The 57,671-nt window shown below is 39.5% G+C and carries 65 protein-coding genes, 1 other RNA gene and 1 pseudogene; 11 read left to right on the plus strand and 56 right to left on the minus strand.

Annotated elements, in window-relative coordinates:
- Positions 1-131 precede the first annotated feature (131 nt).
- From GN217_RS06290 to GN217_RS06305, 4 genes and pseudogenes are all read left to right on the plus strand, one after another.
- Complete coding sequence (locus tag GN217_RS06290) at positions 132-479, plus strand: DUF2332 family protein (RefSeq protein WP_232334353.1); 348 nt, start codon at positions 132-134, stop codon at positions 477-479.
- Positions 480-629: 150 nt separating this feature from the next.
- Positions 630-1,142 (plus strand): GNAT family N-acetyltransferase, encoded by a 513-nt coding sequence (locus tag GN217_RS06295; RefSeq protein ID WP_156855835.1) that lies wholly within the window; start codon positions 630-632, stop codon positions 1,140-1,142.
- Between the two features lie 142 nt (positions 1,143-1,284).
- Positions 1,285-1,751, plus strand: a pseudogene (locus GN217_RS06300) (GNAT family N-acetyltransferase).
- 177 nt (positions 1,752-1,928) lie between these two features.
- Positions 1,929-2,270 carry a VOC family protein gene (locus GN217_RS06305; protein WP_156855836.1) on the plus strand — a complete coding sequence of 114 codons (342 nt, stop codon included), beginning with the start codon at positions 1,929-1,931 and terminating at the stop codon, positions 2,268-2,270.
- Between the two features lie 224 nt (positions 2,271-2,494).
- On the opposite strand, the gene GN217_RS06310 is transcribed toward GN217_RS06305, so the two are convergent.
- From GN217_RS06310 to GN217_RS06360, 11 genes are all read right to left on the minus strand, one after another.
- Positions 2,495-2,734: a ferredoxin family protein gene (locus tag GN217_RS06310; protein ID WP_156855837.1), complete on the minus strand. Its 240-nt coding sequence runs from the start codon at positions 2,732-2,734 to the stop codon at positions 2,495-2,497.
- 107 nt (positions 2,735-2,841) lie between these two features.
- A complete protein-coding gene (locus tag GN217_RS06315; protein ID WP_156855838.1) occupies positions 2,842-3,045 on the minus strand; it encodes a DUF6501 family protein in 204 nt (67 codons plus the stop codon).
- A gap of 51 nt (positions 3,046-3,096) precedes the next feature.
- A complete protein-coding gene (gene msrB / locus GN217_RS06320; protein ID WP_156855839.1) occupies positions 3,097-4,059 on the minus strand; it encodes a peptide-methionine (R)-S-oxide reductase MsrB in 963 nt (320 codons plus the stop codon).
- A 79-nt stretch (positions 4,060-4,138) separates the two neighbouring features.
- A complete protein-coding gene (vrrA, locus tag GN217_RS06325) occupies positions 4,139-4,618 on the minus strand; it encodes a VrrA/YqfQ family protein (protein ID WP_156855840.1) in 480 nt (159 codons plus the stop codon).
- Positions 4,619-4,945: 327 nt separating this feature from the next.
- Positions 4,946-5,158 carry a YozE family protein gene (locus GN217_RS06330; RefSeq protein ID WP_156855841.1) on the minus strand — a complete coding sequence of 71 codons (213 nt, stop codon included), beginning with the start codon at positions 5,156-5,158 and terminating at the stop codon, positions 4,946-4,948.
- A 26-nt stretch (positions 5,159-5,184) separates the two neighbouring features.
- On the minus strand, positions 5,185-5,949 hold the full coding sequence (gene tatC / locus GN217_RS06335; protein ID WP_156855842.1) for a twin-arginine translocase subunit TatC: 765 nt from the start codon (positions 5,947-5,949) through the stop codon (positions 5,185-5,187).
- 106 nt (positions 5,950-6,055) lie between these two features.
- Positions 6,056-6,232, minus strand: coding sequence for a twin-arginine translocase TatA/TatE family subunit (tatA, locus tag GN217_RS06340; protein WP_156855843.1), 177 nt, complete (start codon positions 6,230-6,232; stop codon positions 6,056-6,058).
- Positions 6,233-6,247: 15 nt separating this feature from the next.
- Positions 6,248-6,457: a twin-arginine translocase TatA/TatE family subunit gene (tatA, locus tag GN217_RS06345; protein WP_156855844.1), complete on the minus strand. Its 210-nt coding sequence runs from the start codon at positions 6,455-6,457 to the stop codon at positions 6,248-6,250.
- A gap of 77 nt (positions 6,458-6,534) precedes the next feature.
- Complete coding sequence (locus tag GN217_RS06350) at positions 6,535-7,032, minus strand: dihydrofolate reductase (protein ID WP_156855845.1); 498 nt, start codon at positions 7,030-7,032, stop codon at positions 6,535-6,537.
- A 16-nt stretch (positions 7,033-7,048) separates the two neighbouring features.
- Positions 7,049-8,005: a thymidylate synthase gene (locus GN217_RS06355; protein WP_156855846.1), complete on the minus strand. Its 957-nt coding sequence runs from the start codon at positions 8,003-8,005 to the stop codon at positions 7,049-7,051.
- Between the two features lie 43 nt (positions 8,006-8,048).
- A complete protein-coding gene (locus GN217_RS06360) occupies positions 8,049-8,654 on the minus strand; it encodes an HD domain-containing protein (RefSeq protein ID WP_156855847.1) in 606 nt (201 codons plus the stop codon).
- Between the two features lie 309 nt (positions 8,655-8,963).
- Here GN217_RS06360 and GN217_RS06365 point away from each other — a divergent pair, with 309 nt between their 5' ends.
- The 4 genes from GN217_RS06365 (at position 8,964) to GN217_RS06380 (ending at position 11,837) form a co-directional block, all read left to right on the plus strand.
- Positions 8,964-9,164, plus strand: coding sequence for a cold-shock protein (locus tag GN217_RS06365; protein WP_156855848.1), 201 nt, complete (start codon positions 8,964-8,966; stop codon positions 9,162-9,164).
- 301 nt (positions 9,165-9,465) lie between these two features.
- Complete coding sequence (locus tag GN217_RS06370) at positions 9,466-9,609, plus strand: cytochrome c oxidase subunit 2A (protein WP_156855849.1); 144 nt, start codon at positions 9,466-9,468, stop codon at positions 9,607-9,609.
- 18 nt (positions 9,610-9,627) lie between these two features.
- On the plus strand, positions 9,628-10,131 hold the full coding sequence (locus GN217_RS06375; protein ID WP_156855850.1) for a cupredoxin domain-containing protein: 504 nt from the start codon (positions 9,628-9,630) through the stop codon (positions 10,129-10,131).
- A 56-nt stretch (positions 10,132-10,187) separates the two neighbouring features.
- Positions 10,188-11,837: a b(o/a)3-type cytochrome-c oxidase subunit 1 gene (locus GN217_RS06380; protein ID WP_156855973.1), complete on the plus strand. Its 1,650-nt coding sequence runs from the start codon at positions 10,188-10,190 to the stop codon at positions 11,835-11,837.
- Positions 11,838-11,966: 129 nt separating this feature from the next.
- Here the strand turns inward: GN217_RS06380 and GN217_RS06385 are convergent, their stop codons facing one another.
- The 7 genes from GN217_RS06385 to GN217_RS06415 form a co-directional block, all read right to left on the minus strand.
- Positions 11,967-13,466: a carboxypeptidase M32 gene (locus GN217_RS06385; protein WP_442946192.1), complete on the minus strand. Its 1,500-nt coding sequence runs from the start codon at positions 13,464-13,466 to the stop codon at positions 11,967-11,969.
- Positions 13,467-14,603 (minus strand): THUMP domain-containing class I SAM-dependent RNA methyltransferase, encoded by a 1,137-nt coding sequence (locus GN217_RS06390; protein WP_156855852.1) that lies wholly within the window; start codon positions 14,601-14,603, stop codon positions 13,467-13,469.
- 127 nt (positions 14,604-14,730) lie between these two features.
- An RNA gene (gene rnpB, locus GN217_RS06395) (RNase P RNA component class B) lies at positions 14,731-15,106 on the minus strand.
- Positions 15,107-15,174: 68 nt separating this feature from the next.
- On the minus strand, positions 15,175-15,489 hold the full coding sequence (gene gpsB / locus GN217_RS06400; RefSeq protein WP_156855853.1) for a cell division regulator GpsB: 315 nt from the start codon (positions 15,487-15,489) through the stop codon (positions 15,175-15,177).
- Between the two features lie 388 nt (positions 15,490-15,877).
- Positions 15,878-16,276, minus strand: coding sequence for a cytidine deaminase (gene cdd, locus GN217_RS06405; protein WP_156855854.1), 399 nt, complete (start codon positions 16,274-16,276; stop codon positions 15,878-15,880).
- 12 nt (positions 16,277-16,288) lie between these two features.
- Entirely contained in the window at positions 16,289-16,654 is a 366-nt protein-coding gene (locus tag GN217_RS06410) for a YppE family protein (RefSeq protein ID WP_156855855.1), read from the minus strand.
- 44 nt (positions 16,655-16,698) lie between these two features.
- A complete protein-coding gene (locus GN217_RS06415) occupies positions 16,699-16,911 on the minus strand; it encodes a hypothetical protein (protein ID WP_156855856.1) in 213 nt (70 codons plus the stop codon).
- A gap of 305 nt (positions 16,912-17,216) precedes the next feature.
- On the opposite strand from GN217_RS06415, the gene recU reads away from it, so the two are divergent.
- Positions 17,217-17,813: a Holliday junction resolvase RecU gene (gene recU / locus GN217_RS06420; RefSeq protein ID WP_156855857.1), complete on the plus strand. Its 597-nt coding sequence runs from the start codon at positions 17,217-17,219 to the stop codon at positions 17,811-17,813.
- A gap of 26 nt (positions 17,814-17,839) precedes the next feature.
- Positions 17,840-20,602 carry a PBP1A family penicillin-binding protein gene (locus GN217_RS06425; protein WP_156855858.1) on the plus strand — a complete coding sequence of 921 codons (2,763 nt, stop codon included), beginning with the start codon at positions 17,840-17,842 and terminating at the stop codon, positions 20,600-20,602.
- Positions 20,603-20,662: 60 nt separating this feature from the next.
- Here the strand turns inward: GN217_RS06425 and nth are convergent, their stop codons facing one another.
- The 12 genes from nth to GN217_RS06485 form a co-directional block, all read right to left on the minus strand.
- Entirely contained in the window at positions 20,663-21,328 is a 666-nt protein-coding gene (nth, locus tag GN217_RS06430) for an endonuclease III (RefSeq protein ID WP_156855859.1), read from the minus strand.
- Positions 21,329-21,332: 4 nt separating this feature from the next.
- Entirely contained in the window at positions 21,333-22,019 is a 687-nt protein-coding gene (locus tag GN217_RS06435; RefSeq protein ID WP_156855860.1) for a DnaD domain-containing protein, read from the minus strand.
- Positions 22,020-22,740: 721 nt separating this feature from the next.
- A complete protein-coding gene (gene asnS, locus GN217_RS06440; protein WP_156855861.1) occupies positions 22,741-24,033 on the minus strand; it encodes an asparagine--tRNA ligase in 1,293 nt (430 codons plus the stop codon).
- Positions 24,034-24,057: 24 nt separating this feature from the next.
- Positions 24,058-25,236: a pyridoxal phosphate-dependent aminotransferase gene (locus GN217_RS06445; protein ID WP_156855862.1), complete on the minus strand. Its 1,179-nt coding sequence runs from the start codon at positions 25,234-25,236 to the stop codon at positions 24,058-24,060.
- A 13-nt stretch (positions 25,237-25,249) separates the two neighbouring features.
- Positions 25,250-25,765: a cell wall elongation regulator TseB-like domain-containing protein gene (locus GN217_RS06450; RefSeq protein ID WP_156855863.1), complete on the minus strand. Its 516-nt coding sequence runs from the start codon at positions 25,763-25,765 to the stop codon at positions 25,250-25,252.
- Between the two features lie 212 nt (positions 25,766-25,977).
- The gene (gene dinG, locus GN217_RS06455; RefSeq protein ID WP_232334354.1) at positions 25,978-28,785 is read right to left on the minus strand and encodes an ATP-dependent DNA helicase DinG; all 2,808 of its coding nucleotides are present in this window, start codon (positions 28,783-28,785) and stop codon (positions 25,978-25,980) included.
- A gap of 98 nt (positions 28,786-28,883) precedes the next feature.
- Entirely contained in the window at positions 28,884-29,873 is a 990-nt protein-coding gene (locus GN217_RS06460) for a biotin--[acetyl-CoA-carboxylase] ligase (protein ID WP_370459735.1), read from the minus strand.
- Positions 29,840-31,039: a CCA tRNA nucleotidyltransferase gene (locus GN217_RS06465; protein WP_156855866.1), complete on the minus strand. Its 1,200-nt coding sequence runs from the start codon at positions 31,037-31,039 to the stop codon at positions 29,840-29,842. The genes GN217_RS06460 and GN217_RS06465 overlap by 34 nt, the downstream gene beginning before the upstream one ends.
- An 18-nt stretch (positions 31,040-31,057) precedes the next feature.
- Positions 31,058-32,176, minus strand: coding sequence for an N-acetyl-alpha-D-glucosaminyl L-malate synthase BshA (bshA, locus tag GN217_RS06470; protein WP_156855867.1), 1,119 nt, complete (start codon positions 32,174-32,176; stop codon positions 31,058-31,060).
- Positions 32,177-32,179: 3 nt separating this feature from the next.
- Positions 32,180-32,590: a methylglyoxal synthase gene (gene mgsA / locus GN217_RS06475; protein WP_156855974.1), complete on the minus strand. Its 411-nt coding sequence runs from the start codon at positions 32,588-32,590 to the stop codon at positions 32,180-32,182.
- 21 nt (positions 32,591-32,611) lie between these two features.
- Complete coding sequence (gene dapB, locus GN217_RS06480; RefSeq protein WP_156855868.1) at positions 32,612-33,406, minus strand: 4-hydroxy-tetrahydrodipicolinate reductase; 795 nt, start codon at positions 33,404-33,406, stop codon at positions 32,612-32,614.
- Positions 33,407-33,428: 22 nt separating this feature from the next.
- Complete coding sequence (locus tag GN217_RS06485) at positions 33,429-33,755, minus strand: nucleotide pyrophosphohydrolase (protein ID WP_156855869.1); 327 nt, start codon at positions 33,753-33,755, stop codon at positions 33,429-33,431.
- Positions 33,756-33,917: 162 nt separating this feature from the next.
- On the opposite strand from GN217_RS06485, the gene GN217_RS06490 reads away from it, so the two are divergent.
- On the plus strand, positions 33,918-34,784 hold the full coding sequence (locus GN217_RS06490; protein WP_156855870.1) for a YitT family protein: 867 nt from the start codon (positions 33,918-33,920) through the stop codon (positions 34,782-34,784).
- Between the two features lie 160 nt (positions 34,785-34,944).
- Here the strand turns inward: GN217_RS06490 and GN217_RS06495 are convergent, their stop codons facing one another.
- The 26 genes from GN217_RS06495 to GN217_RS06620 all read right to left on the minus strand — a co-directional run bounded on the left by GN217_RS06495 (position 34,945) and on the right by GN217_RS06620 (position 57,668).
- The gene (locus GN217_RS06495) at positions 34,945-35,619 is read right to left on the minus strand and encodes a zinc metallopeptidase (RefSeq protein ID WP_156855871.1); all 675 of its coding nucleotides are present in this window, start codon (positions 35,617-35,619) and stop codon (positions 34,945-34,947) included.
- A 35-nt stretch (positions 35,620-35,654) separates the two neighbouring features.
- On the minus strand, positions 35,655-35,930 hold the full coding sequence (locus tag GN217_RS19390; protein ID WP_156855872.1) for a sporulation protein YpjB: 276 nt from the start codon (positions 35,928-35,930) through the stop codon (positions 35,655-35,657).
- A 53-nt stretch (positions 35,931-35,983) separates the two neighbouring features.
- Positions 35,984-36,562 (minus strand): lipoprotein heptaprenylglyceryl N-acetyltransferase LhaT, encoded by a 579-nt coding sequence (gene lhaT / locus GN217_RS06505; protein ID WP_156855975.1) that lies wholly within the window; start codon positions 36,560-36,562, stop codon positions 35,984-35,986.
- Between the two features lie 691 nt (positions 36,563-37,253).
- Entirely contained in the window at positions 37,254-38,051 is a 798-nt protein-coding gene (locus GN217_RS06510) for a menaquinol-cytochrome c reductase cytochrome b/c subunit (protein ID WP_156855873.1), read from the minus strand.
- Between the two features lie 18 nt (positions 38,052-38,069).
- On the minus strand, positions 38,070-38,744 hold the full coding sequence (gene qcrB, locus GN217_RS06515; protein WP_156855874.1) for a menaquinol-cytochrome c reductase cytochrome b subunit: 675 nt from the start codon (positions 38,742-38,744) through the stop codon (positions 38,070-38,072).
- A gap of 6 nt (positions 38,745-38,750) precedes the next feature.
- Positions 38,751-39,266, minus strand: coding sequence for a QcrA and Rieske domain-containing protein (locus tag GN217_RS06520; RefSeq protein WP_156855875.1), 516 nt, complete (start codon positions 39,264-39,266; stop codon positions 38,751-38,753).
- A gap of 201 nt (positions 39,267-39,467) precedes the next feature.
- Positions 39,468-39,926: a YpiF family protein gene (locus tag GN217_RS06525; RefSeq protein ID WP_156855876.1), complete on the minus strand. Its 459-nt coding sequence runs from the start codon at positions 39,924-39,926 to the stop codon at positions 39,468-39,470.
- A gap of 84 nt (positions 39,927-40,010) precedes the next feature.
- The gene (locus tag GN217_RS06530; RefSeq protein ID WP_156855877.1) at positions 40,011-40,580 is read right to left on the minus strand and encodes a ReoY family proteolytic degradation factor; all 570 of its coding nucleotides are present in this window, start codon (positions 40,578-40,580) and stop codon (positions 40,011-40,013) included.
- A 30-nt stretch (positions 40,581-40,610) separates the two neighbouring features.
- Positions 40,611-41,855, minus strand: coding sequence for a tetratricopeptide repeat protein (locus GN217_RS06535; protein WP_156855878.1), 1,245 nt, complete (start codon positions 41,853-41,855; stop codon positions 40,611-40,613).
- A 380-nt stretch (positions 41,856-42,235) separates the two neighbouring features.
- Positions 42,236-43,528, minus strand: a complete 1,293-nt coding sequence (aroA, locus tag GN217_RS06540) for a 3-phosphoshikimate 1-carboxyvinyltransferase (protein ID WP_156855879.1) — start codon at positions 43,526-43,528, stop codon at positions 42,236-42,238.
- Between the two features lie 17 nt (positions 43,529-43,545).
- Complete coding sequence (locus GN217_RS06545) at positions 43,546-44,670, minus strand: prephenate dehydrogenase (RefSeq protein WP_232334358.1); 1,125 nt, start codon at positions 44,668-44,670, stop codon at positions 43,546-43,548.
- Complete coding sequence (gene hisC, locus GN217_RS06550; protein WP_156855880.1) at positions 44,654-45,748, minus strand: histidinol-phosphate transaminase; 1,095 nt, start codon at positions 45,746-45,748, stop codon at positions 44,654-44,656. The genes GN217_RS06545 and hisC overlap by 17 nt, the downstream gene beginning before the upstream one ends.
- A 3-nt stretch (positions 45,749-45,751) precedes the next feature.
- A complete protein-coding gene (gene aroH / locus GN217_RS06555) occupies positions 45,752-46,129 on the minus strand; it encodes a chorismate mutase (protein WP_156855881.1) in 378 nt (125 codons plus the stop codon).
- Position 46,130: 1 nt separating this feature from the next.
- Positions 46,131-47,198, minus strand: a complete 1,068-nt coding sequence (gene aroB, locus GN217_RS06560) for a 3-dehydroquinate synthase (protein WP_156855882.1) — start codon at positions 47,196-47,198, stop codon at positions 46,131-46,133.
- Positions 47,198-48,367: a chorismate synthase gene (gene aroC, locus GN217_RS06565; RefSeq protein WP_156855883.1), complete on the minus strand. Its 1,170-nt coding sequence runs from the start codon at positions 48,365-48,367 to the stop codon at positions 47,198-47,200. Before aroC ends, aroB begins: the two co-directional genes overlap by 1 nt.
- Positions 48,368-48,484: 117 nt before the next feature.
- Positions 48,485-49,264, minus strand: a complete 780-nt coding sequence (locus GN217_RS06570; RefSeq protein WP_156855884.1) for a CheR family methyltransferase — start codon at positions 49,262-49,264, stop codon at positions 48,485-48,487.
- A 698-nt stretch (positions 49,265-49,962) separates the two neighbouring features.
- Complete coding sequence (ndk, locus tag GN217_RS06575; protein WP_156855885.1) at positions 49,963-50,409, minus strand: nucleoside-diphosphate kinase; 447 nt, start codon at positions 50,407-50,409, stop codon at positions 49,963-49,965.
- Between the two features lie 78 nt (positions 50,410-50,487).
- The gene (hepT, locus tag GN217_RS06580; protein WP_156855886.1) at positions 50,488-51,459 is read right to left on the minus strand and encodes a heptaprenyl diphosphate synthase component II; all 972 of its coding nucleotides are present in this window, start codon (positions 51,457-51,459) and stop codon (positions 50,488-50,490) included.
- A 42-nt stretch (positions 51,460-51,501) separates the two neighbouring features.
- Positions 51,502-52,215 carry a demethylmenaquinone methyltransferase gene (locus GN217_RS06585; RefSeq protein WP_156855887.1) on the minus strand — a complete coding sequence of 238 codons (714 nt, stop codon included), beginning with the start codon at positions 52,213-52,215 and terminating at the stop codon, positions 51,502-51,504.
- Positions 52,216-52,217: 2 nt separating this feature from the next.
- Positions 52,218-53,009, minus strand: coding sequence for a heptaprenyl diphosphate synthase component 1 (locus GN217_RS06590; protein ID WP_156855888.1), 792 nt, complete (start codon positions 53,007-53,009; stop codon positions 52,218-52,220).
- A 121-nt stretch (positions 53,010-53,130) separates the two neighbouring features.
- Complete coding sequence (gene mtrB, locus GN217_RS06595; RefSeq protein WP_156855889.1) at positions 53,131-53,355, minus strand: trp RNA-binding attenuation protein MtrB; 225 nt, start codon at positions 53,353-53,355, stop codon at positions 53,131-53,133.
- A 141-nt stretch (positions 53,356-53,496) separates the two neighbouring features.
- Complete coding sequence (locus GN217_RS06600) at positions 53,497-53,769, minus strand: HU family DNA-binding protein (RefSeq protein WP_156855890.1); 273 nt, start codon at positions 53,767-53,769, stop codon at positions 53,497-53,499.
- A 324-nt stretch (positions 53,770-54,093) separates the two neighbouring features.
- Entirely contained in the window at positions 54,094-55,572 is a 1,479-nt protein-coding gene (gene spoIVA / locus GN217_RS06605) for a stage IV sporulation protein A (RefSeq protein ID WP_156855891.1), read from the minus strand.
- 658 nt (positions 55,573-56,230) lie between these two features.
- Positions 56,231-56,959, minus strand: coding sequence for a hypothetical protein (locus GN217_RS06610; protein WP_156855892.1), 729 nt, complete (start codon positions 56,957-56,959; stop codon positions 56,231-56,233).
- Between the two features lie 18 nt (positions 56,960-56,977).
- Complete coding sequence (locus GN217_RS06615; RefSeq protein ID WP_156855893.1) at positions 56,978-57,175, minus strand: DUF2768 domain-containing protein; 198 nt, start codon at positions 57,173-57,175, stop codon at positions 56,978-56,980.
- Positions 57,176-57,407: 232 nt separating this feature from the next.
- The gene (locus GN217_RS06620; protein WP_156855894.1) at positions 57,408-57,668 is read right to left on the minus strand and encodes a stage VI sporulation protein F; all 261 of its coding nucleotides are present in this window, start codon (positions 57,666-57,668) and stop codon (positions 57,408-57,410) included.
- Positions 57,669-57,671: the final 3 nt, after the last annotated feature.

The following is a 57,671-nucleotide window of genomic DNA, read 5'->3' on the forward strand; positions in this document are numbered from 1 at the left end:
TGTTCTTTAAACTCTTTTGTGAATGTTCTTCGTGTTCTTTTGGTCATTACTGATTCTCCTCCTACTAATTGTTGAGTTCAGTTTATATGACCTTAAAATATTTGTCTAACTAAGTGTAACCGATGCAGTTTATGTTTGAAGAAGCTGCAGGTTACATGAAGGAATATCCTGTACGCTTGGTGGATGGAGATGGAATAAGTTTATTATCCAAATATGTTGAAGAGGTCCCGGAAGACAATGTGATTTGCATTTTTCATACTCACGTAGCTAACCAAATACCAAAAGAAAAAAATGATCAATTATTGCAAACCATTGAAACTATTGGTAAGAAAAGAGATGTATTCCATATCTACAATAACATTCAAGATAAATACTTACATCTAGATTATTATTTGGATGGTGTTGAGTATCGAAATACGATTGCGAAAACCGATGGGCACGGTAGGTGGTTTGAATGGTTATTGAAAAATGAAATGTAGTAGAAATTTAGAATTCGACGTCTTTATAACGTGCTTATATAACGAACAAATAAAGTTATGAATGAGAAAATCATCGGGGTTATAAACTTTATAACGAACAAAAGGGATATAAAGCTAAATATATGAAAAGTAAACGAGGGGGTGGTTAAAGTGAAAATACTTGAAACGAAGAGACTGTATTTAAGGGAAATGGTTTTAGAAGATATAGAAGAGTTATCAAAGGTTCTTTCTGACCCTAAATCGATGCAACACTACCCAGAGGCATTTAGCAAAGACAAGGTGGGAAAATGGATTCAATGGAATATTGATAACTATAATAAATATAACCATGGATTATGGGCTGTAATCTTAAAAGGTGGAGAAAATTTCATTGGAGATTGTGGAATTACCATGCAAATAATTGAAAAAGAAACAGTACCGGAGCTTGGATTTCATATTATAAAGGACTATTGGAATAAAGGATATGCAACAGAAGCCGCACTTGCATGTAAGGAGTATGCGTTTAGGGTATTAAATTATCCCAAGCTTTTTTCGTATACTACAGCTCAAAATATTCCATCGCAAAAGGTAGCGGAAAAAATAGGGATGCAGAAATATAAGGTATTTGAAAAAAATGGAGAAAAACAAATTGCTCAAGTAGCCGTTAATACTTTGAATCAGTAAATTTGCTCAAATAGGATATTTAAATGCATGTAGCATCTATCTAAGATATTCATGCAAACTGTTCGGCATTTAAATGGGAGATGAACATATGAATATTAATTCTATATCAATTAGAAAAATGAAACATACTGATTATGAGGTAATGGCTCAATGGCTAAGTACAAAAGAGGTTTTAGAGTTCTATGGGGATGCGAATTCTCCATTTACATTGCAACAAGTTAAGAATAAATATGAACCAAGAGTGAATGGTGATATACCTGTAATTCCTTATATCGTTGAGTTAGACAACACTCCCATTGGTTTTATGCAACAATATAAATTAAATGAGGAAAAACAAAAAGAATTTGGATATCCTAAACATTTAGCTGTTTATGGAATTGATCAATTTATTGGTTATCCAATTTTTTTAATAAAGGTATTGGAACGAAAATGGTCAGAATATTTATTAAACATATTTCTCAACATAAAGATGTAGATATGATTATTTTAGACCCTGCTGTTTCCAATGTTAGGGCAATAAGGTGTTATGAAAAATGCGGATTCAGAAAGATTAAAAAAATTAATAATGGAGCAAATTTGTTAATGGAATATAGAATTAGCGATAGATAATCTTTTCCATCTTCAACTTTTATTAGAACGTTAGAGGTTGGTGAGTAAAAAACAGTGGTTTGATTTTACAGAAGAACGAAAGGATTATCGAGCAAAAGTCGGTTTTCCTGAAAATAGACCAACAAAGGCTTGGTATGAATGAACTTGGAATATTAAATCCAATTGGAGGTATTTTTAATGGAATTTACGCACACTAGGTTACTTGTAGACAATTATAAAGAATGTTTTCTATTTTATAGGGATATATTGGGTTTTAATGTCACCTGGGGAGATGAAAATTCTAATTATGCTGATTTCAAATTTAATGGTGCTACTCTAGGCATTTTTGAGCGCAAACAGATGGCTGAAGCTATTGGTGACGAGTATTCTGTTGATATTGAAAAGGCTGATCGAACAGCGTTAATTTTTAAAGTGAAAAACGTGGAAGAGACCTATCAGGAAATAAAAGATAAAGTAGAATTTATTACTGAACCGACTGAACAAAAGGATTGGGGCATTAAAGTCGCTCATTTTATATGAGAATATGGGGAGCCCAGAGCCAAATATAATTTTTCTCTTCTAGTTAACATAATATATATTATGAGAAGCTACATTAAAAACAGCATTTATTATCTCAATAACAAAGTATACTCTTGATAGTGAGATATTTTAACAAAAACTACGAAATGTACTTAAATCAAAAAACCATGCAAATGATATGCACGGCTTTTTTGTGTAAAACGATTTAAATACAATTGCTTTTCTTATCTGTCCTCATAGAACTGGCGATTGAGTGTAATATACTCAGATTCTGATTCTGGAACTTCATCCTCAATGAAAATCGCTTCCACCGGACAAACTGCTTCACAGGCTCCACAATCTATACAAATATCTGGATCGATATAAAACATATCTTCGCCTTCTTCAATACAATCAACTGGACAAACTTCAACACATTCGCCAGCTTTTTCAGTTTTACATGGTGATGTAATTACAAATGCCAAATCGAACGCCTCCTTTAGCAGCTAAGTTTTACCACGTTAATTATACATGAACCCTTGCTAACGAACAAAGGTTATTAGAGTTTAAACAATTCTAGGCCGTTTTGAAATTAAATTTCTTTAAAATAATCCTTTAAAAATCCACCAACTCGGTTGCTATTGTCAATAATGAAGTAAAACTCGTCTGTTTCATTGATTACATCATAAACTTTTCCCGCGGTTAATTTATTATGGACAACGAATTTTGCTGCATTTGTATGAACGCACTCAATTTGTTTAATTGCTGCTCTTTTTTCCCAATCTAAATGAATCATAATCTACTCCTTCTTAGTTTACATAATAAAGTTATCGTAAATTTGTGGTTTTTATTCATTAAATAAATGTAAATACTGACCGTATCCTTCTTCTTTCATCTTCTCTTTAGGTATAAAACGCATTGCTGCGGAATTAATACAATATCGTAATCCGCCTGCCTCAACCGGCCCATCTTCAAAGACATGTCCTAAATGGGAATCAGCAGAGCCGCTTCTCACTTCTGTACGGATCATGCCATGGGATGTATCCATATTTTCTTTTATTTCATATTGGTCAATCGGTCGCGTAAAGCTTGGCCAACCGCAATTTGCATCGTACTGATCTTTCGACGAGAATAACGGTTTTCCGGATATGATGTCTACATATATTCCATCTTTAAAATTATTCCAGTACTCATTTTTAAATGGCAACTCCGTACCATTTTCCTGAGTTACATGATACTGTAATGGTGTTAATTTTTTCTTTAATTCCTCTTTGTCATACGTTTCTTTCCAATTGTTATTAATAAAATCTTCTCTTCCTGAACCTTTTTTGTATAAACGATAGTGGAACGACTGTTTCTTATAATAATCCTGGTGTTCTTCTTCTGCCGGATAGAACGTCTTAGCTGGAAGTATCTTTGTTACAATCGGCTTGGAGAATTTCCCACTTGCCTCAAGCGCCTGTTTTGATTCTTCCGCAATCGCCCTTTGTTCTTCATTGTGATAGAAGATTGCTGTTTGATACGATTCCCCTCTATCATTGAATTGTCCACCTGGATCAGTCGGGTCAATCTGTTGCCAGTACGTTTCTACAAGTTCTTTGTATGGCATTAATGCAGGGTCAAATGTAATTTCAACTGCTTCGACATGCCCTGTTGTATTGGAACATACTTGTTCATAGGTAGGGTTTTCCACATGACCACCTGTATATCCTGAAACGACACGTTCAATACCCGGGCGGCTGTCAAAGGGTTCAACCATGCACCAAAAACAGCCGCCGGCAAACGTAGCTTTTTCTAAAGAATTAGACATGAATTATTCCTCCAGTGCTCTAGTGATAATATCTATTTTTCCGTTTTTTTATTTAAAATGCAAGTATACTGCATATTTTTCATATATAAAGCTTTGGAGTTGATAAACCGGTTCTCTTTTCCACTTTCTTCTCTACCTTTTCCGTTGCTATATCTTTTTCTTTTTCATTTCCTTTTTCTTCACCTGTACCCTCTGCTTCCTTTTTTTCCTCCCCTTTCTCCTCTTCGGGGTCATCGATATTTTTAAAGGCTTTTACCATCCGATACATGGCTGGTAAATTTTTTAACATTGGCCCGTACTCCTTAATAATTGGTGTCGTCGTTTCTACGACTCTTAAAACCTGCTGTATATTATTCAGTATACCCGAAAAACCACTAATACCTTTACTGATTTGAGGACTATTTAATAAATTTCCTGAAGTTAGTTGCTGCAAGCTTACGGGAAAACGGCTGCGTCGCACTGGAGGTTGTGGGGGATTTCCAAACAAAAAGGAATTCATTCCTTGAGGTGGTTGTTGCCTATAATGGTAATTCAGGTTTCTTTGTCTTGGTCCGAGCATCTTCTCACCCCTGCCTTCTATTGCTTACTTTTATAATGTACGTAACACCTGATGAAAAAGTGTAGGCAATATATTATTTCCCGGGCAAGCGCAGGAATCAGCATAAAATTGCATGTTTGCAGTGTTTTCTTCGGTTTCTTTGACGAATCCTGTCAAATAAATTTCAAACAAACGTTTGATTTAATATATTCTGTCCATCCACACTGTATTTACCATTGAGTGCAAACGAATCAAAAAAGAGGATGGAACTGTTCTGCACCTTCCTCTTCCGTTCCCTTACAAAAAATTGCATTAAAAAATGAGGCTGATCATTCCCTAGCCTCATTTTTATCTATTATGATATAAATCCCATACTTCATCAAACGTGCGAAGTGCGCCTGGAAATGGACTATTCCACTCCAGGTAATCACTTATTTCATTGTAATCATCCGAATGCTTTGGGAAATCGTGCTCTCGAAAAACCCACTCGGCCAACTTACATTTGTCATCGGGAACTTTCATCCCGCGGAAAGTCATCAAATGCTGATAAAATGTCTTCAAGAAAACACCTCAATCTATTCTTCTCATCAGGTTGATGAATCATTTTGGTTCATAAATTCCTCATGTTTTTTTAACTTTCTCTTATACACTATCTTAGATAACTGCACGCCTATTTCGTAAAGAAGAATTAATGGGACGGCTACAACGAGCTGTAAAACAAAGTCAGGAGGTGTGATTAACACTCCAATTATGATCAAGCCGAAATATGCATATTTTCTATTTTTAATCATGAAGTCTGGAGTAAGTATGCCTAGACTCGTTAAAAACATAACAATAATCGGTAATTCGAACAGTAAGGCAAATGGTACTGTAACTCGAAATAAGAATGAAAAATAGCGATCGACTGTAAACATAATATTAAACATTCCGTCGTTCAACGATAACAGGAATGGCATGATCAGTTCTACGAAAACAAAATAGCCAAAGATGAGTCCACCAATAAATAAAAGAAATACTACCGGTATATAACCGATTGTCGCTTTTCTTTCGTGTGGAAGTAAACCAGGCTTAACAAAGGCCCAAATTTGATACGTAAGAAGTGGAATGGTTCCAACAATCGCAACCAGCCCTGCCATGGAGAAATAAATCCAAATAATTTCTGTTGGACTAATTGCCGTTAATTCTAAGTCTATATCGTTAACAAAAAACCAATAAATATCTCTAATGTAAATAAATCCGACAATGAAGAAACCGATAAAGAAAAGCGCGGTAACGATTAATCGGTTACGCAGTTCAGAAAGATGGTCAACGAGATTCATCTCTTTTTCTTCAATTTGACCTTTTTTAGCCATTTAAGAAACACCCCTAATCGAAAAAACACATAAAAGAAGATGTAAGGTAAAATAGAAACTTACATCTTCTTTTATCCGAAATTATTTTTTGAATTGGAATAATGTATTACTGTTTATTATTCTCTTCATCTTCAGTTTCAGTTAATCCCTTTGTTGCATTCTTAAATTCTTTCAGTGAATGCCCAAAAGCTTTACCAATTTCCGGAAGTTTATTTGGGCCAAATACAATAAGAGCAACAATTAAAATTAATATTAATCCAGGGATTCCGATATTACTTAGCATGTTCCTTCACCCCATTTATTTGGACTTGGTGTCATCATTCACAATGGATTTAACTTCTTTTATTTCATCTGTAACACCGCTAGTTAAATCATTTGTGGACTTCTTAAATTCCCGTAACGTATCACCAGCAGCCTTACCAATTTGTGGAAGTTTATCTGGTCCGAAAACAATAAGAGCAACAATCAGAATAAGAATTAATCCTGGAAACCCTATATTTGCCAGCATGTTTATCATCTCCGTTTTAAGTATAAGTCTATGATGCTAACCATTAGTATATAGCATTAGAAGAATCTGTACAAGTTCTATTCCTTATTCTTCCGTTCATAAACAAGATAATAATAATCATAAGGGTTCTTTTCATCTTTCTTCCCTTTCGTTTTCTCGGTTAATTCCCATTCATCTAAGGAAATGGATGGGAAGAACGTATCTCCTGCAAAATCTTCATCAATCCATGTAATGTATAACCGGTCAGCAAAAGGAAGTACTTGCTTAAAAATATCTCCTCCACCAATCACAAAATATTCTTCTTGCGGATTGTCATCATTCCATGTTTTGATTGGTTCCAAGTCACGTATCACTTCGACTTCTTCTGGAAATTCATAGTTCCCTCTTGTAAGGACAACATGCTTCCGATTCGGTAAGACGCGTCCAATCGATTCAAATGTTTTTCTCCCCATAATGATCGTGTGACCTGTCGTTGTTTCTTTGAAATAACGTAGATCATCCGGCAAATGCCAAGGTAAATCATTGTCGGACCCAATTACATGATTACGGTCCATTGCTACGAGTAAGGAAATCATCGTTTACTCCCCCTTTCTATACAGCAATCGGAGCTCTAATAGCTGGATGCGGATTATAGTCAATTAATTCAAAATCGGATAGTTCAAAATCAAATACCGATTGCTTGTCCGTATTCAATTTCAATTTCGGTAACGGACGTACCTCCCTTTTGAGTTGAGTCTTCACTTGTTCCAGATGGTTGGAATAAATATGCGCATCTCCAATCGTATGGACGAATTCTCCTACTTCCAAATCGCATTCATGGGCAATCAAATGCGTCAAGAGCGCATAACTAGCGATATTAAATGGTACACCTAGGAATGTGTCTCCACTGCGCTGGTATAATTGGCACGACAATTTGCCGTCTGCTACATAAAACTGGAATAGTGTGTGACATGGTGGTAAGGCCATGAATGGAATGTCTTCCGGGTTCCATGCGGACACGATATGTCTGCGTGAATCGGGATTATTGCGGATCGAGTCAATGACATCCTTCAGCTGGTCAATCGCTTCTCCTGATTTTGTTTCCCAGTGACGCCACTGCTTACCGTAGACAAATCCTAAATCACCGTATTTACTTGCAAACGCATCGTCGGTTAAAATTTTTTCCTTGAAAGTTTCCATTTGTTTTTTGTATTCTAAATTAAAGTCCTCATCCTGTAAACTACGATGACCGAAATCCGTCATATCCGGCCCATCATAATCGTCACTCTCCACCCACTTTTCAAAAGCCCATTCATTCCAAATATTATTATTGTTTTCTAGAAGGTAACGGATATTCGTATCCCCTTTAATAAACCAAAGCAGCTCAGAAGCAATCAGATTAAAGTTTACTTTCTTCGTTGTAAGTAATGGAAAGCCTTCACTTAAATCAAAGCGCATTTGGTGACCGAAAACAGAGTATGTACCTGTTCCCGTCCGGTCCGCTTTCTTATTTCCATTTTCTAAAATTAAACGGCATAAATCCAAATATGCCTGTTCTCCTTGTACCATGTGGATACCCTCCCATTGTTAATATTCCCCTTCTTTCTCCCATCTATTTATCTGTTCCCCACTCTTTATGAAACTGATCTAGAAATAAAAGCATCCAGCGATGGCGTTCCATTGCAATCTGTTTTGCGTAAGAAGTATGGAGCTTATCTTTTATTTTCAATAATTTATCATAAAAATGTTGGATGGAAGTATGCGGATTGCCCTGTTTATAGATCAATTGATTGTTCGCTCCACCATACTGGAAAGTCCGTGCAATCCCAATTGCTCCGATAGCGTCCAGCCGGTCAGCATCTTGTACAATCTTCCCAGTCCAAGTAGCAGGTGTTTTTCCCTCTTTAAAAGAAATAGTTGAAATAACATGATTGATATCATGTTTCGCTTGATTATGGATGGAGATATGATCTAAAAATATATTCATTTCATTAATCGCTTGGTCTGGGTCGGAGAAGAGTTTACGGTCCCCAACATCATGAAGCCATCCGGCAGCCTCACATAAGAAAGGGTCACGGCCTTCTTCTTTTGCGATTTTCTTTGCCATTAAAGCAACACGTCGCATATGTTCATAATCATGTCCTGTTGGATCATCATGGAATAACTGATATGTAAATTCACGAATTTCGTTTAATTGCTGCTGTTGGATTTCGTCCATCCTCTACCCCCTTTTTTCTATATTACTTTATTTTGTATAGGAATGCATTTGATTCATTCGTTTTTCCGACAAACTAATATTTAAAAAGATTCAGAAAAAAATACTGTAAATTTCTTGACTAGTCTAATTAAATGAGTTATCATAGGTTCAACAAAGCAGAAGTACGGATTCATTAAACACAAGACAGCTTCCAAAGAAGTGGGTGTAATTGTAATCCTACTCTCTAGAAAGCTGTCTCTTTTAATGTTTTTTGGCCTCTACTTTGTATTATAACCACGTTTTACGTGAAAGGTTTTAGGAGGAGTTTACATGCAAAACGGAGTAGTAAAATGGTTCAACGCAGAAAAAGGGTTTGGATTTATTCAGCTGGAAGAAGGAAATGACGTCTTCGTACATTATTCAGCAATCCAAGAAGAAGGTTTCAAAACGTTAGAGGAAGGTCAAGAAGTTTCCTTTGAAATCGTTGAAGGCGAACGCGGCCCGCAAGCAGCTAACGTAACAAAATTATAAAAAATTCCTAAGCAGTATTCGTAACAGAATACTGCTTTTTTTGTTTTCCGGAATCCTGAAAATCCTCAGGATTCTTTTTTATCCCTCCTTTTTAGACTTTTCTAAATTCGAGTAGTCTATTAGCTAAACTTCACACAACGTTCAAATACTTTTATAACTAAAAGGTTAGTAAAATCGTTATTTCAAAGAGTATGCGAAGTATTGAACATATTGTGAAAAGTATCTGGAAGGGATAAATTCTATTTTCATTTTGTGTATGATGAAAATAGCAGCACATCAAACTTCTAGGAGGGGTGAAGGAATGAATACTGAAAAGAGAAAGCAGTTGAAATCCAGTCCAGAAAGTGAACCAAATCTAAAAGGAACGCTTATCTCCGTTTCTGTTTTAGGAGTTGTTATCTTAGTAACTTGGTTTGGAGTATTGATGCTATACCTTTCCAGATAAAAAAAGGGAGTGATACAGATGCATTTACACAAGTATGAAAAGTATTGGCTTGGGCTTGGGATAATTGGCCTTATCGCATTCTTATTAATTTTAGGTTTCGGAGCCTTTTATCTAGGGACACACCCACAAAGCCATGGTGAGTTGATTGATCCTGAAAATTTGGAGATGAATGAAGCTTTCCATGAAGAAAATCTTGGCTTGACCAAGGTCGATGAAGGCAGATACGTGTTAAATGTGGTTGCCTCTGCTTTCAATTATAATCTCGGTACAGATGAATCAGGCGCACCGATAAGTCATATCGAAATACCTGCTGGTTCGAAAGTGCTCGTCCAGGCTACGAGTCCAGATGTCGTTCACGGTCTAAATTTCGCTGGAACGAATATCAACATGATGGTTGAGCCCGGTTATGTAAGTGCTTTGGAAGTACAGCTTGATAACCCAGGAGAATACACACTCGTATGTAATGAGTACTGTGGTGTCGGTCATCATATGATGTTTGGGACAATGGAGGTCGTTGAGTAATGGAAACAGCAACAGCACCAGCTAAACAATCTAACGTTTTCCGTAATAAAGGAACAATGGAGCTTCGTTTATCGAAAAATGAACGCAGACTTGTCATGTCCTATATGTATGTCGCATTTATTTCCTTATTTATTGGTGGATTAATGGGATTATTACAAGTACTTGTCCGTTCCGGTAACTTTGAATTGCCTTGGGGAATTAATTATTACACGATCCTAACTGTTCATGGCGTTATTCTAGGCCTAGTACTTACAACTTTTTTCATTATTGGTTTCCAAAATGCCTTAATGGGTAAAACAGTAGGATATTCTAAGAAACAATTGAACTGGGCGTGGATTGGCTTTGCCGTCATGACAATTGGTATGGTTATAGCTGCAATCACCATCTTAGTAGGTAAAGCTAACGTACTTTATACCTTCTATGCTCCACTGCAAGCGCATCCTGCATTTTATATCGGGATCACACTTGTAGTTGTCGGCAGTTGGATTAACGCATTCGTCAATTTCCGTCAGTTCTATATGTGGAAGAAAAAACATCCAGATGAAAAATCACCACTGCTTGCCTTTATGGTTGTCATTAATATGCTTATGTGGTTGATTGCAACACTTGGAGTTGCTACAGCAATGCTCGTTCAATTTATACCTTGGTCACTTGGTTATAAGAACACAATTAATGTATTACTAAGCCGTACCTTATTCTGGTATTTCGGTCACCCGCTTGTTTATTTTTGGTTATTGCCGGCATATATGGCTTGGTATGCAATTATTCCGAAGATTATCGGAGGGAAAATTTTCAGTGATACACTAGCAAGATTTTCATTTATTCTATTCTTGTTCTTCTCTATCCCAGTTGGTCTGCACCATCAGCTGACAGAACCAGGACTGGACTCAACATGGAAGTTTATTCAAGTCATCTTGACATTTATGGTTGTCATCCCAAGCTTGATGACTGCCTTCTCCATGTTTGCGACATTTGAAATTACGGGTCGTAAAAAAGGATACGGGGGATTGTTCGGCTGGCTCAAACATTTGCCATGGAGTGATGTAAGATTCCTCGCACCATTTATCGGAATGCTCGCATTTATCCCAGGTGGAGCCGGTGGAATTGTTAATGCTTCTTATCAAATAAACACACTTGTTCATAATACGATTTGGGTTACAGGACATTTCCATTTAACAGCAGCAACGACTGTAGTGTTAACATTTTTCGGGATTGCTTATTGGCTCATCCCCCACTTGACGGGACGTAAGTTAACAAAATCAGTGAACCGTCTCGGAATTATTCAAACGATCCTTTGGACAGTCGGAATGCTGATTATGTCAATATCTATGCATATCCAAGGTTTAATTGGTGGACCTCGTCGTTCCGCCTACTCCGATTACGGGGGGACGGCACAGGCTACAGAATGGGGAGCTTATCAGATGGCTCAAGCAGTCGGTGGTACGATTCTTTTCATTGCGATTGTATTAATGGTATACATTTTCGTTAAAATGATTTTCTTCTCTCCAAAAGGTGAAGAAGAATTCCCGATTGCTCAGGAAGAAGACATTGCAGAACCAACGCCAAGATGGACAGAGAACTGGAAGTTGTGGATTGCCATTACGCTTGTATTGATTCTCTTTGCATATACAGTTCCGATAATGGATGTCATTCAAAATGCACCTCCAGGATCAGCACCATTCGATTGGCCAATTGGAAATAGCTAATCAACATAAGAGGACAAAGATTCATTAAACGAATCTTTGTCCTTTTTTGCAGCTCTAGTAATAATTCCGAGTTATGCTTGACTTTTCGTTCACAATTTAATACAACGCTCGTGATAGTTTCCCATGCAATTAGAAATTATATATCCGGCTGTATTTTTCTGTTAGGTAATTAACTAAATGTGTCGGGTTTAAAGATTCATTGGTGATGTCCTGTAGCAGCTCCAAGGGCTTTTTCATTTTGCCATATTGATGAATATTTTCTTTCAGCCAATTCGTAATCGGAGACAAATCGCCAGACTGCACAATTGAATCTACATCCATCTGCTGATTCAACGTATTGTAAAATTGCGCAGCATACATATACCCTAAAGCATAAGACGGGAAATAGCCGAAATCTCCACTCGACCAATGGATATCTTGTAACACCCCTTCTCCATCATTCGCGGGCTCAATACCAAGATAATCAACCATTTTCTCATTCCATAAGACAGGAAGATCTTTCACTTCGATTTCTCCATTAATCAACGCTTTCTCCAGTTCATAACGAACCATAATATGGAGTGCATACGTAAGCTCATCTGCTTCAATTCTGATTAATGTCGGTTTTACTTCATTGATCGCTCGGTAAAATTCATCAACATCCAACTCTTTGAAAAAATCCGGGGCGAAGGATTTAAACTTCTCATAGTTCGCCTTCCAAAATCCATCACTTCTGCCGATCAAGTTTTCCCAGAATAATGATTGCGACTCGTGAATGCCCATGGATGTTCCAGTGGCAAGTGGCGTGTGGGCAAGCTGTGGATGGATATTTTGCTCGTATAAAGCATGACCACCTTCGTGAATAATTCCAAACACTGCCATGCGGAAATCATTTTCGTCGTATCTCGTTGTAATCCGAACATCGTGCAGATTTAATGTAATTTCAAACGGATGAATCGTATCATCTAATCTTCCCGCTTCAAAGTCATAGTTCATCTGCTTTAATACATCAATTGCAAAATTACGTTGTTGTTCTTTCGGAAAATAACCAAGTACAATGGACGAATCAACATTCGCCTTACTATTATTCACTTTTTCCCGTAACTGAGTTAAGGATTCACGTAGTGCTGGGAATACTTCATCGAGCGTTTTTACGGTCATGCCTGGCTCATATTGGTCTAATAGAGCATCATAAATATGGCCTTCGTATCCCCAATAATTCGCGAACCTTTTATTGAATTCCACTAACTTTTCCAAATAGGGCTGGAATAATTGGAAATCAGCTTTCTCCCTGGCTTCTTGCCATGCTGCTTCAGCTTGTCCTTGTAAAGTGACATATTCCTTGTACTCAGCTTGAGGAATCTTATGGTTCCGTTCATAATCCAATTCACATTCTTCAACTGCTTTTTGAATGACTTCATCATCCGTCTTGTTCTTTAGTTCGTCAATGAATTGTTTCATTTTATCAGATGTCTGCATCTCATGAACTTTAGCAGAAAGAATTCCAATTGCTTTTGAACGGGATTCAACACCTTTTTTTGGTATTTTCGTCCGTAAATCCCAATGGGCGAGTGAAATTAATTCATGATAAGCATCAATTTCTTGTAAGTATGCCAGAAAATCTTTTTCCAAATTGCTTTTAGTCATCATTTATTCCCCCTTTACTTTTTTACCAAAATATTGATAATAATTCGTTTGGATAAAACCGTTGAATAACTTCCTCTTCTTCGTTGCCTGCTGACCATATTGTTTTTCAAATGCCTCAAATGCTGTAATGATATAGACACTCCAGGATGGATAGTTCCTCATCACTTGACCAAGGTCATTATACATCTGAATGACTTCATCCCGCTCATTTAGCCGTTCACCATACGGCGGGTTACTTACCAAATATCCATTTTCCTTCTGTATAGACAGATCTGCTACTTGCATTTGTTTCCATGTTACAAGATCGCTTAGCCCCGCTTCAATTGCGTTTTCACTTGCTGCTTGGATCATCTTATGACTGATGTCAGAACCTGTTATATCTAAAGGCTGATCATAGTTGGCAAGATCTTCAGCTTCTAATAAAGCTTCATCCCAAAACTTGCTTCTAATCCATGACCATTTTTCTGAAACAAATTCCCGGTTAAAACCTGGTGCGATATTCTGTCCGATAAGGGCTGCCTCAATTGGAATGGTTCCCGAGCCACAGAACGGATCGATAAACGGCTCATCCGGCTTCCAGTTCGTTAATAAAACGAGTGCTGCAGCAAGTGTTTCTTTTAAGGGAGCTTCCCCTTGTCCAACCCGATAACCGCGTTTATGAAGACCTGCTCCAGAAGTGTCTAATGTTAATGTCGCCACATCATTCAACAGGGAAATTTCTACTTTAAATAATGCTCCTGTTTCCGGCATTTTAGAGACCATGCCATATTTCAATTTCAATCGCTCTGCAATTGCTTTCTTCACGATTGCTTGACAGTCTGGAACACTATATAACGTTGATTTAACGGATTTGCCGCTTACAGGAAATTGTCCATCCTCTGCAATATAATTCTCCCAATTTAATGCCTTCGTTCCCTCGAATAATTCATCAAATGTTTTGGCTTCAAATTCACCTACAATAATTTTCACACGGTCTGCTGTACGCAACCATAAATTACAGCGCGGGATTGCAGAAATAGGAGCTTCAAAGATCACTTTTCCATTATCTACTTCTACTTCATAGCCTAATTGCTTAACTTCCATTGCGACAATTGATTCAAGTCCCATCGCTGCTGTTGCAAGTAATTTCACCTTTTGCATACATGATAATTCCCTTCATTTACAGATTATTTTTAGTGTACCATATCAAAGTAAATAAAAAACCTATTTCAGCTACATTTTGTAACTGAAATAGGTTTTATCATTTTTTATGGAAGACCGTTGAATACTCGATAAGCCATGTTCTGTCCCGCTGTACTGCAAACGGCGGTCTTTAACCTCGTACATTGGGTGTAATCATCTATCTACAGACAAATGTCTGTCCCTCTTTCGGTTCAATTCCCTAATCAAGAGTGCCCCTACCAAAGTTTGGGTTGCTCACTCGTGGGGTTTACCTCGTTCCACCTGAATTGTTTCCAATCCAGCTCCGTCTCTGTGGCACTTTCAAGGAGTGTCTTCCTTATCGTTAGACTTAGGAATTTCTCCTGCCGTTAACCAAATTGGCTACCTTGACTTATCGTTTCGTCAAGCACGAACACTACAAGCATCTCAGCCTGTGTGAGCATGGACTTTCCTCTGCGCAAACGCAGCGATTACATGAGTACTCAACTACCTGCTTACTTTATTTTAGCATAAGATCATCAGAAAGACAATGCACGGCAGTACTTACCAACTATTCCTCAGAGTTGGAGACTTTCTTGCCAAAAACTGCTTTTTCAAGATTGGACAAGCGTTTTAACACATCATAATTCACTTGTGTATTCTGTTGCGGAGCACGTGTTCTCGTATGCTGTTGTTCCACAGAAGATTTCTTTAGTCGATCATTTTCTTGTTGCAATCGCTGGATTTCTTGTTGAAACGCGTCATAATCTTGAATGACAACATCTAAAAATTCATCTACTTCCTTTTGGCTGTAACCACGGAACTCTGCTTTAAAATCTTTTTCATAAATATCTTTCGCATTTAATTGGATTTGATCGAAACTCATCTCTATCACCTCTTATTTTACGATTTTCCAGTTTCAATTATATGATATTGTTTGGTTATAGATTCATTACATTATATATCATAACATATCTGTTTATCAAAGGTTATTATTAAATGGGTGTGTAGTCAAGTTGGGTCAATGCTTATAGATATTAATGCTTTTCCACAAAATTGAACCAGGCAGAAGAGTAAAATAAGAAATATATTTGGCTTCAGTGATAATCAGTGTAAAGTACAAGAAAATATATGGCGGTGAAGAATAATTGAGTGAAGATGTATTGCATGAAATAAAGTATGCGTAACTAAAAACACACCAAGTTAAATTTTATTATGGTGTGTTTTTTAATAGTAATAACAAAGTGATTTACTAGATTAATATTATTTTATTATTAAGCGTCCAAATCAGTCGGAGTAAACGAAAATGGCAACAACTTCTCCATCGTAAATGTCTTAATATCCTGATTTAGATTGGTGAGATGGATTTCCATATCTTGCGAGAAAAATTCGCTCATCACTTGTCTGCAAGAACCGCATGGTGGTACGGGACGGTTCGTGTCTGCTGCAACAGCCATTTCTTCAAATTCTGTTTCCCCATTCGATATTGCTTTGAATATTGCTACTCGCTCCGCACATAAACTGACCGGGTAAGCTGCATTTTCAATATTGCAGCCTGTATAAACTTTCCCTGATTTCGTCCGTACTGCCGCTCCCACTGCAAATTTCGAATATGGCACATACGCGTTTTCCATACTATCAATCGCTTGTTGAACTAATGATTGTTGATACATAATTCTCCCCCATTATTTGTTAGTATTTTCTAATTCCTGAAGTAATTGGTCAAAGATATAGAGAATAGATTTATACAGTTCCATATACCGCTTCGGCCGGGCATCTATAAAGTAGCTATGCATAAGCAGCAGCTCCATATTCTCTCTTGTAGATACGACCTGGTGCGGGTGAACGTTCACTTTCCTTTGCTTCACTATTTCTAGTGTTGCTTCTTCCCATTGTTCAAGCAGTTCATATACCGGATCTGTCTCTCCCTTTACCATTTGAAAGAAGTCCCTGTTCCGGCGATTTTTAGGTGGAGCAGTATTTTCAAATCTTTCTTTAAGACGAATGAGATGCTCTCTTAACTTAGCTGTTTGTTCTCTAACCATTAACATGACTGACCACCTTGTGTGTAAATAATGAAAGTCTAATTCTCTTTCTATCTATATTGTAATAAACTTCCGATCGTAGTTTCAACTTTTTCCATCTCTTGTTGTTGCTTTTGAAATAACTTCCAGATTTCATGATCAGTTCTATTCTTTATTATAACATCTATTTGTTCGAGTTGCTCTGCTATTTCCATTAAGAGTTTTTCTGTGTCCTGCTTCTTAATTCCGTCAGCTACATATAGTTGTTGCAATGCAAATGACATTAGTATCTCCTCCCTTTCCCTTTAGTCATTCGCGCTAGGAAGTTTAGTCTCCTGCCCCGTCGACAAAACTAGAAGTAATCAGTCAAAACTAGTTGTTTTTCTCAAGCAAAGTGGTAAAATATTCACTTCAATTCCGTTTTTCTAACTCACAATTTCATGGTATGATTTCTGTGTATATTTACCGAAAAACGTCTCCTAAATATGTCTCTTTATCATTTTTGTTATATAATGAATATGTACGGTTACTTCCAGACGTTTAATGTAGTGAGGGAGGATTATCGGTTTAGTCAGTAGGAGGAGAAATAATGAACTATCCAAATGGGCGGAAAAGGCGTCCATTGCAAAGGGTAAATAGAGAGATAAAAAATCATAAATATAGTAATCGGGGAATGTCGCTGGAGGAAGACATAAACACGACAAATGAATATTATCTTGCACATAATCAGGCTGTTGTGCATAAAAAACCAACCCCTGTTCAAGTCGTACGGGTGCATTATCCACAGCGAAGTGCAGCTGTCATAACAGAAGCTTATTATAAACAGGCATCCACGACAGATTATAATGGATTGTATCGTGGCAAATATATTGATTTCGAAGCAAAAGAAACAAAGAATAAAACACGATTTCCATTAGCTAATATTCATGAACATCAAATTGCTCATATGGAGCAGATCATTAATCACGGGGGAATAAGTTTTATTATTATCCGCTTTTCAAGCTATAATGAAACATATTTACTTGAAACAGAGAAACTTCTGCCCTTTTGGTACGATCTATTTAAAAGAGGGAAAAAATCAATTTCTTATGAAACAATCCGAGATGAAGCTCATCTCATCCCTTTAAAATTTCAAGCAAGAGTGGACTATTTGTCTGTGATTGACAAGCTTTATTTCACAAAATAATAGTTCAAATGATGGAGGTTTTACTTATGACAGATAAGATGTCGCGATCGGCAAGAAGAAATAAGAAAACAACGAAAAAGAAAACATCGGGAAAACGACCCATATGGAAGACAATTCTCTTTACGATTCTCTTTATTGGATTGGCAGCGGGAATTGTCGGTGGAGCAGTTGGGATATATTGGATAGCTACTGCACCGGATCTCGATCCTGACAAATTGAATGTTCCCCTATCTTCTACATTAAATGATAAATACGGGGAACCCTTTACCACGTTGGAATTAGAGAATCGGGAACAGGTCAAATATGAAGATTTACCTCAAGTACTAATTGACGCTGTAGTTGCTACAGAAGATGCTCGTTTCTTTGAACATAAGGGAATTGATTTACGAAGACTGGGCGGCGCTATTGTCGCTAACATTACGGATGGGTTCGGCTCGCAAGGTGCAAGTACAATTACCCATCAGGTAGTAGAGAACTTTTTCTTATCCAATGAAAAGCAAATTAAATTAAAGGTGCAGGAACAGTGGCTCGCACTGCAACTTGAAAGAAAATATTCTAAAGAAGAAATTTTAGAAATGTATTTAAATAAAATTTTCTACGGAAATAATTCGTATGGCGTTGTAGCAGCAGCGAAATCCTATTTCGGTGTGGAGGATTTAAATGATCTAACCTTGGCACAAGCGGCGATTTTAGCTGGATTACCACAGCGGCCTACTGCATATAACCCATTCCGTGATCCAGAGCTTACAGCTTACCGGATGAATACGGTGCTTGATCTAATGGTACGCCATGGCAAGGTCACAGAAGAAGAAGCAGACGAGGCACGTGAAGTTGATATTGTCGCAATGCTCGCAGAACCTGAGGAAAGCTCTACGAAATACGGTGCGTTTATCGATAAAGTGGCCGATGAAATCAGTGAGAAATTAGAAGGCATCAATATTTATACAGATGGTTTAAAAATCAATACAACGCTTGATACAAATGCCCAGGAACGGGTTGAACTTCTATTAACAGATACGGAAGCTAACCCGCTGAATTATGGTAGTGATAATGTACAAGGTGCGATTGTTGTTACCGATACGAAAACAGGTGCTATACAAGCAATTGGCGGACGTCGTAATAGTACGGGCAGTCAAGAATTGAACTATGCGATAGATAAAAGGCCTAATTTGCAACCTGGTTCCACGATTAAACCAATCATGTCTTACGGACCGGCAATAGAGTATGAAAAGATTTCTACGTATCACCAAATCAATGACGATGCGCCATACCAAGGACCGGGAATGGAAAAACCGATTAACAATATCACCCGTACTTACTCTGGTTGGGTTAGCGCTCGGACAGCATTAAGTCAATCCCTGAATGTTCCTGCGGTGAAACTTTTTGAAGAAGTAGGTGCAGACCGGGCGAAGAGTTTTGGTGAGCAGCTTGGACTGGATATGCCAGATGACCTTTATGCTTCCGATGCTATCGGCGGTGGTAGTTTAACTGTTACGCCGCTGGAAATGGCAAGTGCCTTCAGTGTGTTTGGTAACGGAGGAGTTTATACAGAACCATATGCTGTAGAATCAGTTGAATTCCCAGACGGAAGCACGGTTGAGCTTCGGCCGGATTCAGAACCAGCTATTGAAGACTACACGGCTTACATGATCACGGATATGCTGAAAACTGTCTTTACGGACGGAACATGGGCGTCTGGTAGCATGGGCGGTTTACCGGTGGCTGGTAAGACAGGAACAACGAACGTCGATGACGGTTCAGCGGGAGACCGCTGGTTTGTAGGATATACGACCAACTACACTGTATCTACTTGGGTTGGTGAGAATATTGTAGATGGAAAACGAGTAGGACTTCCAGATTCGGTGGATTGGACGATCGCCCAGCAAATGTTCCGGGAAACGATGCTCCATGTGTCGGAAGGTATTGATACAGCCGATTTCCAACAACCAGATTCTGTTGTGAAATTAGCGATCGAACGTGGAACAAATCCACCAGAGCTCGCAAGTGATCACACACCTGCCGCTCAAAAGGTTACCGAGCTATTCGTTCGGGGGTCTGAACCGACAACAACATCGGAAAAATTTGATCAGCTTGATGCAGTTAGCGGACTGAATGCAACCTATAATGAAGATGATCATTCAATCCACGTGGAATGGGATTATGACACGGATAGTGATGTCTCCTTTGCAGTGAGTGCGAGTGTTGATGGTGGCTCCATACAGGAATTAGCGACAACAGAGGATATGTCCTTAGATATATCGGAAGTAGAAGCTGGGGCAAAATACACGATACAAGTCGTAGCGATTAGCAACGAAAATAATTCCATAACAAGTGAGCCTGCATCCACATCGATTACGGTACCAGGTGGAGATGAGGAGGAAGAGGAAGAAGAAAATATACCTCCAGTCTCTGGTCTAAGCGCAACGTACATGGAAGACCAAGGAATAATCGATGTTTCATGGAATTATGATGGTCCTCCCGCTGCTTTTGAAGTTACTGTCAACGGTGGACAAACGCAAACCGTACAGTCTCAAGGTATTGAGATAAGTGGTACATTCTCCCCTGGAGAAACCTATTCAATCAGTGTAACTCCAATTGGGCAAGAAGGTGACGTACGCGGCGATAGTCAATCAACATCTGTCAGCATACCACAAGCAGAAGAGCCAGAAGAACCAGAGGAAGAACCAGTAGAAGAGGCACCAGAACCAGAAGAAGATGAGGATGAAGGTGAAGAAGCACCACCTGAAGAGGATGAAACTCCCGATGAGGAAGAACCATCCGACGAATAACAAGAAAGCAAAGAAGGAAAAAAGGAAAGCTTATCTGTCGCTATACAGATAAGCTTTCCTTTATTTTTTGCTCTCTATTTCAAGCTTTCGCATCCGTTTTTTCCCTTCTCGACAAAGATCAAGAAGTGGGCATTCCGGACAATTTGGATTTCTCGCTTTACAGTGGTACCTTCCAAAAAAGATTAATCGGTGATGCGTCTCTGACCATTCTTCCCGCGGTATTTTCCGCATCAAGGTTTCTTCTACTTCCAGTACAGAATCCTTCCAGCGGCATATCCCTAATCGCTTGGACACCCGTTCCACATGAGTATCAACCGCGATCGCCGGCTCATTAAAAGCGATGGAAGCAACGACATTCGCTGTCTTTCTGCCGACCCCTGCCAGCTTCATGAGCTCTTCCTTTGTTTCAGGAACCTTCCCTCCATGTTTATCGATCAAAACGTGGCAAAGTTTTTGGATGTTCTTTGCTTTTGTACGGTAAAGCCCGATTGAACGAATATCCTGCTGAAGTTCTTCCAGTGGTACCGCGATATAATCTTCAGGTGTTTTATATTTCTTAAATAAGTCTGCCGTAACTTTATTCACTAGTTTATCCGTGCATTGTGCGGATAACACAACAGCAATCAATAATTCAAATGGATTTGAATGGACGAGCTCGCCCTCCGCATCAGGGAACATTTCTGCAATCGTATCTAATACATGTCTAATCTCTTTTAAATTCAGCATCTAACTAGTCTTCCCCTTCCAGCCAGTTATAGTAGATTGATGTGTCTCTTTTTGCCGTTTGCGCAGGTTGCTGCTGATTTACTTGCTGATGACTGTGAAACTTCCTGCTTGTATTTCTTGCTTGCTCGACGGAATGGATTCCCTTCTTCTTCCATTCTCGCAAGATACGGTCAATATATTTAAAGTTTAATTTACCCATAAGTACTGATTCTCTAAGCCCTGCCTTAATTAGCGCCGGGCTGATCTTGTCTTCATCCAACCACGTATTAATCATTTCGATTTCAAATGGAGAAATCGGCCGACCGAACTCCTGTTCAAACAAAATAAAAATCGTCCCTGTCGTGTTTTCTTCTTGTTCTTTTTCTTCACTATAAAGTTTTTCGAGTAACGGCTGGACAGAGTAGGCTTCTGAAATTTGACCTTGCTCATTTTCCCTTGGCTCAATCGTTAATAAATCCTTTTGAATAAGCTTCATTAAAATGTCGGAGCAATGTTTCTCACTAATTGTCAATGGTTCAGCCAGTTCAGCGGGGGTTGGGAAATTGTTCTTCTCTTTGAAAAAATAAATAAGTTGTAGAACAAGCACAAGCTCGGTTTCATTTAAACCAAGCTTCGTGTAGTTTGTCAGCAATCTGCCGGGGATATGTAATTGATCGTGTAATATTTCTTCCAGTGGATTTGTTTCAAACATGTTAGGTACCTCCTTATTAGAAAACTTAGTTGTCACCAAGCATTTCGGTGACAACCTCAGTTTCACTTAAGCAGTAAGAAAAGATTTATACTTATCCTTCTGCCAAGTAAACATGCGAATTCCGATTCTTGATTACTCAACTTCGCAGACTTAAACAACCAAGTATTCTTTTTGCTTCTTTTTTTAAAGCTTAACATATCTTCTTATTGCTTTCATACAGCGTAAGTGTCTTGCTCTTTCAGTTTTTTTTTTGCGTTCTGATTACCGTTCAGTTTCCCGGCGGACGGATGCTTTCCACGGGCACGGCCTCAGCCTCCTCGGAAGAAAACCGCTTCCTGCGGGGTCTTCGGACACGTGCTTTTCCCGTAGGAGTCACCGTCCGCCGGGCAACTGAACTAGTAGAGAACGTTATTATTAATGGAAACTATCGCATTGTAATGAGCTATTTATTTCTAAATGAAAAATAGTGTTCCAAATTAGGTTTACCCTCGGAGCAGTCCAGACACCTCGAGACTCCTGCAGGAGGAAAGGCATAGGTGAGACCCCACAGGGCGACAGCCCGAGGAGGCTCACCAGCCGCCTGCGGAAAGCGAGAGGTGTCTGGACTGCGAACCTCCAGGTAAGAGTTGCACTTACGCTGTATGAAATCAGTAGTTTAGGTTAAGTTAATCAATTATAAATCCCTTGCTTTAAGCTGCAAGGGATTTATAATCACATTTATTTATGGATGCAATCTATTCAACAGACGCGGGAATGGAATCGTTTCGCGAATATGTTCGACACCCGTAAGCCATGCTACAGTACGTTCAAGGCCGAGACCGAATCCAGAGTGTGGAATGCTTCCATATTTCCGCAGTTCCAAATACCACTCATAGGCTGGACCGGTTAGTCCGTGTTCCTCATAGCGCTGTTTCATCAAGTCGTAATCATGAATGCGTTCTGAGCCGCCAATCACTTCTCCGTATCCTTCTGGCGCGATTAAATCAGCACATAAAACTACATCATCCCGATCCGGATGCGGCTGCATATAAAATGCTTTAATGTCTTTCGGATAGTTCACGATAAAAACAGGGTTATCGAAGTTATCGGCAATTGCTGTTTCATGTGGGGCACCGAAGTCGTCTCCCCATTCAATATCATCGAATCCTTTTTCTTTCAGCAATTCAATAGCTTCATCATATGTGATTCTTGGGAATGGTGCTTGTATCTTCTCAAGTTTGGATATATCCCTCTCTAACACGTCTAACTCTAGTTTACAGTTCTTCAATACAGATTGAATAAGGAACATGACATAATTTTCTTGGATAACGAGGCTCTCTTCATGTTCGATAAATGCCATTTCTGGTTCAATCATCCAGAATTCAATCAAATGTCTTCGGGTTTTAGATTTTTCAGCACGGAATGTCGGTCCGAATGAGAATACCTTTCCTAGCGCCATCGCGGCTGCTTCCATATAAAGCTGTCCACTCTGGGATAAATAAGCTTCTTCATCAAAGTATTTCGTATGGAATAATTCAGTTGTCCCTTCAGCTGAAGATGCTGTCAGAATTGGTGGATCGACTTTAACAAATCCTTGATTATTGAAAAATTCATACGTTGCCCGAATGATTTCATTACGAACTTTCATGATTGCATGCTGCTTTTTCGAACGTAACCATAAATGGCGATGGTCCATTAGAAATTCGGTTCCATGCTCTTTCGGCGTAATTGGATAATCTTCTGCTTCATGGATCACTTCAAGATTTGTTACATGCATTTCATAACCGAAAGCAGAGCGTTTATCTTCCACAATTTTTCCTGTAATATAAATCGATGTTTCCTGTGTTAGATTTTTCGCTGTTTGGAAAACTTCTTCCTCTATATCATTTTTTGCGACAACTGCTTGCATAAAACCGGTTCCGTCACGTAATTGTAGGAAGGCAATCTTCCCGCTGGAACGTTTATTTGCAAGCCAAGCTCCTATTGTTACTTCTTTTTCATTATAATCAGGTGCTTGAGAAATCGTAATCTTCATCTTTATACCTCCATAAATCGATCTCTAATGAGTTTCGACAAAACGTTTAATCCGTTTTGCCGCTTCTTTTAAGTCATCCAATGATAAACAATAGGATAGTCTCACATTTTCTGGTACGCCAAATCCAGTACCTGGCACCATGGCGACTTTTTCTTCTTCTAATATAGCTGTTACCCATTCATTAACCGTGTCAAAGCCATTTTTCCGCACGGCTTCTGTTACATCCGGGAATAAATAGAATGCTCCTTTCGGTTTTTCACATTTGATGCCTGGAATTTCACTGATTAAGTTGTAAAAGACATCCAAGCGTTCCGCAAATATATCTCTCATTTTCCCGACTTCACTTTCGTCCATGGAAAGTGCTGCAACAGATGCGTACTGAGCAATAGAAACAGGGTTGGACGTCGAATGAGAGGAAACATTATTCATTGCTTGAATAAGCTCTTTCTCTCCAGCTGCATAACCAATTCTCCAGCCTGTCATTGCATATGTTTTTGAAACGCCATTAATAACTACCGTTTGTTTCTTTAGCTCTGGACTGATGGAAGCGATGGATACATGTTCTTCATCAGAATAAATAAGCTTTTCATAAATTTCGTCTGAAACGATAAGGATATTATGCTTGAGGCAAAATTCGCCAATCGCCTCAAGTTCTTCTTTTGAGTACATCATTCCCGTTGGGTTGCTCGGTGAATTGATAATAATTGCTTTTGTGTTGCTTGTAATAGCTTTTTCCAATTCTTCTAGTTGAACCTTGAAATCATGTTCTGCCTTCGTAGGAATGAATACAGGTACTCCCTCTGCAAGTTTCACTTGTTCTGGATAACTTACCCAAAAAGGTATAGGAATAAGTACTTCATCGCCTTTATTTAAAAGCACTTGGAACAGTGCATAAAGTGCATGCTTTGCTCCCATTGTGACAATGATTTCATCTTTTGCGAAGTTGAGCTGATGATCCCTCTCCATTTTCTTTTGGATTGCTTCAATTAGCTCGGAAATCCCACCAGTCGGTGTATATTTTGTAAGGCCTGCTTGCATTGCTTGAATAGCCGCTTCAATAATCGGTTCTGGTGTATTAAAATCTGGCTCTCCGGCTCCTAACCCAATGATATCATGACCTTGGCTTTTCAATTCGTTCGCTTTAGCAGTAATGGCCAGTGTCGATGAGGGAGTTATTGTTTTTACTCTGTTCGCTAATTCCATATGTTCTTTCCTCCTAATTGAACTGTCTTAAATAACGGATATCTTCATACTGGGATCCATCATAGATTGAGCGATAATCGAATACATATCGGTCAAACTCATCATAATAGACGAGTTCCCATAGTATTTCATCATCCAGCAAAGCCGGCGTTATTTTCACTAATTGACAAGCACTGCAGTCAGACTGCCACATATCGATCATGGAAGATGGTGACAGAACCTCGGTTGAATCGACTGTCGTCAATGTTTTCTCATTTCCTTCCAGTGGGTAAAAAATAATTTTACCCTTGCCTTCTTCATTTTTTCCGTAAACGACATGATAAGCAGCTTCCCCATTAAAGTTTTCGATTTTTGATATCTCCGTAATTCCTGTTTGATTTAACAATTCCCGTTTTGTATCTTCATGGCCTTTGGTGCGTTCGGAGTTTAAATCCATGTATAAAAAGATACCATAAATAAGCATAGAAATAAACAGAAGGAGAAAGATAATCATGCTAAAAATCAACCATTTTCGTCTTGTTTCAGCCATTTTTTCACACCTCTTCAGACAGGTTCACTAATTCTTCCCTGTGTTTATAAAAAATTGTTAGCCATAGAACAAATCCAGTGGCTTATACTAAGAGTAGTAACGGCTCTCGTGCCATTATTATTCCTCCCATAAAACTGGACGGGATCACGTTGCAAAATTTTTCTCCCCCATACCATTCGTTTGCTACTGTATTTATTACAGTAGCTTTTTTCTTAAAACCATGCCCTCGCTTGTTTAATTAAGGATTGGGTGGAGTCATTTAGTATTGGTACCTCTGGTATGGAGTCTGTGAAATATCTTCCATATCGTGCTGTCACAATTCTTGAGTCACAAATGAAAACAATCCCTCTATCGCTAGACGAACGGATAAGACGTCCAAATCCTTGTTTGAATTTAATAACAGCGTTTGGTAAAGATAATTCCATAAATGGATTTTTTCCCGCTTCCTTCAATTCCTGCGATTTTGCTTCATAAACCGGGTGTGCCGGTGGCTGGAAAGGAAGTCGGACAATCATCAGACAGGATAAATCCCCACCAGGAATATCAACACCCTCCCAGAAGGAGCTTGTACCGAGTAAGATCGAACGCTCAAAGCTTTGGAAATTCTTCTTCAATCTTGTTCTGCTTCCGCTCGTAACCCCTTGGCCAATAAGCATATATTTGTCATCTGTCATTATTTCTTTCAAGAGTTTATAGGACTTCCTTAACATATCATAAGAAGTAAACAGTACAAGCATTCTCCCTTCCGTCACTTCTGCCAGAGAAAGAATTGCTTCACTCGTCGCATAGATATAATCATCCATATTTCCATATTTAATATCCGGGAAATCATTTGGAATCAGCAATTGTACCTGGTCTTTAAATGAGAATGGTGAACGGATTTGTTTTGTAATCAGCCGCTCTTCCCGAAGACCTAGTCTTTTTTCAATAAAATTGAATGAATTCTTCATCGTCAGCGTAGCACTAGTTAAAATGACGCTGTCTTTCTTCGCGAATAATTCCTCGCCAAGCAACGTTGAGACGGTAGTCGGTTCACTATATAAATAAACGGCCTGTTGATACCCCTTCGTGTCCATTTCGAGCCATTGTACATGATTAATATGCTGATCCACTAAAAAGAGCAATTCCAAATGATCAATATGCTCTTGCAAATTCTCAATGACTTGAATAAGTTCCTGCCTGTCGTTCTTCACATAATCTTCCGTATCGTCAAGGCTCTTATCCATGAGGGATAGAAAATGAATGAGATCAAGGTAATAAAAAATAAGGCGATTCACCATTTCTGTTATGGTTTCCCAATTGGAAGAATTCACTTCCTCTTTACTGAATCGGAACTGGATTCTGCCAACATCACTTAATGATTTATCTTTTTTCCGTTGTTTCGTCACGTAAGCATGTAAATATTGGAAGAGATCATCAATTTCATTTTTCGTATTTGCAATTAATTCATCCCATTTATCGACCGAAAAGTTATCCTCTATATTATCGTATTTGCCAATTATATAATTGAAAAATTTCGTATCCTCCGAACGGCCAATTTGATTTAACATATAATGCATCGTTATATTGTCCAGCTTTAATCCGTAATGATAGGCTGCAGTATCTTCCAAATGATGGGCTTCATCGATAATCAATTTGTCGTAATCAGGAAGAAATTGATAATCGTTAAACATATCCGTACATAACAGGGCATGATTCGTTATAATTAAATCAGCTCGTTGGGCTCTTCGTCTTGCGCGAGTATAAAACGAATACCGGAACCAAGGAGATGTGACATCGAGCTTCCTTTCCGCATCCGCTGAAACCCTTTGGAAAAATGTATAGCCACTCGTTGGGATTTGAATTTCATCAATATCACCAGTCAAGGTTTCCGTAAGCCAGACGAGTAAGATTGCCTTCGTTAGCGTAATATCATAATTGTCGCGTTCCGGATGGGTTAGTTCATAGGCAAAGCGTTCCAAGCTTAAATAATGGTTTCTACCTTTTAACAGTGCTGCTTCAAATGGAAAATCCACAGTTTTGTGTACTAAAGGAATCTCTTCGTCAAGGAGCTGGGTCTGTAATTGTGTAGTATGTGTGCTAATGATGATGCGTTTGTTTTGTTTCACGGCCTCATATACAGCTGGAAGCAAATAAGCAAGGGATTTACCTGTACCGGTTTCCGCTTCAATTAATGCATGTTCTCCACTACAGAAAGCATCATACACCGTTTCGGACATTTCTCGCTGACCACTTCTCTTCTCATACTTTTCAAATTGTTTTTCCAGTGTACCGTTATCCTCATAAATATGATCTAGATAGTCTCCAAAAGAAGTTGTTAATATCGTTTCTTCTTGGGTCATCTTCTCTGTCATTTTAAATGCGAGTCCATTATATGTAGTAAACTTCGCTTCATTGGCAAATTCAAAACTATTCTGCTCCATCGCTTCATCCAGTAAAACAGCAAGGTTTGATTTAAACATTGGTTCCAATTTCGCCAGATTAGCGAGCGTTTCATACGGAAGACTAAACAATTTCTCTTTTAATTTCAAGAACAACCTAGCCGTGACATAAGCATCAGATAACGCCCGGTGCGGGTCATCGTGATATATATCAAGATAATCCGTAATCTGCGATAATTTATAGCTTGGTGCTTTCGGATAAAGAATCCGAGATAATTCGACCGTGTCAATAACAGGATTCCTTAAGGGTTTCCTCCCACTGTTCACTAATTCAGTATTTAAAAAACCCATGTCAAAAGGAACGTTATGGGCAATTAGATAACTATCCTCAAATAACTCCATTATTTTGTCCGCTTTTTCGTTAAAGTACGGTGCGTCTTTAACATCATCATTTGTTATATTCGTCAGATTGGTTATAAATGGAGGAATTTGTTTGTTTGGATTTAAAAAGGTATCTCTTTTATCGATAATTTCATCATTTTTAATGATTACCATACCGATTTCGATGATTTTATCGTCATTATCAGGCGAATGCCCGGTTGTTTCTAAGTCAATCACAACAAATTTATTCAATTCCACACCTCCGTCCTCTCTATTATATACGTCAATTCGTCCAAAAGAAAACTCTTATCCCATTATTGATAAGAGTCTCTTCCCCCGCCTATCTCTTTAACTTGTTATTCAAACCACTGGATTTCACCAGAATATATTTTTTCTTCTTTCCCATTATCATGTAAAACAAGGAGGGCACCGTCTTCTGCAATTCCGTGGAAAATCGCTTTTTTCTCTTCTTTTAGGTTTTTAATTTTAATTTTTTCACCTATTTTAAAACCATAGCTTTCCCATTTTTTCTTCACATCGGAAAAGCCATGGGCTAAATATGCATCAAATGCCGCTTCAAATTTTTGTAAAAACTGTTGAATCAGTTCTTGAATAGACCAATGTTTCCCTGTTTCCAAATAAAGGGAGGTCGCTTTAGATGCAAGCATTCCAGGTATATCATCACTTGTATGGTTGATATTTAGACCGATACCGACCACTATATATTGAATCTGGTCCTGTTCTGCTTGCATCTCTGTTAAAATTCCAGCCGTCTTCTTCTTATTAATCAAAAGGTCATTTGGCCATTTAATCATCGGCTCTACACCTGTATAGTCTTTTAACACGTCAGCCAACACAGTTGCTGTAAGCAATGTTAGCTGGGGAGCCTCTTGCGGAAGGATTTTAGGGCGAAGCAAGATGCTTAGCCACATCCCTTTATTCCCTGCAGAATGCCATTCTCGGTTCATTCTCCCCCTGCCCGCCGTTTGTTCATCAAGAATAGCAACTGTTCCATGCTTCGCTCCATCTGCGGCAGATTGGTGGATTAATTGCTGGGTAGAAGCGGCGGAAGATTTATGGATGATCGTCTGACCAAGCCACTCTGTTTCCAGGCCCCATTTGATCGTATTATCACTGACTTTATCCGGATGTTTAAGGATACGATATCCTTTTCTTGGGACTCCTTCAATGACATAACCGTCTTTCTCCAATGCTTTCATATGTTTCCAGACACTATTACGGGATATTTGTAAAGCATCGGAAATATCCTGACCCGATATATAAGTCTCCTCATTCTCCGATAGGATATGAATTAATCTGTTTCTCGTTGAATCCACTCTAACCATTCCTTTATGTCACGATACTGATTATTTATTTTACCGGTAACTACAGCATCTTCCGTTTTTTCAAGCAAATGTTTCACCCATACTCCTGGTTTTTTGTCAGGAAAAAGAGCTAAAAGATCATTTCCATTGATGGCTAAGTCTTCCCTTGATTGAATTGGTAACCTTTGCTTCAATTGAATTAATTGTGCCAGAGATGGTTTAACATCTAATAACAAGTCGGCTAAGCGGATAAAGGGTTCAAACCGCTCGTCGTTAAGCTGATATATTCCAATCGCATCCAAGCCTCTTTGCTTGTAACGTTCGATATCGTCAATTAAATCACTTGCAAGCCGCTTCGTCCTGTTGGAACACTTCCATTCCTTTGCCCACTCATTGATGGCTATTTCAGGCTGATGATAGTGAAAGAAAGCAATAACTTCTGCAAAACTTAAGAGAGGCTTCATGTTTTGTGGAATTGCCTCGATTAAAGTCGGATGTTCTTTAAAAACCGGTAAAACAGTCTGAACAGCTGATTTCTTTAAATAATTTATCCCGACTGACACATATTTTCCTGCAAAAAAACGTGCCATTTCATTTGTAATTCTCTCCACTGAAATATCGAGTACTGCTGATTTACAAGCTACCATTGCTGCAAATGTTTCTTCTTCAATTTGAAAGCCGAGCACACTGGAAAAACGGAGGGCGCGTATAATCCGCAGTGCGTCTTCCCCGAATCGTTTTTCCCCATTGCCGACAGTCCGAATCATTCGCTGCTTTAAATCTCTTCTACCGGAAAATAAATCCGTAATATGACCTGTTTTATCCATCGCAAGGGCATTGATTGTAAAATCACGCCGTTCTAGGTCTTTTTCAATGTTACGGATGAATTCAACGTGATCTGGACGCCTACCATCCGAATAACTGCCTTCTGTACGGAATGTAGTCAATTCATAGGATTCTTTCTCATGTCTCACGATGACAGTTCCGTGTTCAATCCCAACAGGTATGACACTTGGAAATATCGCTTGAACAATATCAGGGGTGGCAGATGTCGTAATATCGATGTCTTTGATCGGCCGACCGAGCAAATAATCCCGCACACAACCACCAACAAAATATGCTTCATAACCTTCTGCTTCAAGCTTTTCTAAAATCGGCTTTGCCCGTTGAAAATATTTCGTTAACATGCCTTCACCAAATTTCTTTTACTCCAGTAGCTTTTTATATAACTTAATATATTGCTCGACAATGATGTTAGACTGAAATTTCTGCTTTACAACTTCGAGGACCCGTTCCCGGAGCGCTTGCTGATATGCCGAATCTGTAAGGATTTCGAGCGCATAAGCTGCTGCTTGCTTTGTGTCGCCCTGCTCTACAAGATAACCGGTTTCTCCATGTGTGATCACTTCAGGAATACCACCAATATTCGTTCCGATGCCAGGAACCCCGCAAGCCATTGCTTCTAATAAAACAAGTCCGAAGCTTTCTTTTTCAGAAAGTAATAGCGTTAAATCACTGATTGCAAGCAGTTCATTAATATTATTCTGTTTCCCTAAGAACAACACATCAGAATCTAATTCCAATTCCCTAACTAGCTGCTTTGTTGCTGAATATTCCGGTCCGTCACCTACGAGCAGCAATTTGCTAGGTATCTCCTGGTGAATTCGATGAAACGTGTCTATAACGTCTGGTAGCCGCTTCACTTTCCGGAAATTAGAAATATGAATGATTACTTTTTCTTCATCTTTTATCTCGAACTGTTCCTTCAAATATGGTACTTGAAAAGGATGATATTCCGCTTCATTCACAAAATTATATATGACAGATATCGGATAATCCGTCTCAATCATTTCCATCGTCTGTTTGCGTAAACTGTTCGATACACTCGTTACCGCGTCAGACTGTTCAATACCATATTTTATCATTTTCTTAAATGCATCATCAATTCCAAGTACTGTAATATCTGTCCCGTGCAGAGTCGTGACAACCTTTACTTTATGTCCGGCCATATCCCGCGCAAGAATTGCACAAATCGCATGGGGTATCGCATAATGCACATGCAGGATGTCAAGCTGTTCCTGGTCGATTACTTCTGCCATTTTCGAAGCAAGTGATAAATCATAAGGCGGATATTGAAATACTGGATAATGATTTACTTCCACTTGATGATAAAAGATCTTCGGATGTACTTTATCTAATCGAAACGGAAGGCTTGATGTAATAAAATGGATTTCGTGGCCACGTTCTGCTAACAGTTTTCCTAACTCCGTCGCAATGACTCCAGATCCACCGACAGAAGGATAGCAAGTTATCCCAATTTTCATTTCTTATTTGTCTTCCTTTGCCCGAACAATTTCCCGCCATTTAAAATCTCCTCGTTCCAGGCCATGGATAAAGATTTCCGCTCCGGCAATATTTGTTGCAAGTGGGATTTGGTACACGTCACACAAGCGCATCAGGGCTGTTATGTCAGGTTCGTGCGGCTGAGCTGTTAATGGATCACGGAAGAATATTACCATATCCATTTCGTTATCGGCAATTAGTGCTCCTATTTGCTGGTCGCCACCGAGTGGTCCTGATTTAAATCTATGTATACTAAGTTTTGTAGCTTCTTTAATTAATTTACCAGTCGTTCCGGTAGCAAACAGTTCATGCTCTTTTAACACATGCTCATAAGCGATGGTGAAGCGTATCATATCTTCTTTCTTCTTATCATGGGCTATTAAGGCAATTTTCATCATAGCCTGACCTCTTTTCTATTATAAAATATTTTCTAATCCATAAACGAGTGTTTCTAACTCCATTACTTTATAAATGGAAGTTTTTATCCCGTCCATAAAGGAATCCCGGCTCATGGAATCATGTTTGATCGTGAATAGCTGACCTGGGCCACCGAAGATTACTTCCTGATGGGCAACAAGTCCAGGTAGTCTTACGCTATGAATATGCATGCCATCTAATTCGGCGCCACGCGCTCCCTCGAGTTCTTCCCTTTCATCAGGATGACCCTGGGCTTTCGTTGTCCTTGTTTTCTGAATCATCTCCGCCGTCTTAACCGCTGTTCCAGATGGTGCATCAACCTTTTGGTCATGGTGCATTTCGATAATTTCGACATCCGGGAAGTATTGTGCGGCCATCTGAGAGAACTTCATCATCAGCACAGCACCGATTGCAAAATTTGGTGCAATAATACAACCAGAGTTATATTCATTCGAAAGATCTTTTAGTTCCTTTATATTCTCCTTCGTGAATCCAGACGTACCAATTACAGCTCGGACACGGTGTTCAATCGCGAGTTTTGTGTGTTTATAACCAGGTTCAGGACTCGTAAGATCAATGAATACATCTGCATCTATCTGTTGAAAGCATTCCGCCAAGTCTTCATAGACTGGAACTTGCGCATCCGATTCCTCTGTAATCTCGTTTAAAAATTTCCCATCATTTTTACGATCAATTACAGCGACAAGGTTAAAATCAGGTACACGCTCAATCATCTTGATCGCTTCTTTCCCCATCTTACCACGTGGTCCCGCTACTATAATATTAATTGCCACTTCTGTTCCACCTCTCCTGTTGTTATTTCTTCGTCCATCTATCTTTATCCCGTGTTTCAAATTTCGACATGGAACGCTCGAAACTTTCGGATAAATCAATGTCAAGTGAATTTGCAAAGCTCGCGATTACAAACAAAACGTCCCCGAGTTCTTCTTCAACCGTTTTTTCTTTCTCTGTCGTCTTTTTCGGTTTCTCTCCGTAATAATGGTTCACTTCTCGGGCAAGTTCGCCGACTTCCTCTGTCAGCCTTGCAATCATTGCCAACGGAGAAAAATAGCCTTCTTTAAATTGGCCGATAAAATCATCGACCCGCTTTTGGATTTCTTGCGTCGTAAATTCTTTCTGCATTCGTTAACAATCTCCTTTTTCTCCGTGGTTGCCTACCTTTCATGTTAGCTAACCTTACGTAATTTGACAAATTTTTTCTTTGAAAAATCATGAATTTATTTTCTCCGGGCAAAATGATACTAACTTAGCATGGATATGCAAGTATTTTGGAGGTGTTCTAGTATGCTGCTTGGATTGCGGATGAAAAATATTTTCTTCATTTTAATCGGTGCCGCGATTTATTCTTTTGGGATCGTACATTTTAATATGCAAAATAATCTTGGTGAAGGCGGCTTCACTGGTATCACCTTGCTCCTTTATTTCATTTGGAAATTAAATCCGGCGATTACAAATATTTTATTAAATATCCCTGTATTCTTAATTGGTTGGAAACTATTAGGACGGAACACCTTCATCTATACAATAATCGGCACTTCCGCAGTATCCTTCTTTTTAGCTATCTTTCAATCCTATCAATTTGCAATCCCTTTGGAAAACGATATGACTTTAGTTGCCTTATTTGCAGGAGTATTCATCGGAGTTGGTTTAGGGATTATCTTTCGCTATGGGGGCACAACGGGAGGTGTAGATATTATTGCTCGGCTTGCCAATAAATATCTAGGGTGGAACATGGGAAATACGATGTTCTTATTCGACCTGATTGTTATTTCTTCCTCTATTCTGCTAATATTAGACCTCATCCAGGGTATGTACACATTAGTTGCAGTCTATATTGGGGCCCGCGTAATTGATGTTATTCAAGAAGGTGCATATCTTGCCAAAGGGGCGACAATTATTTCGAATCAAAGTGCAGAAATTGTCAAAGAAATTCAAAAAATGGACCGTGGTGTGACTATCTTTTTAGGCCGTGGTAGCTATACGGGAGAGAAGCTGGATATCCTTTACTGTGTCGTACCTCGAAACGAAATTGTTCGTCTGAAGAATACGATTCTAAGGGTTGATCCGTATGCTTTTGTTTCAATAAGTACAGTTCAAGATGTTCAAGGTGAAGGATTTACTCTCGATGAAAACAAGAGACCGGTACAATGATAAAGGCTTAAGCAGCCTTACAAGCTAAGTACTCGCAGAAGCTTTCTCAAGAAATAAATCATTTGGGTTCCGCCAGGCGTGGGTGTAGAGCTAACGTGGCTTGTGGTACAGCATACAATAAAAAAGAGATTGGCATACCGTTTACCAATCTCTCCTCTATCTAGTCTCGGTTGTTCAAAAATATTAAGATAAAACGTGCAAGCTCGAGTAAGGCGACAAGAGCTGCTGCAACATAAGTTAAAGCAGCGGCATCCAATACCTTCTTCGTTTCCCGTTCTTCATCATTCCGGATAATTCCAGTCGAGATAAGCTGTGTCATCGCCCGGTTGGAAGCATCAAACTCTACTGGCAGTGTAACAAGCTGGAAAAGGACAGCCGCCCCCATGAAGATAATTCCAAAAAAGAATAGCTCCATCATATTGAGGAAAATACCTGCAAGAATTAAAATGAAGGAAATGTTTGAACCGAAGTTAGCGACCGGAACGAGTGCGCTTCTAAAGCGCAAGAATGCATATTCTTCCTGGTCTTGAATGGCATGTCCAACTTCATGTGCCGCAATTGCGGAAGAAGCCATCGAACGGCCTCCGTAGATTCCCTCTGAAAGTCGGACAACCTTGGAGCGAGGATCATAGTGATCAGACAGTGTACCCTTTGTCCGTTCAATATTTACATGATACAATCCATTATCATCTAGAATCTTTCTTGCTACCTCAGCGCCTGTCATTTGGGAAGTTGTCGGTTTTTTCGAGTATTTATTGTAAGCTGACTTAACTTTACCTTGCGCCCATAACGGTATAATGAGGATAAGCGCTATATAAATTAAATAGCTACCCATTTATATCCCTCCAATCGTACTGATATAAGTCAATTTTAGTCAGGATCTCGATTCCAGTCAACTATTTTGTCGCCGCCCTTAGTTTTTCTTCCCCGCCTTATTTTTTCTCCTTTATATTTTCTCCAACTCACATAAGATAATGTAATCAGAATGAACCCACCAACAATCAATAATGCTGGTAAAAGCGGAATCAACTCCGCATTTGTGAAAAGCCATTGCGGAAAACTTATCCTTTCTATGTTCAGTAACGGATACGGAAACGCGGCAGTAACGATTGAATAAATTAAGATAATACCGGATGTCATTCCCATTTTAGTCACCTCACCTAATCCATTTATATGATGAGGGACTCCTATTTATCACCTTAGGATAACTTATTCTGCCTGCGGACCGTAAGCCAGTAAGCAAGGAATAAGCAAGCAATACTAAGCCAAAAGGTGAAATAACCAATTCTCTCCATGTACTGGGTTAATGAAGAATAAATAGGCATCATTCCAAATACGTAATCAATTACATCATTATGTAATGTCCATATCCCGGCAACAACAAGGTGTCTCATTTTTATTTTATAAAAAGGGGTATAGAGCACAGCTTGTATTGCCATCCCTGCATGGGAAAACATCAACATATAGCCCGCCGCACTTAAAGAGCCATCAATGATTAATGTAAGTAAGTTCATTACAACAGCCCAGGTACCGTATTTCACGAGCGTTACAAGCCCTAATGCTTCAATATAGGGGACGTTTCTGCCGAATAGGAAAAACAAAAGAAAAATCGTGAAAAATAAACTTGCTGTTGGGCTATCCGGAACAAATATCAGGAATATATCAGGTGTGATTTCTAGTTGCGGAAGGTACCAAATATACCCATAGATTGTGCCGAATAGGTTTACAATAAAAAGCATGAAAATAAATATTTTATTAGAAAGAATATACCTAATCATCCGGTGACCCGCTCCATTCCTTAAAATAAATATCATTCCCTCCATTTTCACCCGCATTTGCTTTCATTCAGCGTAAGTGCAACTTTCACCTGGAAGTCCGCAGTCCAGACACCTCTCGCTTTCCGCAGGCGGCTGGTGAGCCTCCTCGGGCTGCCGCCCTGCGGGGTCTAACCTATGCCTTTCCTCCTGCAGGAGTCTCGAGGTGTCTGGACTGCTCCGAGAAAAGGCCAAGTTTGGAGCACTACTTTTCATTTTAGTAAGAGGGTACCTATCATGCTGGGATATTTTCCATTAATAATAATCCTCTCTACCAGTTCAGTTGCCCGGTGGACGGTGACTCCTGCGGGAATAGCACGAGTCCGAAGACCCCGCAGGAAGTGAACTTCTTCCGAGGCAGACTAAGATCGCCACGTCCTGTGGCAACGTCTGCATTAGCACGTCCTGTGCGTCGAGGCTTCGGCTGTGCCCGCGGAAAGCATCCGTCCACCGGGCAACTGAACGGCGATTAGAACGCCATAATTAGTGAACGAACCAGATACTTACGCTGAATGAAAGCGAGTAGTTGTTTTTGGGTTGTGAAGGTTGAGTAATTTAACTATAAGCCTTCGTGTTCCTCATTAGCAAGTATTAAATGCAACAAAAAGCACCTTTACCATTTCGATGGTAAAAGTGCTCTTCATGGTGAATAAAATTATTCTTCTTCGATCGATTCGTTTACGGATAAAATAAATTCTACCAATTGTTCTAATTCTTCATCCGTACCAGTAAATTGATCTGGTGGCATTGCTCCAATTCCGTTCACCGAAATGTCAGCAATTTCTTCCGCAGTGTGGTCAAACTCAGGACCATACAATGCTGGAGCTGCCGTACCTTCTAATTCGGCACCGTGACACGCTAAACAGCTTGTTTCATATACAGCGTATCCCGGATGATCTGTGTCAATCTCAACATCAATATCATCTGACGGTGGAACAGGTTTGTTCGCTTCTGCACGACTTTCCCAGTCAACTGCAGCTGCTGAAGTATAAGTCAACCAAATAACTGACGCTAAACCAAGTAACATCATTCCGACAGCAATTGGACGTTGATGAGGTCTGCGTCCTGGACCGTTATCCAAGAATGGTGCTAGAAGTAATGCACCGAATGCTATACCTGGAATTCCAAGTATTCCTAGCAGGATAAAACTTTGGCTAGCATATTTATATTTCAATAGTTCATACAGAAACAGGAAATACCAGTCTGGCAAAGGAATATATGCAGCATCTGTTGGATCTGCCAACCCTTCAAGTGGTGAAGGATGTGCCAATGTTAAAATTAAAAATCCAATAAGGAATACTGCACCTGCCAACCATTCTTTTAATAAAAAGTTGGGCCAAAAAGCTTCTGTTCTGCCAGGGTACTCTGAATAGTCTTTCGGGATTCGCGAGACTGTCGGTCCTTGTTTGATCCGCGAGTCTCCAACGAATTTCATGCCTTTCCCTCTTTGCATGATGCTTTCCCCTCCTTTTTATAGTGGTCCGGATATACCTTGTCTTCTAATTAAGATAAAGTGTACAGCTAATAGTGCAAATAATGCAGCTGGCAAGAAGAATACATGAATGGCAAAGAATCTAGTTAGTGTTTGTGCACCTACAATGGAGGCGTCACCAGCTAATAGAATCTTTAATTGATCACCGATAAACGGAACTTGCTGCGCTATTTCAAGACCTACTTGTGTAGCGAAAAACGCTTTGTTGTCCCATGGTAGCAAGTAACCTGTGAATCCTAGTCCAAGCATGACGAAGAAGATCAGGACCCCAACCATCCAGTTAAGTTCACGAGGCTTCTTGTATGCACCTTGGAAAAACACACGTAAAGTATGTAATAAAAGCATCACAATTACCACACTGGCACCCCAGTGATGCATTCCTCGAACAATTTGACCATGAGCAACTTCAGTTTGCAAGTAATAAACGGATCGCCACGCATTTTCAATATCCGGTACGTAATACATTGTTAAAAACATACCAGACAAAATTTGAATAACGACTACGAAGAATGTCAATCCTCCAAAACAGTAGACGAATGCTGAGAAGTGGTGGGCAGGGTTAACATGCTCAGGAACTTCGTGATCAGCGATGTCACGCCATATTGGTTGAAGGTCGATGCGTTCGTCGATCCAATCGTATATTTTCTGTAGCATCTTTAATTAAGCCTCCCTGTGTGGTTTTGGATCTCCTAAGAATAGCATTCCATCCTTAATTTCCATTTCATATTCATCTAACGGCGCTAAAGGTGGTGTACCTGGTACGTTAACTCCATCCTTATAGTAGCGTCCATCATGACATGGGCAATAGAATTCGTCCGGATACTGATCGCTTCCTTCCCAAGAAACAACACATCCTAAGTGTTTACATATTGGGGAAAAGGCTATAATTTCATCACTGTCATTTCTATAAACCCACGCAGAGCGGTTTACTTGTGATTCGTACCAGCCGTCTACTTGGTCTATGCTCCAGTCAATACGTTGTGGTTCTGATGTAATATCATCAACAGACAGTCCGACGTTAGCCAAATCTCCAGCACCTGTTGATTTGAGTACAGGGTCAATTGCCATTCTTACTGGAGAAATGAGCAGACCAGCTGCCATAAATCCACCTACTCCCATTAGTGTGTAGTTCAAAAATTGTCTACGGGATACTTGTTGCTTTTTTTCTTCACTCATGATTTTCCCCCCTCTATTCTTCATTAGTTACGGACATTTTAAAAATTAATTTAGATTACTAGGACAATACCATGATAGCGCAATCTTGTACTTGGGTCAATATATAAACTAGACTCAGGCAGATAATATTCCTACTTAACAACATTTTTCAAAAAACTAAACGAAAAAGACGAAGTAGAACAAAATATAAAACCGTTATACTTACCAATAGGAACGGATAATTTCTGATAACTGGGAAATCTGATCCCGGATCACACTTTGCATTTCATTTGAATGGATATCTCCTGTTTGAATCCCCGGTAACCATAATAGATCACCTGCTAATTCTTTTTCATGTTTCCTCCAGGAAGGATCAAACGTCAGTAAAATGGTATGGTTGAATGGTTGCTTCTCCGTTTCACTTATCCACTGATTCAATCGCTCTACCTCAATTGCTTTTTCTGCATCTTTCAAATAGAAATAACTCGGAATAAGTAACACTCTACCACTTAGCTCTTGCTCGATTTCATTAGCGAATATCGTCATTATTTCCTGTTGAAAAGCATCTTTCCCTATGTCCTCATCATTTGTCAGCTGGAAAGGAATTAACGGCATCAGAATGGTGTCAATATATTCTTTTGCTTGTACATACTTTTCCAGATCGTCTTTTCTCCACTTCATTGCAAACATTCAGCCTCTCTATATTATCAATTTTCATATACACCCAAGTTTACCCTAAGTAATGAAAAAGAATCAACCCATTCGTTAAGAAGTTGGTTGATTCTTTAGGTTTTCCTCGGTTTTCTTTAGTTCGTCGGAAAGTCTGATAAACTTATCATAATCTCTTTCATCAAGCGACTCATCAATTTGTTCTATTAAGCTTTTTCTTATTTGCGCTTGAAGTGTATAATTCATCAGCCGTTCCGCTTCCCGCTTGTCCTCATCCGTAATAAAATCGTCATCCGATAAGAACGGATTTTCTTCAAGGATGAGCGCATATTGCGGGTTCTGCCTCCATTGATGAAAGTTCAATTGGACATAAAGAGCTTCGTCATCGTTTAACCGAATATCGTGAAATGCTTTCTCCGGATCAGACGTAATTAATTTGTTACGGTGGAAACGAAAAGCTACTCCATTTGAACATTTGGTTGAGATAATAATACTGCGCGGGCAAGCCTTCGCATGGCGAACAAAATGCAGATTACGGAGTAATTTATTATGACTCGCCAAATAAGATAAAATCCAGTTGCTTTCCCGAGCTTTCATTTCATACTGGTTCAGGAACCAATAAATAAACGCTTTCTTCTCATGCGGATGAATGACAGCGTTAGTCATATTAATCCTCCTCAGGTAGTCTTGGTGCATTCATAATCGAGATAAGAATTCTTCAATCGTGTAATCATCAGGAACAAACTGTAAATACCTTTGAAACACGGCTATTGCTTCAGGTGTCTGACCTTCTTCGATCAGGAAGTAACCATATTCCTTCAGAAAGTCTGTATCATCACTTAAATTCAAATACGCATCCTGATAAGCTTGAAGAGCTTCCTTATATTGCTCCTCCTCATTATAGGCTCTTGCCAATTCCCAGTCATATAAAGGCTCAAGAGATCCAATTGACTTCACGCTCGAGAGCAAGTCGATAATATCCGCATGCCTGTCCCGCTCTTTTAAGAATTCCAAGAAAAAGAGAATAGCTTCTTTATAATCCGGATCAATCGCAATTGCTTCCCTTATATATTCCTCACTAGCCGAATCATTATTCAATTGACGCGCAATCATCCCAGCAAGGAAATATAAATGTTTATTAAATGTATCTTGCTTTAGCCCTTTTTCTACAATATCAAATGCTTCTTGCAACATACCTTCATCTTGTAAAGCTTTTGCTAGATTTTCATAAACAGAATGATAATAAGGATCTAATTCTACTACGCGCTTCCAAGCTGTTATTGCTATATCATTTCTACCGGCCTGGCTAGCGGTGACACCGTATTTAAAATATTTATCCGGGGTTTTATCTTGTCCATTTTTGAAATATTCAAGTGCCTTTTCATATTCACCAATCCCCGCATAGGATTCTGCAAGGCGGTCTAATATAGAAACATCCGCAAACATTTCATGTTCCTTGGCAACTTTTTCATAATATGTCACGGCTTTTTTATATGTGCCGGTTGAAAAAGAAAGTTCTCCAAGTGCAAAATCAATTATAACTTCGTTGGGTAACTTTTGTTTGGCAGTAAGCAACTTCTGTTCCGCAACTTCAAATAGACCTTGGACCTGGTATAAGTCAGCTAGCTGGATTAATACTTGAATGTATGCTGGGTCCTCCTCTGATATTTCTGCTAAAAGAGCGATTGCCTGTTCATCATCTTCTTTTTCAATTGCAATATCAGCGAGGGTTAGAATCAGATCGTTTTCATCAGGGTATTTCTTCAAGAGTTCTGAAAGAATAAGTTCTGCTTCATCCAAGAATCCCCATTGTAAATACAATTCAGCGATTGTATATTTTTCATCATCATTTGCTTTTGGGGTATATTCTTCCAATAAGCGCAATGCTTGTTCTATTTTATTTTGTTCGACTAATTCTACTGCTTTTAAGATGGTATCCATTTCCCCATCCTTTCTTTAATCATGCTTACTGTAATAATATCGAAAACACCCTTCATATTCAATCAAATCACATTCGCCTGCAAGGTTGTTACTTCACTTCGGCTCCGCAGATCCCATACTCTTTGGGCTTCCCTTATGTTTAGAGGTGGGAGTATTACAGACCGTTAATGCGTGATAAAGTGAAACTTCATTCAGTGGGGGATTCCTTACCCCCCACTTAATGTTAGTTGAACAGAATCAGGTATTTACGGACTGTATATCCCCCACCTTCACATTGGTTTACCCTCTTGTATAGAGGTGGGGGGGTATTACAGACCGTTAATACGTGATAAAAAGTAACCAAAGAAAGCATGATAATTTGACTTTCTTTGGTTAGATGGTTAGTTTGTTGTTATTCTTTTTAGGTCTTCAAAAAAGCTTGGATATGAGATGGCGACAGATGAGATGTCGTCAATAATGATGTCTTCTTTTGTAAAGAAAGAAGCGATAGCACCCATCATTGCCATGCGGTGATCATTATATGCTGATATATTTCCGCCTGCCAATTCCTGGCTTCCCTCAATAATCATTCCATCTTTTGTTGCCGTAATAGACGCTCCAAGTGTTGTTAGAACTTCGACTACGGCCGCAATCCGATCTGTTTCTTTCACCCGGAGTTCTTCAGCGTCTTTAATAACCGTTTTACCTTCTGCTTGAGTCGCAAGTAAGGCAATAATCGGAATTTCATCTATTAATCGAGGAATGATATCACCGGATATTTCTATTCCTTTTAAGCTCGAGCTGCTAATTTTAATATCACCAAGCAGTTCTCCGCCAATTCTTTCTTCATTACGAATCTCAATTTGTGCTCCCATTTGCATCAATACGTCAATAATTCCTGTCCGGGTAGGGTTTAGCCCAACCTTTTTTATAACAAGCGTACTATTTGGTTTAGCAGCCGCGGCGGCTAGGAAAAATGCTGCGGATGAGATATCACCCGGAACATAAATGTAGGCAGGCTTTAACGCTTGTTTCCCATCCATTCGAATAGTGTTTCCATCAACGTCAAGCTTTACCCCAAATGCTTCGAGCATCGTTTCGGTATGATCTCTTGTTTTAGCTTTTTCCGTTATAACCGTTTCACCGTTAGCAAAAAGACCTGCAAGTAATAATGCAGATTTAACTTGGGCACTTTTCACCGGTAAAGTGTATTGAATTGCTTGCAATTCCTTCCCGCTAATTGCCAAGGGTAATAGCTTGCCACCACTCCGTCCGAAAATAGTGGCATTCATATCTGAAAGAGGCAGTATGACCCGGTCCATCGGTCGTTCCGATAGGGAAGCATCCCCATAAATTGTTGTAAAAAGTGGTAAGCCGGATAATAATCCGATCATAAGACGGGCAGTTGTCCCTGAATTACCAAAATAAAGAGGTTCTTTTGGTTCTATCAGACTATCTGCACCATCGCTTTTGATGACAACTGTTTCCCCCTGCTGCTCGATAGATACTCCCATTTTCTGAAAGATATCCACTGTTCGCAGGCAATCCTCCCCATCTAGGAAATGGTCAATTTTTGTCCGGCCTTTTGCCAATGAACCAAAAATTACCGCACGATGAGAAATAGACTTATCTCCAGGTACTTCGAGTTCACCTATAAGAGCAGAAGATTGAGGTGAAATTCTTTTCTCCCCCACCCAATCACATCCTTTTATCAGTTTTGAATCATTGTTTCGTAACCATTTAACTCTAATTGTTGTTTACTTAGCTTCTGCGCATCCTTTGTGTAAAAACTGACACGGAGCACTCCGGTAATTCCTTCACGGATTTCCAGGATTTCAATATTTTTAATACTAATATTATGTTCGGCAAGAATTTGAGCGACCGATGCTATTGCTCCAGTCTGATCTCGAATATCGACATAAACATCATAGAATGCAGGTATTGCTCCAGCTGTTTTCGTTGGAATGCCGTCGCGATACTTCTTCGCGTCCTCTAAATAGTCTATCATTGCCCGCTTTTCACTGTTGTCGATGAGTTCTTTCAATTGGATCATTTCTTCAATCCATTCTTGCAGCAAAACGGACATTTTTTTTCGGTTATGATAGAAGATGTCTTGCCACATCACTGGATTACTAGAAGCGATTCGCGTTATGTCGCGAAAACCTCCAGCCGCTAATTTTGGCAAAAAGGCATGGGTCTGTTGCCATTTTTTCGCCCGATGTACGAGTGACGAAGCGATTAAATGCGGGAAGTGGGAAATTACACCAGTCATTTCATCGTGTTCCTCTGGTTTTAAAACGACAAATTTACTTTTGGTTGGACTTAGTACATTTTTTAGTGTCGCAACCATTTCGTTTGTGCTCCGGATTGATGGTGCAAGCACATAGATAGCATTCTCAAAAAGGTGAGACTTGGCTGCCCCTATTCCCCGTTTATGGGAACCGGCCATCGGATGTCCGCCAATAAAAGCTATATTTTCATTTGTTAACTGTTCCGCAGCTTCGATAATCGCATGCTTCACTGAAGCCGTATCCGTCACAATCACTTTCCTTTCGAAAGGTATAGAATCAAGTCTTTTTATTAGCTCTATCGTTTCGGAAATTGGCGCCGCAAGGATAATAATATCAGCATCTTGAGCTGCCCGGGTAAAGTCGGTATATGCTTTATCGATAATCCCTTTCTCCAGTCCATATTGTAAGCTTTCTTCATTTAAATCATAGCCAAGAACGGTATGTTCTGGATTGATCTTGACCGCTTTCGCAAGTGACCCACCGATAAGTCCGATGCCTGCCACTAATATGTTTCTGTTTTCCATATTTTCACCTAATCTGCTCATCAAATTTCTGTAATAAGTGTTGAAGTTCCTGCATATCTTCCTTTGTACCAATTGTAATTCGGATTGAGTTCGGATACCCGAGCAACTCTCCCGGTCTTATAATAAAGCCATTTTCAATTAGATATTGAAAGACGTCTAAACCACTTGCAGGGGTGGAAACGAGAATAAAGTTTGTGTGGGACCGGTAATAATCCCAGTTCAATTCATCGAGAAACTGATAAAAACTTTCTTTTACTTCCAAGTTTTTAGCTGTTGTTTCACTAATAAATGCTTGATCTTCCAGTGCGACAGTTGCTGCTCTTTGAGCTACTGAGGTTGTATTGAAAGGACCACGGACGACGTTTAAATTATGGATTAATTCTGGATTACCGATTCCGTAACCGATACGTAAACCCGCTAATCCATACGCCTTCGAAAATGTCCGCAACGATATTAAATTGGGAAAAGATTTCGTATATGTAGTAGAATCAAGTAAATATTCATCCTCCACAAATTCTCGGTATGCCTCGTCTAAAACAACTAAAACATCTTCCGGACACTTTTTCATAAATTGGAGGAATTGGTCTTCTGTGTTCATGGTACCTGTCGGATTGTCGGGTGCGCAAATCCAGACGACTACAGTATCTACGTCGATCGCTTTAAGTATCGCTTCGAGATCATGTTTCCCGTCACTTGCAATGGGAACTTCCTTTACCGTACCCCCTTCAATAAATGTATTATGCTTATATTGTGGGAATGAATTGGCGGCCATAACGGTGTTGCTGCCTTCTTGCACGAATGCTCGGCAAATAATTTGAATAAGCTCCTCAGAACCACTCCCGAAAATTAATTGATCTTCTTCTACTGCTAATCTTTTACTAAGAGCAGTTCGAAGTTCTGCCGTATGCCCATCTGGATAAATATTTAATTCCGGTAAATGTTCCGATAAATCAGCTTTCACCTTGGAAGAATAACCGTAAACATTCTCATTGGAAGCGAGTTTTACAATTTTTTCCAAGCCATATTCTTCTTTAATCTCATGGGTTTGTTTTCCTTGCTGGTATGCAGTCAATTGACGTAATATCTGTTTCTGTTTCACTTTCTAATTTCCCCTCTTCTCAACTAATTCTGGTCGAAGCGTGATTGCTTCATTATGAAATATATGTCTGATCTCGGTCTGATTTCGGTCCGTATTTACTACCATCATAATCCGGATACAGGATTTCAAACTATTTCTCACATCGATTTCCGCCATACACATTACGGGAACATAGGTCCAACCAGAAAACTCTCTTAGTGCCCGTGCCGGAAAAGCAGCATCGATATCCTTAGTCGCAGAAATAAAAACATGGGAAACGTCTTCTGGTGCGACATCATTTGCTTCAATCATTTCCTGTAAGACACGTTTTGTATGATGGATGATTTCATCAGCTGTATTTTCCGTGACTGTAGTTGCCCCTCGTATTCCTCTTGAAACCATGTTACACCAGCCTCTCTCTAAATGTTTCTAAATGAACTTGTATTGCTTCATCAGACAACTCTTCTGTTTTTAATTTTCCGGGACGCTCTAAAAGCACCATTTTAATCCGTTGTTTCGTTGCCTTTTTATCTGCCTTCATATGATTGATGATTTTTTCCGCTTTAACAGTAAAACCTGTCAGTGGATAGTTGTTATCCACTAACCAATTCTTTAATTTATCAAACGGTAATTTACAGTTATATTCTCTTTCACTAACATGTATTGCAAATAATAACCCAATTGCGACCGCCTCGCCATGGGTGATATTTCCATATCCTAATTCAGCCTCAAGAGCGTGAGCAAGGGTGTGACCAAGGTTTAAATGACTTCGGATACCATGTTCCCGTTCATCAGCTTCTACGATCCCCTGTTTTACTTTAATTCCCGCCATTAAGTGCGTTTGTAGTCTCTCTTGGTCCAAGGAGGCAAGAGAAGCTGAAAGCATTTCCTCAAAAAGGTCTTCACTGGATATCAGAGCTTCTTTTATTAATTCCGCATAACCAGACCTCGTCTCTCGGTCAGATAAACTAGTTAATGTTTCCGTATCGTAATAAACACCGACCGGCGGATAAAATGCTCCGATTAAATTTTTACCAAGGGGGTGGTTGATCGCTACCTTGCCACCGACGCTACTATCATGGGCAAGGATTGTAGTTGGTACTTGAATATAATCGATCCCCCGCATAAACGTCGCTGCCACAAACCCCGCTAAATCGCCCACAACACCGCCACCTAAAGCGATAATTAAAGAGTTGCGGTCCAAACCGGTTTCGATTGCTTTTGTCTGGGCAGCATAATAGACATCGATATGCTTAGATTTCTCACCAGCTGGAATAATAAGCTGGGAGAAATCATAGGCTGATAATCCTTTTTTCACGTCATCTAAGTATAAATTTTCAATCGTTTCATCGGTAATGATAAGGATTTTGGAGTATGATTTAATTAAAAACTTATGTAACTTAAAACGGAGGCCTTCACCGACAAGAATGGAATAAGAACCGTTGCTATGCCGGACAGAAAGTTCCTGCATTAAAACCACCTGATTTCTTCACGGTACTTATCCAACGCTTCTTTAAGTTGTGGGAATTGATCATGCGGGAATTGATCGGTGATTGCCTTTGCAATTTCAAATGCGACAACATGCTCCATTACCACCGAAGCAGCAGGAACCGCACAAGGATCGGACCGTTCAATCGTTGCTGTAATCTCTTCCTTTGTATCAATATCCACACTCTGTAAAGGTTTTTTCATTAAAGTAGGGATTGGTTTCATTACTCCTCTGACTACGATTGGCATACCGGTAGACATTCCACCTTCAAAGCCACCTAAGCGATTGGATGTACGATGGTAACCAAGTTCTTCATTCCACGCGATTTCATCATGGTTTTCACTTCCGTATATTTTAGCCGCATCAAAGCCTATACCGAATTCTACGCCCTTAAAGGCATTAATACTAACAACACTGCCAGCAATCCGCGAATCCAGCTTACGGTCATAATGGACATAAGAGCCCACCCCTGCTGGAACACCTTCCACATACACTTCACAAACCCCGCCAAGTGTATCACCTTCGCTTTTAGCATGGTCAATTTTTGCCATCATTTCTTTTTCAGCAGCAGCGTCAAGTACCATAACCGGAGATTTCTGCGAGATTTCTTGTCTTTCTTTCATCGACAGGTTTTCTTGGTCTTCCGCCATGATACCTCCTATTTCCTTAACATATCCAGCGACTACTATCCCAAGCTCTTTCAGCAGCTTCTTCGCTACGGCCCCTGCCGCTACCCGGGCGGCCGTTTCCCTTGCAGAGGAACGTTCCAGGATATTCCGAATATCACGATGTCCATATTTTAAAGCTCCGTTTAAGTCAGCATGTCCTGGTCGAGGGCGTGTGACTACTCGGCGCAGCTTCGTATCTTCGGGAATTGGATCCTCTCCCATAATATCTGTCCAATGCTTATAATCATCATTATGGATAACGAGTGAGATTGGAGAACCTAGCGTATAGCCATGTCTGATTCCACCCATAATTTCAACGAGGTCTGTTTCAATCTGCATGCGCTTCCCTCGCCCATATCCTTGCTGTCTGCGTAGTAAGGAATGATTAATATCATCTTTTGTTATTGGAAGATTTGAAGGGATACCTTCAAGAATTGTAGTTAATTGTTTACCATGTGATTCTCCTGCAGTTAAATATCTCAATGTACGATTCTCCTTTTCCCCATTCAATTCAGTTTTTAAGGCCACTGATTAGATTTCTAATTACTATAACATATTCAGACATCTTTTTGGACATAAATTATGTAAATATGAATAAATTTAAGATTTTGCCTTTTGGTAGAAAAAGGTGTCTAATAATTGTAAATTATATTTTTCTGGTGTAAAGATCTGTTCTGTACTGCCGACGAATAAAACACCGCTGTTACGCAATGAATTACTAAAGCCGCTATATATTTTTTCCTTCGCTTCATCCGTGAAGTATATCAGGACATTCCGACAGACGATCAAATCATAATTCGAAGGATAACTATCGGCAAGCAAATTATGTTTCTTGAAGGTTATGTTTTGCTTTAACAGCGGATCTAGCTTATACCGTCCATTTTCGTATGTAAAATGCCTTTGTTTCAAAGCAGGGGGAACTTCTTTTAAAGCTTGCTCCATGTATTCTGCTTTTTGAGCTTTCTTCAGCGCAGTTTCATCAATGTCCGTTGCAAGTATTTCCACTTTAATATTTGGAAAAAACTCTTTGAATAATATGGCTAAGCTGTATGGCTCTTCTCCTGTGGAGCATGCTGCGCTCCAAATGGTGATACGTGACTTGTTATTGGTTAGTGCTGGAATGACACGATCTTTTAAAACATCCCACCGTTTTTTGTTCCGGAAAAACTCCGATACATTAATCGTTAATCGTTCGATAAATTCTTTCATGAGTTCGTTGTCTTTGTTCATTGCTTCAAAGTATTGGATATAGCTGGAAAAACCGCGTTTATTTCTTAATGTAGTAATTCGGCGTTTCATTTGTGTTTCTTTATATAAACTGAGATCGATGTCGTGCCTTCTGTTTACACGATCAATAAACTCACTGTAATCATCAATCATCATATTCCTCCTCGTATATTAATAGACTTATTGCGAGTTTCAATCAACTGATTACTTTCATACAGCGTAAGTGAAGCTATCGTCTCGGGGTCCGCAGTCCAGACACCTCTCGCACCTGCTGAGCGGCTGGTGAGCCTCCTCGGGCAAACGCCCTGTGGGGTCTCACCAAGCCTATCGACGAACAGGATGTTCTAATGCCGGCATTGGTCACAGGACGTGACCGTACTTAGCCGGCCTCCCGCAGGAGTCTCGAGGTGTCTGGACTGCTCCGAGGAATGTCCTAATTTGGAACGCTATTTTTCATTTTAGGAATTAGATCGCTTATCATAGTGGTGGGTTAGTTTCCATTAATAATAACCCTCTCTACCAGTTCAGTTGTCCGGAGGACGGTGACTCCAACGGGAAAAGCACGGGTCCGAAGACCCCGCAGGGCTGTAGCCCGAGGCAGACTACGAACGCCACGTCCTGTGCGTCGAGGCTGAGGCCGTGCCTTAGGTGTACATCCGTCCTTCGGGAAACTGGACGGTAATTAGAACTCCGAAACAAGTAAACGAGCAAAGCACTTATACTTTATGATAGTAATTCGGAAGCTTTTCTTATTAGGTTTTTAAAAGTTGTTTCTGGTTGGGATATAACTATTTTCTATTTGTTATTTGTTCTTAAAAACCTCCGTTTGGGAACGGAGGTTTGTTGGTGGATTAGTAAATCCAGGTTGTATCTACTTTTTCGTAAGTAATTAATTCGCTTTCATCAAAGAATAGTTTGATTTCGCGCTCTGCACTTTCTGGTGAGTCCGAACCGTGGATGATGTTTTTTCCTACAGTGATTCCGTAATCGCCACGAATTGTGCTTGGTGCTGCTTCACTTGGATTCGTTTTCCCCATCATATTGCGTGCCGTTGCAATTACGTCCTCACCTTCCCAGACCATTGCAAATACAGGGCCAGAAGTGATGAATTCGACTAATTCACCGAAAAAAGGTCTCTCTTTATGCTCCCCGTAGTGTTGCTCTGCCAGCTCATTCGACACTAGCATTAACTTTGCCCCTGCAAGTTTGAAACCTTTTTCCTCGAATCGTTGTACAATCTTTCCAATTAAATTACGCTGTACTCCATCTGGCTTTACCATTAAAAATGTCTTTTCCATACAAACACTCCTCAAGTATAATGATTATGTAACCGCTAAAATTATACAAAATTATTAGGAAAATAACAATTATTTTCCTTATGTCCTCCGTTTTCCAATATATTTGGCAATGGATTGCAAGGTTTGTTTTGATTTGCTAGAGGGCAATTTTTCCAATGTTGCCAAAGCTTTACTCAAATATAAATCACTTAATTCATAAGACTTCTTAATTGCATCTGTTTGTTTCAATCGCTCAATGACAGCTTTCATATCATCAGGATGAACGTTGGCCGGATCTCTAAACACTTCTCTCGTATAAGAATAAAATTCTTCATTATCCATTCCATATAATACAGGGAGCGTGATATTTCCTTGCAGGAGATCATTGCCCGCTGGTTTACCGAGTTGCTTTGAAGTTTCCGTGAAATCCAATATATCATCGATAATTTGATAAGACATGCCAATATAGTAACCATAGCGATACATCCGCTTTATATCTCTGTCCGACAAGCCGGACAGAATAGCGCCCAGTTCACAGCTTGTTGCAATTAATAATGCCGTTTTTCTTTTGATTCGTCGCAAATAATCCCGTAATGTCTGGTCCCAGTTAAATTTATCCTCGATCTGCTCCATTTCACCGATCGCTACCTCGACAAGCGATTTAGATAGCGCCTTGTGAACTTTTGGATTGTTAATCATCGTTATTTCTTCCAGCGCCCTCGCTAGAATATAATCCCCTGTATACATCGCTACTCGGTTGGAGTAAGTATGTTTGATAGTCGGTTTCCCTCTTCTCAAGGTCGCTTCATCAATCACATCATCATGCACGAGCGTTGCCATATGTATTAATTCAAGCGCGATTGCTGCTCTATTAATATTCTCGGCATCATAATGACCCATTTGCCCCGCAAGAAGAACAAATACAGGACGAATTCTTTTTCCTCCTGCATGCAATAAATCTGTCGAAGCTTGACGTAAAACCGGGTGTTCCGCTTGAATCGATTGATTTAAAGATGCCTCGATCAAGTCGAGATCTTTTTTTAAGTATCCGTATGTTTTAGGAAGTTTCATATGTGTCACCTATACTTTTAAATTGCAACTTAGCTGGTATATTTAGCGAATCTGCTTTGTTCCCATATGCATTGCCGCTACGCCAAGGGTATAGCTTTTCACCTCGACAAAAGAAAAGCCCGCTTCTTGAAAGAGTTCTTTTAACTTATCTTTGTCAGGGAAATGCTTAGTCGATTCGTTCAGCCAGGAGTATTCATCATAACTTTCCGCAAAAAGCTTACCAAAAAGGGGCATGATGAAACGGAAATAAAAGAAATATAATTGCCTGAAGCCAATAATTTCCGGCTGCGAAGTTTCTAAACAAACTACCTTACCATTCGGTTTCACAACCCGGTACATCTCTTTTAATACCGTTAAATAATCACGGACGTTTCGTAAACCGAAACCGATTGTCACGTAATCAAACGCATCGTCTGGAAAAGGTAGTTCCATTGCATCTCCATGTACAAGATCAAGCTGTGATAAATTTAATGCATCACGTTTTTCTTCGGCGATAGAAAGCATATTTTTGCTGAAATCCAAACCGACGACTTCTCCTTCGTCACCGACAGCTTCAGCAAGGGTTAGAGCCCAGTCTCCTGTGCCACAGCAGACATCCAGCGCTTTTGCACCTTTTTCCACGTGCATTCTGTCCATCACATCTTTCCGCCATAATTTGTGCTGTTGGAAAGAAATAATGGAATTCATGGAATCATAATTTTGATATATCTTTTCGAATACGTGATGGACACGTTCTTCTTTTGTTTGTTTTTGCATATTTACCCTTCTTCCACATTCGAGGCTTTCATCGCAACATGATCCGCTCTTCTCTGTTTAAAGTAGTTATAAATTTCCCCAGAAGAATGGGGGAGTTGCTTTAACCCTTGTTGGAGGATCAGCCATTCTTTATGGAGAATATATCTAAATTTATCCTCTTTGTTCATATACGTATTGGAACGTTTAACATCTAACAAACTGTTAAGCACAATTTCATCTGCCATTACCCGTTCCTTCTCCTCTTGGAGCGTTGAAATATAGAACCACTGTGTTATGTTATCTACAAATTCATCGTGTTTAAAGTATGCTGCAACTGTTTTTAATAGCAATGTGTTGATTTGCACTTTCAAGTCGATATACTCGTTAAGGCTTGCGAATTCCTGATAGTAAAGTTTCATTTTCAACTCATTGATCGCTTTAATTGCAGACGCTAGTTTATGTATAAAATCAAACTCATCTATTTGTGAGAGCAGATAGTAGTATAAGCCACTATAATAATCACCAGCAAGCACGTGTAGCTGTCTGGATAGATTTTCCTCCGTGCTTTCATCTGCTTTACTTTCATTAACCAGTTCGTGGGTATCTAATGCTATCTGAACAAGCATGGTCGTAACAATATATGCATCACGCTTTGTATGGGGAAGCGCGGAATTAATTGGAACGAGATTTGATAGAATAAATAATTTATCATCTTCTATCACGGGCTTTTGAATATTTTTCCATAGAAAGTCATATCTTATTTTTTCTTCTATTGCTTTTTTAAATCGAAGTATTTCATTTACCGAGTTACTCAAGAGAAATCACCTAAGCCCTTTCGTCTATAGAAGTGCCTTAGCTATTATAGCATATTTAATTACAATCTACATCTTCCCATTTATGTAGAAGTAAAATTTGTAAAACTAGTGAAACTTACTTTTATTCGTTGCTCATTTCTCCATTATTTGTTTGAATAACAGCTTTGCCGCGGATCTTTACTGCAGATGTATGCTCGGTGAATTGCGCAATCATGATTTCATCCTTATCAAGCTTTTCTGTATGGTGAAATTTCGTATCGGTACCTCGGGTGAGTCCAATGACATTCACACCGTCTTCCAGCGCTTTGATAACAATATAATCTGTTTTGAAATTTGGCTCTTTCATGCTTTCATCCCCTTAAACACCTTATATTTTAAATTTACCAACTTCTATACTCTCATGATTTGCATGCTTTTTGCAACATTGTAGAATGCATTAAAAAAGGGTACGTATAAAACGTACCCTTTATAAGCCCTATGTAGCAAGTTATTTAACAGCATCTTTAAGAGCTTTTCCTGGTTTGAACGCAGGTACTTTGCTTGCAGGGATTTCGATTTCTTCTCCAGTTTGTGGGTTACGGCCTTTACGTGCTGCACGGTCGCGCACCTCGAAGTTACCGAAACCGATCAATTGTACTTTTTCACCTTGTTTAAGTGAATCCATGACAGTTTCAAATACAGCTTCAACTGCTTTTGTTGCGTCTTTCTTAGAAAGCTCAGTTTTCTCAGCTACTGCATTGATTAAATCAGTTTTGTTCATGACATTCACCTCCTCCCGAAATGTTAAACTTGACAGTGTAACAAACAAAAACTACTTAATTCATTTGTTCACATCTTTGTCTCCTTTTATACCTTGTTACCAAAATCAATTAGTAACAAGGCTAATATTAAACGAATTCGCTTTGAAATTCAACAATATATGCGCTTTTTCTGCATATTTTTTATAAAAACAGCTACTTCGCTCCATTCGTCAGATATTTCAGATGTGAAAGCAGTTTTCATTTGAGTACCCTATACTATACCTATTCGACAAGGATTTCTATTTTCCTGCCGTCCAAAAATAAAAAGCAGCCTTTTTCAGCTGCTATAAAATGATTGCCAATAATCCGCCCGATCCTTCATTGATGATGCGCTCTAATGTATCCTTCAGTTTATATCTGGCGTTTTCTGGCATTAATGAAATTTTTCCTTGAATACCTTCTCGTACAATTGAATTGAGAGATCTTCCGAATATATCCGATTCCCAGATAGATAATGGGTCGTCTTCAAAATCCTGCATTAAATATCTCACAAGTTCTTCACTTTGCTTCTCCGTCCCGATAATCGGTGCGAATTCTGATTCAACTTCGACTTTAATCATATGAATGGATGGAGCAACTGCTTTCAGTCTTACGCCAAATCTTGTACCTTGCCGGATAATTTCCGGTTCATCGAGGATCATATCTTGTACACTCGGAGCTGCAATTCCATAACCCGTCTGTTTTACCATCTGCAGGGCACTTGCAATCTGATCATATTCCCGTTTCGCATGGGTAAATTCCTGCATAAGTTCCAATAGATGGTCTTTCCCCCGGATTTCTTCACCAACAATTTCTTTTAATATTTCATCATACAATTCCGGCGGAGCGTGGAGATCAATTTCCGCAATTCCTTCTCCCATCTCCATACCGGCTAAGTTTGCCTGGTCAATGTATTCATATTCTGAAAATGTTGCAACAATCTCATCGACATCTCTTAAACGTTTAATGTTCTTCACTGTTGTTTGAATTGCGCTCTCATAATTCTCCCGCAGCCAATGCTCCTCTTTAAGGACCATCACCCAGCTTGGTAGATTTACATTCACCTCAAGTACAGGGAATTCAAACAAAGCTTCGCGGAGAACTTTATAAACATCTTGCTCTGTCATATTCTCCACACTGACAGCTACAACGGGGATATCATACTTCTCAGCTAACTCCGTTCTTAAAAATTCTGTTTCCGGGCTTGTCGGGCGAACGGAATTCACAACCATAATGAATGGTTTGCCAACATCCTTTAATTCCTCGATTACCTTTTCTTCAGCCTCTTCATAGTCCGAACGGGCAATCTCTCCAATTGTGCCATCGGTTGTTACGACAATTCCAATGGTAGAGTGTTCTTGGATTACTTTTCGCGTTCCAATCTCTGCCGCGTCATGGAATGGTATAGGTTCTTCATACCAAGGAGTGTGAATCATTCGTGGTCCATTTTCATCTTCAAATCCTTTTGCTCCTTCGACTGCATAACCGACACAATCGACAAGCCGCACATTCACATCGAGACCTTGTTCTACATTGACGGTGACTGCTTGATTAGGGATGAACTTGGGCTCCGTTGTCATGATTGTTTTCCCTGCAGCGCTTTGGGGCAGTTCATCCATTGCTCTTGATCTGTCACTTTCATCGGTGATATTTGGCAGGACGACGAGTTCCATAAACCTTTTAATAAATGTTGATTTTCCCGTACGGACAGCTCCGACTATTCCAAGATATATATCTCCGTTTGTCCGTTTAGAAATATCTTTAAAAATATCGATTTTCTCCAAAGAAATCCCTCCCGATCCTAAAAACTATTAGAAATACAGCGGAATATTACTTGACATTACAAGTCTATGATGTTGTCCTAATAAAATATGCATGATTAATCAATACTAGAATGCATTTATATATCTTCCATTATTCTTCGCCTCCATGATATGAAAAGCTATTGGAAAACTAATATGTTATGGAAGACTCCAGATCCCCCACCCTCTCCTTCCGTGGGCACCTGACGAGCCTCGACGCGCAGAATCTGCACATGTAGGCATTGACCACATACAAGAGAGAGAATAGTCTGCCTCGTGGATAAGCCTGCTGAGGGCCTTATCGATGCTTCTCATTCCGCAGAAGTCAGGAGACGGCCGAGGCAAACTAAAGGTTCGCACTTTAATTTATACACTCAAAAAATTAGACAGCCTAGCTAACATATCTTCCGGGAGCAGTCCGGATACCTTAAGACTCCTGCGGCAAGACTAGCCTAGGTGAGACCCCGCAGCATGCAAAGTGTGCGAGGAGTAACCTGACCGCCTGCGAAAAGGAGAGGTATCGGGACAGTGGATCTCCAGATAGAAAACCGATGATATATATCAATTAAAGCGAACAATAAAAAACCCTCGGAACAGTATATGTGCCGAGGGTGTTGGTTTATGCATGTTTTTTTGGAGGCTATTCCTCCTCCATCATTAAGACCGGTTCTCCGTCTTTTACCGTGTAAGGAAGCGAATAGGCTGGTGCAAAGGGAGTGTGGTCGGTTAAGAGATAACGGATGTCGTCTCCCTCTTCATAGTCATGATCATATTCGTCTAACGCTTGCTGTAAGTCAATCCGGTAGTCTACATATAAGTTTCCTTCCACATCCATAATAATCGGCAAGTTCTCCTGACTATACGGACTTACGACAGTCGGCGGTTCATCTAGTTTCAATTTCTCATGATCGATGAGATAAATACCATCTTCTACCTTTTCACCAAAAGCCGGGTATGTATGTTCATCACGAAATGTATTCATTCGAATATTAACACTGCGGATGGCTTCCGTAATTCTTAAATCAATCACTTTAACAGTTGGATCAACTTCTGGATTAATTAAAATATATTGATAATAGCCACCATTTTCAAAAGCGTTGCCTGGGATTTCTGCAATCGCATTGTGCTCCTTCAACAAGTTAAAATCTATTAAATATTTCTCAAAAATTGGTGTGTCGCTCGGTTTCGTGCGAATTGGCACGAGGCCATCCGTCTGTTCTTGATAAGTATTTACGGCAGACTGGACTGTTTCAAGCTGTGTAGCATGCGGTACTTGATTCTCTACTCGTTCACTGTCCGGGTACAGGCAGCCCGCAAGCAGGACGAAGGAGAAGGCAAGTACGGCTATTTTTATGTATGAAGCTTTCACTTTTTACCCTCCTGATAACTATCTTGTAGGACCTGTAAACACGACAAAAAGAATAATCAGTGCACCGGATACTAAGCTGAAATAGGCAAGTAAAGAAACGATTCCCGCTATCCAGCCCTTTAATTTTTGTCTGCTTAACCAGATCAGACCCATTGCTAAAAATAATAAAATCATCCCCGCAAACGATACGTACATTTTAAACATGGATATGCTCATTTTATTTCACCCCTAATTTATAGAATCTGCTTAGGAACACCACATATTATACCATAAGCAATTCATATAATTATATCAAGATGTATAAGCTTGTAAAAAAACCGGAACAGAGGGGGCCGCTCCGTTCCGGGTGACTAGATAATACCCTCGCAGACTCTATCCACGAATGCTTGTGCGATTTATTGTATGCGAGAATGCAACGTTCTGTATCCTCATCTGCCTACTGACCTAATTAATTATCGAATAAATTATTCATGGTTTGAGGATTCATTGGAACTTTATTCTTAACAATTGCTTCTACGATCTTATCCTCTTTATCCTTGGAAACAGGTTTGTTCGCTAATCTAGATAAGCGTTGGATAAGTTCGCGGACCGTTTTTTCATCAGAAAAGTCAGCGTGTTTTACGGAATCTGCCACCTGGTAAATCTCCTCAGGGGATATGTTCGCTTTTTGATTGATTTTATCGAACATGCCTTTTTGAAAATTATTCACTAC

Source organism: Oceanobacillus sp. AG (genome assembly GCF_009746545.1).
In the GTDB taxonomy this organism is placed as follows: domain Bacteria; phylum Bacillota; class Bacilli; order Bacillales; family Amphibacillaceae; genus Oceanobacillus; species Oceanobacillus indicireducens.

Coding starts and splice junctions, on each gene's coding strand:
- GN217_RS06290 (WP_232334353.1), top strand. CDS start 132: ATGTTTGAAGAAGCTGCAGGTTACATGAAGGAATATCCTGTACGCTTG.
- GN217_RS06305 (WP_156855836.1), top strand. CDS start 1,929: ATGGAATTTACGCACACTAGGTTACTTGTAGACAATTATAAAGAATGT.
- GN217_RS06315 (WP_156855838.1), bottom strand. CDS start 3,045: ATGATTCATTTAGATTGGGAAAAAAGAGCAGCAATTAAACAAATTGAG.
- msrB (WP_156855839.1), bottom strand. CDS start 4,059: ATGTCTAATTCTTTAGAAAAAGCTACGTTTGCCGGCGGCTGTTTTTGG.
- vrrA (WP_156855840.1), bottom strand. CDS start 4,618: ATGCTCGGACCAAGACAAAGAAACCTGAATTACCATTATAGGCAACAA.
- tatC (WP_156855842.1), bottom strand. CDS start 5,949: ATGGCTAAAAAAGGTCAAATTGAAGAAAAAGAGATGAATCTCGTTGAC.
- tatA (WP_156855843.1), bottom strand. CDS start 6,232: ATGCTAAGTAATATCGGAATCCCTGGATTAATATTAATTTTAATTGTT.
- tatA (WP_156855844.1), bottom strand. CDS start 6,457: ATGCTGGCAAATATAGGGTTTCCAGGATTAATTCTTATTCTGATTGTT.
- GN217_RS06350 (WP_156855845.1), bottom strand. CDS start 7,032: ATGATTTCCTTACTCGTAGCAATGGACCGTAATCATGTAATTGGGTCC.
- GN217_RS06355 (WP_156855846.1), bottom strand. CDS start 8,005: ATGGTACAAGGAGAACAGGCATATTTGGATTTATGCCGTTTAATTTTA.
- GN217_RS06360 (WP_156855847.1), bottom strand. CDS start 8,654: ATGGACGAAATCCAACAGCAGCAATTAAACGAAATTCGTGAATTTACA.
- GN217_RS06365 (WP_156855848.1), top strand. CDS start 8,964: ATGCAAAACGGAGTAGTAAAATGGTTCAACGCAGAAAAAGGGTTTGGA.
- GN217_RS06370 (WP_156855849.1), top strand. CDS start 9,466: ATGAATACTGAAAAGAGAAAGCAGTTGAAATCCAGTCCAGAAAGTGAA.
- GN217_RS06375 (WP_156855850.1), top strand. CDS start 9,628: ATGCATTTACACAAGTATGAAAAGTATTGGCTTGGGCTTGGGATAATT.
- GN217_RS06380 (WP_156855973.1), top strand. CDS start 10,188: ATGGAGCTTCGTTTATCGAAAAATGAACGCAGACTTGTCATGTCCTAT.
- GN217_RS06385 (WP_442946192.1), bottom strand. CDS start 13,466: ATGATGACTAAAAGCAATTTGGAAAAAGATTTTCTGGCATACTTACAA.
- GN217_RS06390 (WP_156855852.1), bottom strand. CDS start 14,603: ATGCAAAAGGTGAAATTACTTGCAACAGCAGCGATGGGACTTGAATCA.
- gpsB (WP_156855853.1), bottom strand. CDS start 15,489: ATGAGTTTCGATCAAATCCAATTAAATGCGAAAGATATTTATGAAAAA.
- cdd (WP_156855854.1), bottom strand. CDS start 16,276: ATGTATCAACAATCATTAGTTCAACAAGCGATTGATAGTATGGAAAAC.
- GN217_RS06410 (WP_156855855.1), bottom strand. CDS start 16,654: ATGTTAATGGTTAGAGAACAAACAGCTAAGTTAAGAGAGCATCTCATT.
- GN217_RS06415 (WP_156855856.1), bottom strand. CDS start 16,911: ATGTCATTTGCATTGCAACAACTATATGTAGCTGACGGAATTAAGAAG.
- recU (WP_156855857.1), top strand. CDS start 17,217: ATGAACTATCCAAATGGGCGGAAAAGGCGTCCATTGCAAAGGGTAAAT.
- GN217_RS06425 (WP_156855858.1), top strand. CDS start 17,840: ATGACAGATAAGATGTCGCGATCGGCAAGAAGAAATAAGAAAACAACG.
- nth (WP_156855859.1), bottom strand. CDS start 21,328: ATGCTGAATTTAAAAGAGATTAGACATGTATTAGATACGATTGCAGAA.
- GN217_RS06435 (WP_156855860.1), bottom strand. CDS start 22,019: ATGTTTGAAACAAATCCACTGGAAGAAATATTACACGATCAATTACAT.
- asnS (WP_156855861.1), bottom strand. CDS start 24,033: ATGAAGATTACGATTTCTCAAGCACCTGATTATAATGAAAAAGAAGTA.
- GN217_RS06445 (WP_156855862.1), bottom strand. CDS start 25,236: ATGGAATTAGCGAACAGAGTAAAAACAATAACTCCCTCATCGACACTG.
- GN217_RS06450 (WP_156855863.1), bottom strand. CDS start 25,765: ATGGCTGAAACAAGACGAAAATGGTTGATTTTTAGCATGATTATCTTT.
- GN217_RS06460 (WP_370459735.1), bottom strand. CDS start 29,873: ATGGTTAGAGTGGATTCAACGAGAAACAGATTAATTCATATCCTATCG.
- GN217_RS06465 (WP_156855866.1), bottom strand. CDS start 31,039: ATGTTAACGAAATATTTTCAACGGGCAAAGCCGATTTTAGAAAAGCTT.
- bshA (WP_156855867.1), bottom strand. CDS start 32,176: ATGAAAATTGGGATAACTTGCTATCCTTCTGTCGGTGGATCTGGAGTC.
- mgsA (WP_156855974.1), bottom strand. CDS start 32,590: ATGAAAATTGCCTTAATAGCCCATGATAAGAAGAAAGAAGATATGATA.
- GN217_RS06485 (WP_156855869.1), bottom strand. CDS start 33,755: ATGCAGAAAGAATTTACGACGCAAGAAATCCAAAAGCGGGTCGATGAT.
- GN217_RS06490 (WP_156855870.1), top strand. CDS start 33,918: ATGCTGCTTGGATTGCGGATGAAAAATATTTTCTTCATTTTAATCGGT.
- GN217_RS06495 (WP_156855871.1), bottom strand. CDS start 35,619: ATGGGTAGCTATTTAATTTATATAGCGCTTATCCTCATTATACCGTTA.
- GN217_RS19390 (WP_156855872.1), bottom strand. CDS start 35,930: ATGGGAATGACATCCGGTATTATCTTAATTTATTCAATCGTTACTGCC.
- lhaT (WP_156855975.1), bottom strand. CDS start 36,562: ATGATTAGGTATATTCTTTCTAATAAAATATTTATTTTCATGCTTTTT.
- GN217_RS06510 (WP_156855873.1), bottom strand. CDS start 38,051: ATGCAAAGAGGGAAAGGCATGAAATTCGTTGGAGACTCGCGGATCAAA.
- qcrB (WP_156855874.1), bottom strand. CDS start 38,744: ATGCTACAGAAAATATACGATTGGATCGACGAACGCATCGACCTTCAA.
- GN217_RS06520 (WP_156855875.1), bottom strand. CDS start 39,266: ATGAGTGAAGAAAAAAAGCAACAAGTATCCCGTAGACAATTTTTGAAC.
- GN217_RS06525 (WP_156855876.1), bottom strand. CDS start 39,926: ATGAAGTGGAGAAAAGACGATCTGGAAAAGTATGTACAAGCAAAAGAA.
- GN217_RS06530 (WP_156855877.1), bottom strand. CDS start 40,580: ATGACTAACGCTGTCATTCATCCGCATGAGAAGAAAGCGTTTATTTAT.
- GN217_RS06535 (WP_156855878.1), bottom strand. CDS start 41,855: ATGGATACCATCTTAAAAGCAGTAGAATTAGTCGAACAAAATAAAATA.
- GN217_RS06545 (WP_232334358.1), bottom strand. CDS start 44,670: ATGAGCAGATTAGGTGAAAATATGGAAAACAGAAACATATTAGTGGCA.
- aroH (WP_156855881.1), bottom strand. CDS start 46,129: ATGGTTTCAAGAGGAATACGAGGGGCAACTACAGTCACGGAAAATACA.
- aroB (WP_156855882.1), bottom strand. CDS start 47,198: ATGCAGGAACTTTCTGTCCGGCATAGCAACGGTTCTTATTCCATTCTT.
- GN217_RS06570 (WP_156855884.1), bottom strand. CDS start 49,264: ATGATTGATGATTACAGTGAGTTTATTGATCGTGTAAACAGAAGGCAC.
- ndk (WP_156855885.1), bottom strand. CDS start 50,409: ATGGAAAAGACATTTTTAATGGTAAAGCCAGATGGAGTACAGCGTAAT.
- hepT (WP_156855886.1), bottom strand. CDS start 51,459: ATGAAACTTCCTAAAACATACGGATACTTAAAAAAAGATCTCGACTTG.
- GN217_RS06585 (WP_156855887.1), bottom strand. CDS start 52,215: ATGCAAAAACAAACAAAAGAAGAACGTGTCCATCACGTATTCGAAAAG.
- mtrB (WP_156855889.1), bottom strand. CDS start 53,355: ATGAAAGAGCCAAATTTCAAAACAGATTATATTGTTATCAAAGCGCTG.
- GN217_RS06600 (WP_156855890.1), bottom strand. CDS start 53,769: ATGAACAAAACTGATTTAATCAATGCAGTAGCTGAGAAAACTGAGCTT.
- GN217_RS06615 (WP_156855893.1), bottom strand. CDS start 57,175: ATGAGCATATCCATGTTTAAAATGTACGTATCGTTTGCGGGGATGATT.